At 64.7% G+C, this 57671-nt stretch carries 48 protein-coding genes and 4 pseudogenes (1 of these 52 running past the window's edge); 28 read left to right on the forward strand and 24 right to left on the reverse strand.

Features of this window, described 5'->3' with window-relative positions; all coding sequences use genetic code 11:
• From ABDV78_RS11005 to ABDV78_RS11025, 5 genes are all read left to right on the forward strand, one after another.
• A partial coding sequence (locus ABDV78_RS11005) for a transposase (RefSeq protein ID WP_343527464.1) occupies positions 1 to 191 on the forward strand: 191 nt, incomplete at its 5' end.
• A gap of 93 nt (positions 192 to 284) precedes the next feature.
• A complete protein-coding gene (gene hisD / locus ABDV78_RS11010; protein WP_343527465.1) occupies positions 285 to 1610 on the forward strand; it encodes a histidinol dehydrogenase in 1326 nt (441 codons plus the stop codon).
• Positions 1607 to 2371 (forward strand): SDR family oxidoreductase, encoded by a 765-nt coding sequence (locus tag ABDV78_RS11015; protein ID WP_343527466.1) that lies wholly within the window; start codon positions 1607 to 1609, stop codon positions 2369 to 2371. The genes hisD (ABDV78_RS11010) and ABDV78_RS11015 overlap by 4 nt, the downstream gene beginning before the upstream one ends.
• 18 nt (positions 2372 to 2389) lie before the next feature.
• The gene (locus tag ABDV78_RS11020; protein ID WP_343527467.1) at positions 2390 to 2707 is read left to right on the forward strand and encodes a hypothetical protein; all 318 of its coding nucleotides are present in this window, start codon (positions 2390 to 2392) and stop codon (positions 2705 to 2707) included.
• Positions 2704 to 3459: an aldolase/citrate lyase family protein gene (locus ABDV78_RS11025; RefSeq protein ID WP_343527468.1), complete on the forward strand. Its 756-nt coding sequence runs from the start codon at positions 2704 to 2706 to the stop codon at positions 3457 to 3459. Before ABDV78_RS11020 ends, ABDV78_RS11025 begins: the two co-directional genes overlap by 4 nt.
• Here the strand turns inward: ABDV78_RS11025 and ABDV78_RS11030 are convergent.
• The 3 genes from ABDV78_RS11030 to ABDV78_RS11040 form a co-directional block, all read right to left on the reverse strand.
• Positions 3456 to 4805: an MFS transporter gene (locus ABDV78_RS11030; protein WP_343527469.1), complete on the reverse strand. Its 1350-nt coding sequence runs from the start codon at positions 4803 to 4805 to the stop codon at positions 3456 to 3458. The genes ABDV78_RS11025 and ABDV78_RS11030 overlap by 4 nt on opposite strands.
• Positions 4777 to 7143 carry a TonB-dependent receptor gene (locus ABDV78_RS11035; RefSeq protein WP_343527470.1) on the reverse strand — a complete coding sequence of 789 codons (2367 nt, stop codon included), beginning with the start codon at positions 7141 to 7143 and terminating at the stop codon, positions 4777 to 4779. The genes ABDV78_RS11030 and ABDV78_RS11035 overlap by 29 nt, the downstream gene beginning before the upstream one ends.
• A gap of 212 nt (positions 7144 to 7355) precedes the next feature.
• Positions 7356 to 8363: a LacI family DNA-binding transcriptional regulator gene (locus ABDV78_RS11040; protein WP_343527471.1), complete on the reverse strand. Its 1008-nt coding sequence runs from the start codon at positions 8361 to 8363 to the stop codon at positions 7356 to 7358.
• 121 nt (positions 8364 to 8484) lie between these two features.
• Between ABDV78_RS11040 and hisD (ABDV78_RS11045) the strand changes: the two genes are divergently transcribed.
• On the forward strand, positions 8485 to 9789 hold the full coding sequence (hisD, locus tag ABDV78_RS11045) for a histidinol dehydrogenase (RefSeq protein ID WP_343527473.1): 1305 nt from the start codon (positions 8485 to 8487) through the stop codon (positions 9787 to 9789).
• Positions 9790 to 9835: 46 nt separating this feature from the next.
• On the opposite strand, the gene ABDV78_RS11050 is transcribed toward hisD (ABDV78_RS11045), so the two are convergent.
• On the reverse strand, positions 9836 to 11716 hold the full coding sequence (locus ABDV78_RS11050; protein WP_343527474.1) for an alpha/beta fold hydrolase: 1881 nt from the start codon (positions 11714 to 11716) through the stop codon (positions 9836 to 9838).
• A gap of 136 nt (positions 11717 to 11852) precedes the next feature.
• Between ABDV78_RS11050 and ABDV78_RS11055 the strand changes: the two genes are divergently transcribed.
• Positions 11853 to 12866: a cupin domain-containing protein gene (locus ABDV78_RS11055; protein ID WP_343527475.1), complete on the forward strand. Its 1014-nt coding sequence runs from the start codon at positions 11853 to 11855 to the stop codon at positions 12864 to 12866.
• 425 nt (positions 12867 to 13291) lie between these two features.
• Entirely contained in the window at positions 13292 to 13582 is a 291-nt protein-coding gene (locus ABDV78_RS11060) for a winged helix-turn-helix domain-containing protein (RefSeq protein ID WP_343527476.1), read from the forward strand.
• 198 nt (positions 13583 to 13780) lie between these two features.
• Here ABDV78_RS11060 and ABDV78_RS11065 read toward each other — a convergent pair.
• The 3 genes and pseudogenes from ABDV78_RS11065 to ABDV78_RS11075 all read right to left on the reverse strand — a co-directional run.
• Positions 13781 to 14445, reverse strand: a pseudogene (locus ABDV78_RS11065) (transposase); the annotation flags it as partial.
• Between the two features lie 83 nt (positions 14446 to 14528).
• Positions 14529 to 14954, reverse strand: coding sequence for a heme-binding protein (locus ABDV78_RS11070; RefSeq protein WP_343527477.1), 426 nt, complete (start codon positions 14952 to 14954; stop codon positions 14529 to 14531).
• A gap of 23 nt (positions 14955 to 14977) precedes the next feature.
• Positions 14978 to 15871 carry a LysR family transcriptional regulator gene (locus ABDV78_RS11075; protein WP_343527478.1) on the reverse strand — a complete coding sequence of 298 codons (894 nt, stop codon included), beginning with the start codon at positions 15869 to 15871 and terminating at the stop codon, positions 14978 to 14980.
• Positions 15872 to 15996: 125 nt separating this feature from the next.
• Here ABDV78_RS11075 and ABDV78_RS11080 point away from each other — a divergent pair, with 125 nt between their 5' ends.
• The 6 genes from ABDV78_RS11080 to ABDV78_RS11105 all read left to right on the forward strand — a co-directional run bounded on the left by ABDV78_RS11080 (position 15997) and on the right by ABDV78_RS11105 (position 25122).
• Positions 15997 to 17367: an NCS2 family permease gene (locus ABDV78_RS11080; protein ID WP_343527479.1), complete on the forward strand. Its 1371-nt coding sequence runs from the start codon at positions 15997 to 15999 to the stop codon at positions 17365 to 17367.
• Between the two features lie 23 nt (positions 17368 to 17390).
• On the forward strand, positions 17391 to 18776 hold the full coding sequence (locus ABDV78_RS11085; protein ID WP_343527480.1) for an FAD-binding oxidoreductase: 1386 nt from the start codon (positions 17391 to 17393) through the stop codon (positions 18774 to 18776).
• Between the two features lie 15 nt (positions 18777 to 18791).
• Positions 18792 to 20150, forward strand: a complete 1359-nt coding sequence (locus tag ABDV78_RS11090) for a cytosine deaminase (RefSeq protein ID WP_343527481.1) — start codon at positions 18792 to 18794, stop codon at positions 20148 to 20150.
• 24 nt (positions 20151 to 20174) lie between these two features.
• Positions 20175 to 22349: a TonB-dependent receptor gene (locus ABDV78_RS11095; RefSeq protein WP_343527482.1), complete on the forward strand. Its 2175-nt coding sequence runs from the start codon at positions 20175 to 20177 to the stop codon at positions 22347 to 22349.
• Positions 22350 to 22670: 321 nt separating this feature from the next.
• Positions 22671 to 22964: a hypothetical protein gene (locus ABDV78_RS11100; RefSeq protein ID WP_343527483.1), complete on the forward strand. Its 294-nt coding sequence runs from the start codon at positions 22671 to 22673 to the stop codon at positions 22962 to 22964.
• 457 nt (positions 22965 to 23421) lie between these two features.
• Complete coding sequence (locus ABDV78_RS11105) at positions 23422 to 25122, forward strand: alpha-glucosidase (protein ID WP_343527484.1); 1701 nt, start codon at positions 23422 to 23424, stop codon at positions 25120 to 25122.
• Positions 25123 to 25161: 39 nt separating this feature from the next.
• Here ABDV78_RS11105 and ABDV78_RS11110 read toward each other — a convergent pair.
• The 9 genes and pseudogenes from ABDV78_RS11110 to ABDV78_RS11150 all read right to left on the reverse strand — a co-directional run bounded on the left by ABDV78_RS11110 (position 25162) and on the right by ABDV78_RS11150 (position 35543).
• Positions 25162 to 25554: pseudogene (locus ABDV78_RS11110) on the reverse strand (MFS transporter).
• 41 nt (positions 25555 to 25595) lie between these two features.
• On the reverse strand, positions 25596 to 26045 hold the full coding sequence (locus ABDV78_RS11115; protein ID WP_343527485.1) for an MFS transporter: 450 nt from the start codon (positions 26043 to 26045) through the stop codon (positions 25596 to 25598).
• A 96-nt stretch (positions 26046 to 26141) separates the two neighbouring features.
• Positions 26142 to 27608: a tryptophan halogenase family protein gene (locus ABDV78_RS11120; protein WP_343527486.1), complete on the reverse strand. Its 1467-nt coding sequence runs from the start codon at positions 27606 to 27608 to the stop codon at positions 26142 to 26144.
• Positions 27605 to 29101: a tryptophan halogenase family protein gene (locus tag ABDV78_RS11125; protein WP_343527487.1), complete on the reverse strand. Its 1497-nt coding sequence runs from the start codon at positions 29099 to 29101 to the stop codon at positions 27605 to 27607. The genes ABDV78_RS11120 and ABDV78_RS11125 overlap by 4 nt, the downstream gene beginning before the upstream one ends.
• 81 nt (positions 29102 to 29182) lie before the next feature.
• Positions 29183 to 32044: a TonB-dependent receptor gene (locus tag ABDV78_RS11130; protein ID WP_343527488.1), complete on the reverse strand. Its 2862-nt coding sequence runs from the start codon at positions 32042 to 32044 to the stop codon at positions 29183 to 29185.
• Between the two features lie 168 nt (positions 32045 to 32212).
• Positions 32213 to 32470 (reverse strand): hypothetical protein, encoded by a 258-nt coding sequence (locus ABDV78_RS11135; RefSeq protein ID WP_343527489.1) that lies wholly within the window; start codon positions 32468 to 32470, stop codon positions 32213 to 32215.
• 272 nt (positions 32471 to 32742) lie between these two features.
• Entirely contained in the window at positions 32743 to 33762 is a 1020-nt protein-coding gene (locus ABDV78_RS11140; protein ID WP_343527490.1) for a DUF4432 family protein, read from the reverse strand.
• A gap of 291 nt (positions 33763 to 34053) precedes the next feature.
• Positions 34054 to 34818 carry an SDR family NAD(P)-dependent oxidoreductase gene (locus tag ABDV78_RS11145; protein ID WP_343527491.1) on the reverse strand — a complete coding sequence of 255 codons (765 nt, stop codon included), beginning with the start codon at positions 34816 to 34818 and terminating at the stop codon, positions 34054 to 34056.
• Positions 34815 to 35543 carry an IclR family transcriptional regulator gene (locus ABDV78_RS11150; protein ID WP_343527492.1) on the reverse strand — a complete coding sequence of 243 codons (729 nt, stop codon included), beginning with the start codon at positions 35541 to 35543 and terminating at the stop codon, positions 34815 to 34817. Before ABDV78_RS11150 ends, ABDV78_RS11145 begins: the two co-directional genes overlap by 4 nt.
• 126 nt (positions 35544 to 35669) lie before the next feature.
• Between ABDV78_RS11150 and rhmD the strand changes: the two genes are divergently transcribed.
• The 8 genes and pseudogenes from rhmD to ABDV78_RS11190 all read left to right on the forward strand — a co-directional run bounded on the left by rhmD (position 35670) and on the right by ABDV78_RS11190 (position 45274).
• Positions 35670 to 36869, forward strand: a complete 1200-nt coding sequence (rhmD, locus tag ABDV78_RS11155) for an L-rhamnonate dehydratase (protein ID WP_343527493.1) — start codon at positions 35670 to 35672, stop codon at positions 36867 to 36869.
• Positions 36870 to 36873: 4 nt separating this feature from the next.
• Positions 36874 to 37731 carry a fumarylacetoacetate hydrolase family protein gene (locus ABDV78_RS11160; protein WP_343527494.1) on the forward strand — a complete coding sequence of 286 codons (858 nt, stop codon included), beginning with the start codon at positions 36874 to 36876 and terminating at the stop codon, positions 37729 to 37731.
• A complete protein-coding gene (locus tag ABDV78_RS11165; RefSeq protein WP_343527532.1) occupies positions 37728 to 38480 on the forward strand; it encodes an SDR family NAD(P)-dependent oxidoreductase in 753 nt (250 codons plus the stop codon). Before ABDV78_RS11160 ends, ABDV78_RS11165 begins: the two co-directional genes overlap by 4 nt.
• Positions 38481 to 38509: 29 nt before the next feature.
• Positions 38510 to 39433: an amidohydrolase family protein gene (locus ABDV78_RS11170; RefSeq protein ID WP_343527495.1), complete on the forward strand. Its 924-nt coding sequence runs from the start codon at positions 38510 to 38512 to the stop codon at positions 39431 to 39433.
• Complete coding sequence (locus ABDV78_RS11175; RefSeq protein WP_343527496.1) at positions 39430 to 40674, forward strand: MFS transporter; 1245 nt, start codon at positions 39430 to 39432, stop codon at positions 40672 to 40674. Before ABDV78_RS11170 ends, ABDV78_RS11175 begins: the two co-directional genes overlap by 4 nt.
• A 240-nt stretch (positions 40675 to 40914) precedes the next feature.
• The gene (locus tag ABDV78_RS11180; protein ID WP_343527497.1) at positions 40915 to 41385 is read left to right on the forward strand and encodes a hypothetical protein; all 471 of its coding nucleotides are present in this window, start codon (positions 40915 to 40917) and stop codon (positions 41383 to 41385) included.
• Positions 41345 to 41602: pseudogene (locus ABDV78_RS11185) on the forward strand (family 1 glycosylhydrolase); the annotation flags it as partial. The gene ABDV78_RS11180 and the pseudogene ABDV78_RS11185, both read left to right, overlap by 41 nt.
• Before the next feature lie 243 nt (positions 41603 to 41845).
• A complete protein-coding gene (locus ABDV78_RS11190; RefSeq protein WP_343527498.1) occupies positions 41846 to 45274 on the forward strand; it encodes a glycosyl hydrolase in 3429 nt (1142 codons plus the stop codon).
• Between the two features lie 110 nt (positions 45275 to 45384).
• Here ABDV78_RS11190 and ABDV78_RS11195 read toward each other — a convergent pair whose 3' ends face one another.
• Complete coding sequence (locus ABDV78_RS11195; protein WP_343527499.1) at positions 45385 to 47019, reverse strand: GMC family oxidoreductase N-terminal domain-containing protein; 1635 nt, start codon at positions 47017 to 47019, stop codon at positions 45385 to 45387.
• Between the two features lie 592 nt (positions 47020 to 47611).
• Here ABDV78_RS11195 and ABDV78_RS11200 point away from each other — a divergent pair.
• The 5 genes from ABDV78_RS11200 (at position 47612) to ABDV78_RS11220 (ending at position 53751) form a co-directional block, all read left to right on the forward strand.
• A complete protein-coding gene (locus ABDV78_RS11200; protein WP_343527500.1) occupies positions 47612 to 50011 on the forward strand; it encodes a TonB-dependent receptor in 2400 nt (799 codons plus the stop codon).
• Between the two features lie 99 nt (positions 50012 to 50110).
• Complete coding sequence (locus ABDV78_RS11205; protein ID WP_343527501.1) at positions 50111 to 51226, forward strand: Gfo/Idh/MocA family oxidoreductase; 1116 nt, start codon at positions 50111 to 50113, stop codon at positions 51224 to 51226.
• Between the two features lie 11 nt (positions 51227 to 51237).
• Positions 51238 to 52296, forward strand: a complete 1059-nt coding sequence (locus ABDV78_RS11210; RefSeq protein WP_343527502.1) for a sugar phosphate isomerase/epimerase — start codon at positions 51238 to 51240, stop codon at positions 52294 to 52296.
• A 42-nt stretch (positions 52297 to 52338) separates the two neighbouring features.
• Positions 52339 to 53184 carry an MFS transporter gene (locus ABDV78_RS11215; protein WP_343527503.1) on the forward strand — a complete coding sequence of 282 codons (846 nt, stop codon included), beginning with the start codon at positions 52339 to 52341 and terminating at the stop codon, positions 53182 to 53184.
• A complete protein-coding gene (locus ABDV78_RS11220; protein WP_343527504.1) occupies positions 53185 to 53751 on the forward strand; it encodes an MFS transporter in 567 nt (188 codons plus the stop codon).
• Between the two features lie 50 nt (positions 53752 to 53801).
• On the opposite strand, the gene ABDV78_RS11225 is transcribed toward ABDV78_RS11220, so the two are convergent.
• Positions 53802 to 54626, reverse strand: coding sequence for a DUF1080 domain-containing protein (locus ABDV78_RS11225; protein ID WP_343527505.1), 825 nt, complete (start codon positions 54624 to 54626; stop codon positions 53802 to 53804).
• A gap of 150 nt (positions 54627 to 54776) precedes the next feature.
• On the opposite strand from ABDV78_RS11225, the gene ABDV78_RS11230 reads away from it, so the two are divergent.
• Positions 54777 to 55379 carry a TetR/AcrR family transcriptional regulator gene (locus ABDV78_RS11230; protein ID WP_343527506.1) on the forward strand — a complete coding sequence of 201 codons (603 nt, stop codon included), beginning with the start codon at positions 54777 to 54779 and terminating at the stop codon, positions 55377 to 55379.
• Here the strand turns inward: ABDV78_RS11230 and ABDV78_RS11235 are convergent.
• The 6 genes and pseudogenes from ABDV78_RS11235 to ABDV78_RS11260 all read right to left on the reverse strand — a co-directional run.
• Positions 55295 to 55753, reverse strand: coding sequence for a hypothetical protein (locus tag ABDV78_RS11235; protein ID WP_343527507.1), 459 nt, complete (start codon positions 55751 to 55753; stop codon positions 55295 to 55297). The genes ABDV78_RS11230 and ABDV78_RS11235 overlap by 85 nt on opposite strands.
• Before the next feature lie 59 nt (positions 55754 to 55812).
• A pseudogene (locus ABDV78_RS11240) lies at positions 55813 to 56004 on the reverse strand (D-lactate dehydrogenase); the annotation flags it as partial.
• Entirely contained in the window at positions 55934 to 56344 is a 411-nt protein-coding gene (locus ABDV78_RS11245; RefSeq protein ID WP_343527533.1) for a hypothetical protein, read from the reverse strand. The pseudogene ABDV78_RS11240 and the gene ABDV78_RS11245, both read right to left, overlap by 71 nt.
• Before the next feature lie 242 nt (positions 56345 to 56586).
• Positions 56587 to 56742 (reverse strand): hypothetical protein, encoded by a 156-nt coding sequence (locus ABDV78_RS11250; RefSeq protein WP_343527508.1) that lies wholly within the window; start codon positions 56740 to 56742, stop codon positions 56587 to 56589.
• A gap of 25 nt (positions 56743 to 56767) precedes the next feature.
• The gene (locus ABDV78_RS11255) at positions 56768 to 56962 is read right to left on the reverse strand and encodes a hypothetical protein (RefSeq protein WP_343527509.1); all 195 of its coding nucleotides are present in this window, start codon (positions 56960 to 56962) and stop codon (positions 56768 to 56770) included.
• 79 nt (positions 56963 to 57041) lie between these two features.
• Positions 57042 to 57671, reverse strand: partial view of an SDR family oxidoreductase gene (locus ABDV78_RS11260; protein ID WP_343527510.1) — the 3' portion only. Its footprint extends 150 nt past the window's final position; the window shows 630 of its 780 coding nt (coding positions 151–780); the start codon falls outside the window, past its right edge; the stop codon is at positions 57042 to 57044.

Consider the following 57671-nt stretch of genomic DNA (forward strand, 5'->3'; position numbering starts at 1 on the left):
TCTTCCTCCCGCCCTACAGCCCCGATCTCAATCCCATCGAAATGGCGTTCGCAAAACTCAAGGCCCATCTCCGCCGGATCGGTGCCAGGACCATCGAGGACCTCTGGAAAACCGTCGGATCCATCTGCGACCTGTACGACCCCCACGAATGCCGCAACTACTTCGCCGCTGCCGGATATGCTTCCGATTAAACGCTCGGTGCTCTAGGCTGATATCATCATGTGAGATGTTGCCAAAGGAGTAATCCCTCCGTATCATGCATTCGAATGCAAAAGGAGATTGGGATGCGTCACCTCAAAGCCAGTCTGGCGCCTGCAGCACGGGCGGAGAACAATCGTGCGGTTCGGGATACGGTCGAAGGCATCCTGGCCGATATCGAGCAACGGGGCGACGACGCGGTTCGCGATCTCTCGATCAAGTTCGACGCGTGGGACCGCGACAGTTACCGGCTGACGGATGCGGAGATCCAGGGCTGCATCGATCAGCTGTCGCCACAGGACCTGCGCGACATCGAGTTCGCGCAGACGCAAGTCCGCAACTTCGCGCAGATCCAGCGTGCCAGCATGGCCGACGTAGAAGTGGAGACCCTGCCGGGTGTCGTGCTGGGGCACCGGAACATCCCGCTCAATGCCGCGGGATGCTACGTCCCGGGCGGGAAGTATCCGCTGCTGGCGAGCGCGCATATGAGCGTTATCACCGCCAAGGTCGCCGGTGTCGAGCGGGTGGTCACTTGCGCGCCGCCGTTTAACGGCAAGCCTGCTCCTGCGATCGTCGCGGCGCAGGCGATGGCGGGGGCCGACGAAATCTATTGCCTTGGTGGTATCCAGGCGGTGGCGGCGATGGGGATCGGTACGCGCTCGATCGCGCCGGTCGACATTCTGGTCGGCCCGGGCAACGCCTATGTGGCCGAGGCCAAGCGCCAACTGTTCGGCCGGGTCGGCATCGACCTGTTCGCGGGACCGACTGAGACGCTGGTGATCGCCGACGAGATCGGCGCTGATGGCGAATTGTGCGCGACCGATCTGCTGGGTCAGGCAGAACACGGCCCGGACAGTCCCGCAATCCTGCTGACCACCTCGGAAAAGCTGGCGCGCGACGTGATGGCGCAGATCGAGCGGCTACTGGCGATCCTGCCGACCGCCGATCACGCCCGCCGCGCTTGGGAAACCTATGGCGAGGTCATCGTTGCCGACTCGGACGAGGAGATGCTGCGCATCGCCGACGACATCGCATCGGAGCACGTCCAGGTGATGACCCGCGACCCGGATTATTTCCTCGATCGCATGACCAACTACGGGGCGCTGTTCTTGGGCGCGCGCACCAACGTCGCCTATGGCGACAAGGTGATCGGCACCAACCACACGCTGCCGACGAAGAAGGCAGCGCGCTATACCGGCGGGCTGTGGGTCGGTAAGTTCCTGAAGACCTGTACCTATCAGCGCGTGCTGACCGACAAGGCGTCGGCGTTGATCGGCGAATATTGCAGCCGGTTGTGCGCGCTCGAGGGGTTCGCCGGCCATGGCGAGCAGGCCAATATCCGGGTGCGCCGCTATGGCGGACGCAACGTCCCCTACGCCGGTAGCGCCGAGCCGGTGGCGGAGCCGGCGTGAGCTTGCCACGCACGCCCTCGTTTAGGCTCGACGGCCGCCGGGCGCTGGTAACGGGGGCAGGGCGCGGCATCGGCCTCGCGCTGTCGGCAGCGCTGGCGCAGGCGGGGTGCGCGGTGACGCTCGTCGCTCGCGCTCGCGACGAAATCGAGGCGGCCGCCGCTGCGATCCGGGCGGATGGCGGTATCGCCGAGGCGGCGCTGCTCGATATCGGGGACATTGATGCCGTGGCGGCCTTTTTCGCGGCGTACGCGCCGTTCGACGTGCTGGTCAACAACGCCGGCACCAATCGGCCCAAGCCGATGCAGGACGTCACGCCGGCGGATTACGACGCGGTTCTCGACCTCAATGTCCGCGCGGCGTTCTTCGTGTCGCAAGCGTGCGTTCGAGCGATGCTGGCGGCGCGCGTGCGCGGCGCACTGATCCACGTCGGCAGTCAGATGGGCCATGTCGGCGGGGCCAACCGGTCGCTCTATTGCGCGTCGAAATGGGCCCTGGAGGGGATGAGCAAGGCATTCGCGCTCGATCTGGCGCCGCATGGCATCCGGTCGAACACGATCGCCCCGACCTTCATTGAGACGCCGCTGACGCGGCCCTTTTTCGAGGACGTTGCCTTCAAGGCGAGCGTGCTCGCCAAGATCAAGCTCGGCCGGCTGGGGACGGTCGAGGACCTGATGGGCGCCGTCGTTTACCTCGCCTCCGATGCCGCCGCGCTGGTTACCGGCACCAGCCTGATCGTGGATGGCGGCTGGACCGCCGACTAACCCTGTTCGAAAGCACGCATGATGACCGATCGTATCCTGACCACGCATGTCGGTTTGCTCCGCGATCCAGTGGCGCTGATCCCCGAGGATCGCGTGCCGATCCCCGGCGCGATCGATTCCATCACCAACTTCATCGAGTATCCCGAAGTGGTGGCGCAGCGGATCGAGCAATTCACCAGCATCATCGGGCGCGAGCGGGTGATCGCGGGGACGGATTGCGGCTTTTCGAGCTTCCGCGGGTTCGGCGCGGTCGATCCCGAGATCGTCTTGGCCAAGCTGGCCACACTCGCTGAGGGCGCGGCCCATTCCAGCGAACGGTTGTGGCGCGCGGCATGAGCGCCGGCCTGAAGCAGCGGCTTGCCGCGGGCGAGACGATCATCGGCAGTTTCGTCAAGACGCCGTCGGCGATCGTCGTCGAGGTGCTTGCGATGACCGATCTGGACTGCCTGTGCCTCGATGCCGAACATGCGCCGTTCGACCGGCTGGCGATCGACGGTTGCATCATGGCGGCGCGGGCCGGGGGCATGGATGTGGTGGTGCGCGTCCCCGCCGTCACGCCCGATCATATTCTTAACGCGCTCGACTGCGGCGCCACCGGCATCGTCGCCCCGCACGTCCGTTCGGCGGCGGAGGCAAGCGCGCTGGTCGCGATGGCGCGCTACGGCCGCGGCGGACGCGGCTATGCCGGATCGTCGCGCGCGGCGTGCTACACCACCCGCTCGATGGCTGCGCATCTCGCCGCCTCGGCGGAGCGGACGGTGGTGATCGCGCAGATCGAGGACCCGGAAGCGATCGAGGCGATCGACGCCATCGCGCAGGTGCCGGGGCTCGATGCGCTGTTCGTGGGGCGGGTCGACCTGACCGTGGCCTATGGCGCGGATAGCCAGGACGATCTCCGGGTCGTCGCGGCGGTCGAGGCGGTGTGTGCGGCGGGCCGTCGGCATGGCGTGCCAGTCGGCATGTTTCTGGCCCGGCCCGCGGACATTCCGCAATGGCGGGCGCAAGGCGCGACGCTGTTCTTGCTCGGCTCCGACCACGGCTTCCTGCTCGCCGGCGGGGCAGCGCTTGTCGTAGCCGCGCGCGGCTAGCGCCGCCGGCCGCGCAACAGCGGGTGGGGATGGGTTTCGGGCAGCGAAAGCCAGATCAGCGCGGCAATCGTGAAAGCGACCGCAGCGGTTCCCATCGTCACCCCCAATCCGAACTGGGCCGCGAGCGACCCGGTGACGAGTGGTGCGAAGAACGACACCAGCCGTCCCCAGTTGAAGATTGACGCGGCGGTCGATTTGAGATGAGCCGGATAGAGTTCCGTCAGCCACGGTCCCCAGATCACGCTCGCCGACAGCATAAAGCCGTAGACGACGCCGATCGAGCCGAGCATCATGGCGTCCGTCTCGACGTTCAGATAGAGCAGGATCGCGGCGGCGGCGGCGAGGAAGCCGATCGCGTTGAAACGGCGGCCGAAGCGGTCGCCTGCCCATCCCCAGACGAAGCCGCCCACGATATTGGCGCCGAACTGCCACGCGACCAGCTTGCCCATCGCAGTCGGATCTAGCCCGCGCACGTCGCGCAGATACGTCGACAGCCAGCCGCTATAGGCCTGATAGCCGAAGAAATTGAGCCCGGTCAGCGACGCCAGTAGGATGGTGCGCGTGCGCAAGTCTGGCGCGAACAGCTCAAGCACGGGTAGTCGCGCAGGCTTTTGCGGGCCCTGCGCGCGCACGTCGGCGCTCTTCGGGATCAGGACGAAGGCAAGGCCCGCGAGCAGGATCGGCGGCAGCCCGCCGGCGAGCAGCAGTGCACGCCAGTCGCCGTTCGCCCAGCCGCTGGCGAGGCCTAAGACGGTGATCCCGCTGGAGAAGATCGCGTTGATGAGGCTGGCGAGCCGGCCGCGCACGGTGGGGGAGAACAGCCCGACATAGATGCCGACTACTATCGGGAAGATGCCGCCCATGAACAGGCCCAGTACCACGCGCTGCGCGAGATAGGTGCTATAGCCGTCGACGAAGCTGCCGGCGATCAGCGTTGTGCCATAGCCGATCATCACCAGCGCCAGCATTGTCCGCCGCCCGACGCGATCGGCCAATTGCCCAATCACCACGGCACCGACCAACGCGCCCGCCCCTTGCGCGGAATAGCCCGATCCGGCCTGTGTCAGTGTCAGCTTCAACGTGTCGCGCATGAACGGGCGCAGCACATCGACGCTGTTCCACGCCCAGCTGTAAAAGAATTCCGTCACCATCAGGAAAACAAAGGCGATCACCGCGCGGGCGAGCGGGGGCCGCTGCACCGCATCGTGTTGCACCGCCGATGGCTCGGGCGGCGGCATCGTAATGGCTGCGGCGTCCGCTGGTGATCCCAGCGTGGCGGCAGTATCCGCCGCCGGGGGCGGGGCGGCGAACACCCGCTTAGTACCGCAGGCCGGCGCGCAGGCCATAGACCCGCGGCGGGCCATAGGACTGCTGGATGCGCTGGTTGTTGCCGACCGTGGAGCTATACAGCACCGCTTTCTTCGTCAGGTTGGTGCCGAACGCCTCGATGTACATCTTCGACGACGGCGAGGTCCAGCGCAGGTTCGCGTCGAGCAGCGCATAGGCGTTCTGCCGGTCGATGCGGGTGTTGTAGTCGGTCGAATAATAGGACGTCGAATACAGCACGTTCGCGGCCGGGGTGATCCGCGCGCCGCTGGCCAGTTCCAGGTCGTAATAGACGCTGGCCGTTCCCTTGAACGTGGGCGACATCGGCACCTTCTTGTCCGCCAGATTGACGGTTACCGGATCGCCGTTGGCGGCGGTGTAAAAGGGGTTGGGTCGGGTATAGGCGGTGAATTTCGCGTCGAGCAGCGCGCCGGTCAGGTCGACGTGCAGCCCCTCGAACGGCAGCGTGCGCAACTCCGCCTCGGCACCATAGCTGCGCGCCGCGCCCGCGCTGGCGTAATAGGACAGGTTGGTTCGCTGATCGAGGATGGTGATCTGAAGGTTCTTGTAGTCGTTGTAGAAGGCCGACAGGTTGAAGATCATCCGCCCGTTCATGAGCGTATTCTTGCTGCCGATCTCATAGGCGGTGACGGTCTGCGGCGCATAGCTGAACGGGATCGCCGCGTTCGAGGAATTGTTGTTGATACCACCCGACGAGAAGCCGGTCGACACGGTGCCGTACAGCATCGTCCTGCGGCTGGGGGTGAATTCCACGCCGCCCTTCCACGTCACCTTCTCGAAGCTCGGCTCGCCCGCAGCGCGCGCCGCGGTCTGGGTGTCGAAGTTGAAGCTGCCGGCCGCCGCAGTGTAGTTGGTGATGTTGTAGCGCTTGCTCTCGTCCGAATAGCGCACGCCGCCGATGATCTTCAATCGGTTTGGCACGACCGCCAAGCTCGCCTGGCCGTAGGCCGCATAGGCCTTGGTATTGATGTTGGTCCGCGATTCCGTGCCGCGCGTGGTGCTGGTCGTATAGATCTGCTGGTAATATTCGGTGATCTTGTCGTGGAAATAATAGCCGCCGACGATCCACTCGAACGCCGACGATCCGGCGGAGGCGAGCTGCACCTCCTGCGTCACCGAGGTGGTGTAGGTGTTCGCCGCCTGAAGCCCCGATGCCGCGAAACCGCCGGCGGTGGTCGCGGTCGGGAAGATCACGTTGGTCTGGTCGAGGTCGGCGCTGCGATAGGCGTGGAAATCGGTGTAGCCGGTGATCGAACGCAGCGTTGCGAAGCCCAGATCGAACGAGATCGAACCGCTGCCATAGGCCTGCTGAAGCCGTTCGAACGGCTTGTAGTCCCACGAATTGGCATAGGGATCGCCGGTCACTGACACGCCGATGTCTACGCCGTTGACGAAGTTGGTGCCGTTGCGTGCGCTCGGGTTCACCGAATAGGGCTGGCCGTTGATTGAGCGCAGGCCGGTGGTCGGATTGATGAGCGTGCCGCCAACGCGATAGCCATAGGCGCCGCCGCCGTTGTTGCTGCGATCCCAATAGCCGCCGCGGGCATCGATATGGATCGCCGGTGTCAGTTCGATCGCGACCGATCCGCGCAGCGCCGTCTGGTTCTCGTCGAGCAGGCGGAAGCCGCCGGCCGCTTTGACGTAGCCGTCATGTTCGCTGTGGTAGGCGGCGACGCGAAGCTGGACGGCATCGCTGACCGGCAGGTTCAGATAGCCGTCGAACTGGTACAGATCGTAATTGCCGATCGTGCCGTTCACCCCGGCGTCGAACTGTTTCGTGGGGGCATTGGTGGTGACGCTGAGGTTGCCGCCGAAAGTGTTGCGGCCGTACAGCGTTCCCTGCGGCCCGCGCTGCACCTCGACGCGCGCGATGTCGAACAGCGGGATGCTTTGTTGCTGCGTGCGGCTCTGGTAGATGCCGTCGAGGTAGAAACCGATGACGGGATCGCTCTGTGCGCTGACCAGCTGGGTGCGCACGCCGCGGATCGCCGGGAAGGAATCGGATCCCTGCTGGCCCCAGGTCAGGCCTGGCGACAGCAGTTGCAGGCGGCTGGCATCGGTGATGCGGACGCGATCAAGGTCGGTGGAGCTGATCGCGGTGACCGACAGCGGCACATCCTGCAGCCGCTCGGTGCGTCGCTGCGCGGTCACGACGATATCGCCCAGGTTGCCGGTGTCGGCCTCGCTGGCATGGCTGGTCGGGCGATCCGCAGCGGCCGTCGATTGCTCGGCGGAGCCGGAGGTGGCGTCGATCGGCGCGGTCTGCGCGTGCGCCGGGACGACGAGCGCCATCGCCAGGATTGTCAAGGATACGCCGCCCAGAACTCGCTTGCTCATACCCACACCCCTTTTGTCTTTTGCGGGGCGCCATGGCCCCGATTGTGCAAGGGCTATCGGGCGGCATTTCAACTGTCCAGCACAATTTGCATCCGAATGCAGTTAATTCTGTCACGTACTGACGGTGAGAAACGTTGGTTATGAGCCAGCCGGGCCGTAGTCGTTTTACATATCAAGCGTCTGCGGACCTCCGTTGAATGGGTTCGCATGCGTTACAGCTTGGCGGACCGCCCCGGGACGAAGGCACCGACGAACGTCCGTCGCTCGGCGGGGAGCGAAGGGTCCTCGATCCGCTCCATTAGCATCTCGACCGCCGCAGCGGTCATCCGCCGCACCGGCTGGCGGATCGAGGTGACCTGATAACTCATCCATGCGGCTGGCGCTGACCCATCGAACCCGACGACCGAGATGTCCTCGGGCACTTTCATTCCTTGGTCGAAGCGGTATCCGTCGATCACGCCGATCGCCATCACGTCGCTGACGCAGACGATGGCGTCTATCGGCCTGGCGGTGCGGGCCAGCGTTGCGCTGGCCTCGCGTCCGCTGTCATAGCTGAAATCGCCGCGGACCACCGGCACGTCGTGGATGCCGGCCTCCGCGAGACGCGCGAGTGCGGCGTGCCGACGCTCCTCGCCCACCGCACTGTCCTCTGGACCGGCGACTACGGCGAGGCGGCGATGTCCCGCGCCCAGCAGGCGGTCGATCAGGTCGCGCTCGCCGGCGGCGGAATCGCACCATACGCTGGGCGTCATATGCTCGCCTGCGGTGCGGTTGTAGAGGACGAGGGGGATGCCGTGGCGCCGGATGCCGCCGATCTGGTCGCTGTCCAGCCGCGCGGCGGAGATGATGCCGTCGACGTCGTGCCGCCAGACCTGCTCTAGCATCGAATCGACCTCGCTCTCGCCGGTCAGCGCGAATAGCAGGACGCGGACGTCGCGTTCGGTCAGCTGGCGGCTCAGTTCGGCGAGCACCTCGGGATAATGGAGATTGGTCAGCCGGGAGATAAAGACGGCGACGAGGTTTGTCCGGCGCGAGATCAGCGCCTGCGCCAGCGCATTGGGGCGATAGCCGAGCTCAGTCGCGGCCTTCATCACCTTCTCGCGTGTCGCCGGCGCGATACTCCCGCCGGCCGCGAAACAGCGCGATACCGCCGATTGCGAGACGCCGGCCAAGCGTGCGACGTCGTAGGAGGTTGCCCGGCGGACGCCACGCGTCGTCATCGCCGATCCACCCTTGTCACTGTTTTCCTTCGGTCCGACCACTACACCCTCGTGACATATGCATTCGAATTCAATATGCCTCGCGTCTGCGCCACCTGATGGCATTGCAAAGGAGGAATATATGGCCGACACGGCACCCAAGGGGTTCGAGCAGACCACGCGCTATGTCAAGAAGCCGAACCGCGACTCGATCGGCGACCAGCAGGACGTCGCGGGCCTCGTCGAGAGTATCCTGGCCGATGTCCGCCAGCGCGGTGATGCGGCGGTGCGCGATTTTTCGTTGAAGTTTGACCGCGCCGATGTGGAATCGTTCGAGGTTTCGTTGGCCGATCGCGAGGCGGCCGTCGCCGAACTCGACCCGCAGACCCGCGCCGACACCGAATTCGCGATCGAGAACGTCCGCCGCTTTGCCGAGGCGCAGCGCGCCACCATCCTGCCGCTCGAGGTTGAGCCGCTACCCGGCCTGCACCTGGGGCATCGCGTGATCCCGATTGATCGCGTCGGCTGCTATGTTCCAGGCGGGCGCTTTCCGCTGTTGTCGGCGCCGATCATGACGATCGTGCCGGGCAAGGTCGCCGGCTGCCGCGAGGTCGTCGCCTGCCTGCCGCCCAACGCGCATCGCGCGATGATCGCCGGCTGCCACCTGTCGGGCGCGGATCGCATCTTCCGCATCGGCGGTGCGCAGGCGATCGCGGCGATGGCGTTCGGTACGCAGAGCGTGCCGCAGGTCAACAAGATTGTCGGTCCCGGCAACGCATTCGTCAACGAAGCGAAGCGGCAGGTGTTCGGTCCCGTCGGCATCGACCAGCTTGCCGGCCCGTCGGAGATCTTCGTGCTCGCCGACGCCAGCGGCGACCCGCAGCTGATCGCTACCGATCTGCTGGCGCAGGCCGAGCATGACGTGCGCACGCGGGTCGGCCTCATCACCACCGACCGCGCCGTCGCCGAGCAGACCGCGATCGAGGTGACTCGCCAGCTGGAGACGCTGGAGACCGCCGGCATCGCCGGGCAAAGCTGGGCCGACTACGGCGAGATCGTGCTGTGTGAGGACGAGGCAGCGATGATCGCCTATTCCGACCATGTCGCCGCCGAACATCTGCAGGTCCATACCAGCGACGCACACGGCCTTGCCGCCAAGCTGCGCGACTACGGCTCGCTGTTCATCGGCGAGAACGCCAGCGTCGTCTATTCGGACAAGACGGTCGGCACCAACCACACGTTGCCGACGATGGGCGCGGGCCGCTATACCGGCGGCCTGTGGGTCGGCAGCTACGTCAAGATCGCAACGCACCAGTGGTTGGACGACGAGGCGGTGCTGAAGGTCGGTCCGCCCGCGTCGCGGCAGAGCGCCAGCGAAGGGCTGGACGGGCATATGAAGGCCGCGCAGGTTCGCGTCGATCGATTGCATCAGGTGACTGCGGCCTGACCAAGGGGCGGCGGCGCGGAGCTTTTTCCGCGCCCCCGCCCATCGCTCATCCGGCCGCGCGCTGCAGCGCCGCCAGCTTCACCTGCGCGAGCATCGACAGTTCGTCATAGACCGCCCATTCGTCGATGATCTTGCCGTCGCGGACGTGGTAATGGGTGACGCCCATCACGAATAGCGGATGGCCGGTCGGCGCGCCGAGCAGGCCATAGCCGAGGTGATGGCCGTCCAGCGTCCAGCGGACAGCATACTTGGCGCCGCCTTCCTCGCTCTCGACCGAGCAGATATGCTGCGGCACGTAATAGCCGTCGGGAATTAGCGCCACGAGCCGCATCGTCTGCTGCAGTACCGCCGCGACGCCGTAATATTCGCGCATCAGCGGCCCGTGCCACTGGCAGTTGGGTGCGTAGAGCTCGTGGATGCGGCCGAACATCCGTTTGTTATAGATATGATGCAAGTCGCGCAGCAGCTGTGCCTCGCCGTCATTGTGCGCGATGGACGTGTCGGCGTCGGTTTCCGGCGGATATTGGCCAAGCAGGCGACGGTTCTCGACCACCTCCATGATCGGCTCGCCGGCTTCGAACTTGCGGACGGCGATGTCCTGTGCATAGGCGTGCGGATCGAGGCCGAGCTGGATGACAGGCCCCATATTGTCGCGAACGATCCATTCCTTGTAGATCTTGTTCTCCAGGATCATGCATTCGGCGACGGTGCGGGTCAGGAAGGTGCGGCCGGTTGGCTTTCCGTACATGCCATATTGGCTGTGACGGCCCTGGCCGTGCGTCATGTGGCTGGTGTAGAAGCCGTCGGTGTCATTGCCGCGCCAGATCACCTGCTGCGCCAGACCGCGCCGATCGGGAAATTCCACCAGCCGCTGGATCGTATCGCGGATGTGCGTCTCGCGATCGTACATCGTTCCCATGGTCGTATAGGCAACGCAATTGTGCGTGTAGTGCGTGTAGATCAGCCCGACGTCGCGTTCGTCCCAGATGCGATGCGTACAGCGGACGATATAGTCGACAATGTCGGTATAGATCGGATCGAAGCCGCGCATGCCCTGAACGCGCTCGCGATCGGTGGGAACCAGTTCGGTGAAGTCGCGGCGTTCGACCTGCAGCACCGCATCGCCGTCGTTGGACGGGGAAGCATCGGACCGGCGGGCCGGCGGTTGCGAATCGGTCTTGGTCATGTCGTCTCCTGTGCGGATCGGGGATGGGAAAGGTGTAGCGGAGGCAAGGGCGTGATCGACCCGCGCCAGCCAGGCGGCGACATGCCCGGCGACGGCGTCGGGTGCTTCCAGCGGTGCAAAATGGCCGGCGCCCTCGATCAGCACCAGCGTTGCGTCGGGCAGGCCATCAGCCAGTTCTCGCTGAACCACCGGTGGGCAGAGCGCATCTTCGGCACCGGCCAGGATCAGCGCGGGCATCGTCAGCTGCGCGAGCCGATCGCGCTTGTCGGTGCGGCGGCAGGCCAGCTGTTCCTGCGCGGCATGGACGGTCGCGCCGACATGGTCCGCCATCGCGACCAGCAGCGCGTGCAGGTCCGCGTCGTCGTGCCTTTCCTTCCCGACCGCGCGGGGCCAGCTTTCCGCTACCGCCCGCGCCGGTGGGCCGGGATGGGGTGGCGCATCGGCGGCGCGTGCGCGCGCGTTGCTATCGATCAGCGTGAGCCCGGCGACGCGGTCGGGCGCGAGCAGCGCCATTTCCAGAGCGATCAGTCCGCCCAGCGAGAAGCCGAGCAGCGCAAATCGCGGCGGCGCGCTGTCCAGCAAAGTTTGGGCCAGCAGGACGGGGTCGTCGCCCTCGATCCTCGGGATCGCGACATCGCGCCGGTCGAGCCGGTCAAGCAGCGGTGCGAACAGGCGGTCATCGCACAGCGTCCCCGGCAGCAGGACGAGCGGCGCGGCCGCTTTGCCGGTGGGCGGCGTCATCAATGGACGGTTCGGAGAGGTCATGCGTTCGCCTGTCGCCTTGCATGGGGATCGGAGTTGGTCTAGCTGTTCTGCATTCGGATGCAAGAGTGTTTCCCATTACTCGGAGATCGATGTGAACTGGACTGAGGAAGCCATGAAGGCGCGGCTCGTGCGCTATGCAGACCTGATCCCCTGCCGCACGGCGTTCATCGACACGCGCACGCCCGGGTCAACGGAAAAGGAGAATTTCACGATCATCGGTGCCGGCGTGTCCGAGAGCGCGGAGCAGCATGTTCACATCACTGAGCGCCACGGGTTCAACATCGGTGCGGCGCGCCAGCCCTTCGGCTGCATCAATTCGCAGCACAGCCACGATACCGCGGAGGTATTCGTCGTCCATTCCGGCCATTGGCGCCTGCCGTTCGGTCCGAACAAGGAAGACGGATCGATCGACATCGGCCCCGGCGACGTCGCGTCGGTGCCGATCCACATGTTCCGCGGCTTTGAGAAGCTGGACGAGGGTTTGGGTTTTCTGTTCACCGTGCTGGGCGAGGACGATCCCGGCAAGGTCACCTGGGCGCCGGCGGTGTTCGAGGCGGCGGCCGATCATGGGCTGAAACTGGCCAAGGGCGGCCGGCTGATTGACACGTCGCAGGGCGATTATACGCTTCAGGATGTCGAACTGGCCGACGCGACCGGCGATGACGTCGCCGCCGAACTGAAGACGCCGCCGATCGAGAAGCTGCGCGAATGCGTTGTGCCGGCTGCTGCAATGGCGGCCAATCCCCGGTCGCCGCTCGCCGCGGAGGGGGTCGAGGAAGCGGCCGTCATCACACCGATCGCGACCGGCGACGGCTTTGCCGCGGGACCGATCTCCGGTTGGTGGCCGCACGGGTTCAATCTGCGGCGGCTGACGATGGCGACCGGCGCCTATGTGCCGCAGCATGTCCGCGCGGAGGTCGAGGTGATCTTCGTCCATGCTGGCACGCTTGAGGTCAGCTGGGACGGTGGTGCGATCATCATGGGCGCGGGCGATACGCTGAGCGTACCCGTGGGGCTGCCGCATGCCTTTCGCAACACCGCGTCGGTCGATCTCGTGGCGTTCCTCGTGCGTGGCGGCGATGCGCCAGCGATGCCAACATTCGTGGATGGGGCGTACCGTGGATAGGCGGCGCTGCCGGATGGGGAGCAGGTATCGCAGGCGCCGCGGAACTGACGGAGTGTCAGAACCTTGCCGACTAGATGTTTGGTCCCGGCGCTTGATGGTGCGGGTTTGACGTGAAGCGGCTTGGCTCGTTCTACCTCGCCTTGCAGATGGCTTCGTGAGGTATGATACCAAAGCTCGCAGACCCTGATTCCTGAGGGGGCAGTGGTGAGGAGCCCTGATTCAAGATGGCAAAACAGATTGGAGTTTGCCATGCTGGTCGCGCTTCGCACGAATTTCGACGCTGCTTCTGTGAGGGGGGGGGCGGCAATCCCAGGGCGGCTCACAAACCCGGTGCTTGCTCGCGCTGGCGGCGATTTATGACGGCGCGAGCCTGCCCGAGGCGGCGCGGATCGGCGGGCACATTGCAGATCGTCCGGGACTGGGTGATGAAGTTCAACGCAGCCGGTCCTGACGGGCTGGTCGATTGGAAGGCGCCAGGGCAGCCGTTGATCCTCAATGCGACCCACGGCGCGGCGCTGATCGAGGCGATTGAGCGCGGTCCGATCCCGGCCGTCCATGGTGTCGTGCGCTGGCGGATCGTCGATCTCGTAAAGCTGCTGTGGGACGAGTCCTCGCTGCCAGTTTCGCGGCCCACCCTCAGCCGAGAGCTGCGTGGGCTGGGCTATCGCAAGCTCTCGGCGCGATCCAAGCACTGCGTTCATAACCCGACGCGATAGAAGTCTTTAACAAGTCGGCTTTGTCGCCGAGTTGGACAAGGTCAGAGCGCCCTTCCCGCGCGGCACGCCGATAGAAATCTGGTTCAAGGACGATGCCGGGATCGGGCAGAAGAACAAGATCACAAGGCAATGGGCGAAGCGCGGCAGCCGCCCCTGGACGCCGCACGATCGGCGCACCAAGTCCGCCTGCATCTTCGATGCGATCGGCCAGGCGTGCTCGCTGTCTGTCGTGCGTTTGAACCGCCGCTTCTGCCGGCCACGCAGACCGTTCTCGCGCATCAGCAGTGCCGTGTGTCGGCGGCCGATGGCGCAGCCATCATCCTGCAATTCGCGTGTCATGCGCGGACTGCCATAGGTGCCGTTCGACAGCGCGAACGCCGAGCGGACATGCGCCAGCATCACCATGTCGTCACGCTGGTGCCGACTGGGCGGGTGATCCTTCCAGGCGAAATAGCCGCTCTGGCTGACGCCGAGTATCCGGCAGAGGCGGTGGACCGGGAAATCCTTCCTCGCCCGATCGATGAGTTGGAACCTCATCTTTCGGTTCTCGCCATCCCCTGGGATGGCTGCGCTTCCTCAATTCCTCCCGGCTGAAAAAAAGTCGCCCGCTTCAGTATGTCACGCTCCTGCCGGAGGATCTCGTTCTTCGGCCGAAGGCGCTTCAACTCGGTAGCCATATCTGCCTGCGGCGCCTTGTCGGGTGTCTCTGCCATACGATCCCGGCTGTGGCTGATCCAGCGCACCAGCGTCGATAGTTCGACCCCCAGATCTTCCGCTATCTCCCGCTGCGTCCGTCCGCTGGTCGCCACCAGCCGTACCGCCTCGTCCTCAAACTCCTTCGTGAACCCTCTCTGCTTCGTCATCGAGTTCGCCTTTCACCTCAAGGAAACTCTCCACTTTTCCGGGGCAAGTCCAGTATTCTCGTTGATACGCCGGAACGGCGTGTTCAGCCGCAGTCAGCGACCAATCCCGCTTGTCCGATCGCGTGCGCCACGCAGACTTCATCATTGTCTGAGGTGTCACCGCTGACGCCCGCCGCGCCCAGCAGTGTTCCACTGGCATCCCGGATCAACACGCCCCCCGGAACCGGCAGCAGGCCATGGGGAAAAACGGTCGTCAATGCGGCAACGAATGCGGGCATCGCCTGGGCGCGGCGCGCGAGTTCGCGTCCGCCGAAACCCATGCCGAGACAGCCGGACGCCTTGGCCAGCGCGATCTCTGGCCGGTAGATCGCGGCACGGTGATCGCGCTTGACGACCAGGGGGTGGCCGCCGAGATCAAGCACCACGACGGTCAGCGGGGCGAACCCCCGACGTTCTCCCTCGGCCAGCGTATCCGATGCGATGCGGTCCGCGATGTCGGTGGTGAGCATGATCGACTTCTCCCTTTTCATTGTCAGCCGGGCAGTAGCGAATCGCGAATTTCGCGCGCGCACATGTCGGCGGCGAGGCTCAGGCGGCGCTGGGCATGATGGACCAGCATCAGCGTGTTCGGCACGCTGGTCCCCATCACCGGCAGGAATGCCAATATACCGTCCCTCACTTCGTCCTCGACGTCATAGGGGCTCAGAAACGCCACCGCCTCGCCGCGCCGCGCGATCGCCTTCATATATTCGATCGAATTGGTCATGTGGCGCGGGTTGAGTTCGGCGTCGGCCTTAAGAAACATCGCCGCGATGGCGGCATGCATAACCATCGATGGCGCCGCCTGAATGATCGGATAGGACAGGCAGTCCTGGACGCGGACGCGTTCATGCTGAGCCAGCGGATGATCGGCGGCAACCACCGCCCCAAGCCGTGCATCGAACGAACAGAAGGTCGCGATACGGGGATCGAAGGGCAGGTTATAGGCCAGCCCCAGGTCGATCTCCCCATCCTCCAGACGTTGCCGGATCTCCTCGATAAAGGCCGTGACGACGGTGACGCGCATATGTGGCGTCCGTTCCAGGAACCGGTCGACGATGCGCGGGAGCACCCCCGATGCGAGGCCGCCCATGGTGGCGATCTTCACCTCACCCGTCTTCATGCCCTTGAGTGCCGCGATCTCGCGCTCGGCCCGTTCGTGATCGCGCAACGTGCGGCGCACATGCTCGACCAGCACCTCTCCGGCGGCGGTCAGGCGCAAGCCACGGCTTAGCCTCTCGAAAAGCGGCGTGCCCTGCTGTGCCTCCAGCGACAGAATCTGCTTGTTGATCGCGGTGGGCGAGACGTTGAGGCGTTCCGCCGCCTTTCGGATCGAACCGCGGCGCGCGACCTCATGCAGATAGAGGAGCATTCGGCTGTGCAGCATGCCTCCTTCATTGCGAGAGAAGAGAAGTGTGTCAACCAATGGTTCGCGGGTTGATGAAAAATAAGCTCTTTTAGATGACGCGATATCCCTTCATCACCTGATCGGGGCAGCGAGGGAGTGCCGCGATGCATGGGGCGATGGCGATCGAAGAGGCACGTAAAAGAGGCGCGTTGCACGGCGTGGCGGAGCGGCTGTTCCGTCTGCGCGATCGGGGTTCCACGCCGGGGCGGGAAGCTCTGGCAGGGCTGACCAGCTTTGCCACGATGGCGTTCATCCTGGTGGTGAATCCGGTGGTGATGGCCGGGACCGGCATGGACAAGGCCGATCTGGTCATCGCGACGGCGGCGGCGGCGGCGATCGGTTCGCTGCTGGTGGCGTTCGTCGCCAATCAGCCGCTGGTGGCGGCTCCCGCCATGGGCTCCAACGTCGTTTTCGCGACGGTGCTCGTCGGCCAGCTTGGTGTGCCGTGGCGCGCCGGTCTCGCGATGGTGCTCGCGACGGGCCTGATCTTTCTGGCGGTCAGCCTGTCGCGGTTGCGCGAGGCGGTGGTGCGCGCACTGCCGTCGTCGCTGCAGGTCGGTATCCAGGCATCCGTCGGCGTGCTGATCCTGCTGATGGCCTTGCGCAGTGCGCATGTCCTGGAGCGGGGGAGCGGTCTGCCAGTCTATCACCTGGTCGCGAACCTGGTGCCCGGTGCATGGCTGGCACTGGCGGGCATGGTGGGGATGCTGGTACTGATCCGCCTGCGGGTCCCGGCGGCCCTGCTGGTGTCGATCGTGCTTCTGGCCGCCATCGGTCTATATGTGCCGGACGGGCGCGGACAGACGCTGACGCAATGGCCGACGAACCCGTTCGGCTGGCCGCACTGGCCATCGCATACCGCCTTGCAGCCGGACTTCGCATTTCTCGCCCGCAACATGCTGCTGTGCGCGCCGCTGATGCTTTACTTCTTCTGCTCGGAATTCTTCTCCACAATGGGCACCGTGATCGGCGCGGTCGGTGCCGTCGGCGGCGAGCCCGATGCCGATGGCGCGATCGAGATGACGCCGGTGTTCGTCGCCGACGCACTGGCCACGATCATTGGTCCCCTGCTGGGCACGTCGGTCGTCACGGTCTTCGTTGAATCGGTCGCGGGGATCCAGGTGGGCGGGCGCACCGGGTTGACCGCTTTGGTCGCCGCGCTGTGTTTCATGCTGGCACTCGTTTGTGGGCCGCTGCTGATGGCTATCCCGGCCGAGGCGACGGCACCCGCGATGATGGCGATCGGGCTGATGATGCTGCGCGGGCTGCACCGGCTCGACTGGCGGCGTCCCGTCGATATTGCCCCCGCCATCGTCGCGATGACGGCGGCGCTGGTGACGGGGAACCTCATCAACAGCATCGCGGCGGGTACCGCCATGGTGCTGGTCACGAAGCGCCGCGGCGCCAGCCCGCTGCTCTGGGCGATGGGGGCGCTGTTCGCCACATATTATCTGCTTTCCGCCCGTTTTCTCTGATCTTTCCAACAGGAGGTAGCGCCATGTCGCTCGACGCATTCCGTAAACAGATCGGCGATATTCGCCATTCCGACGAACCTTCCCTGATCCGCCGGATGAGCCGCGACATGACGGGCGGATTCAGCCCGATCCTGAAAGCCGAGGGCAAGGGCAAGCTGGCCGAACTGGTCGTCATTCCCGAAAGCCGCGAGGAGGTGATCGCCGTCGCGGCGGCCGCCGCCCGTCACCGGATCGCAGTGCTCCCGCGCGGTGCGGGCACCTGCAACTGGGGGCAGGGCATCCCGCTGGCCGGGGGGATCGTCATGGACATGAGGCGGCTGACCCGTATCCTGTCGATGGATGCCGGCCGGGTCCGGGCAGAGCCCGGCATTTTGCTGGGTGATCTGGATCGCCAGACCAAGGAGGCGGTGGGGGCGGAACTGCGCATCCATCCGTCCAGCCGCTCGATCGCGACGCTGGGCGGCTTCATCGCCGGTGGCCATGTCGGCATGGGAAGCTGCACCTGGGGCATTCTGCACGATCGCGGCAACATCGCCGGGCTGGAGATGGTCAGCGTCACCGAGGAACCCGAGATCGTCGAGCTACGTGGCGAGGACGTCAACTTCGTCCATCATTCCTATGGCACCACAGGCATCATCACCGCGGTGGAAATGCCGCTGGCCCCGGCCTTCGCCTGGCGTGAGGCGGTGGTGGATTTCGAGGATTTCGCACAGGCGACGCGCTTTGGCATCACGCTGGGCCAATCGGACGGCATCCTGCTCAAGATGGTGTCGATCAACGCCTGGCCATACCCGTCCTATTTCGATGGCCTGGTCCGCCACCTGCGCGAAGGGCGTCATACCGTCCATGTCATGGTCGCCGATAACGGTTATGAGGCGTTCGCCGATCTGGCGATGCGGATGGACGGTACGGTCGTCTATTCCGGGCTGGAGGGGCAGGGCGATTTTGGCAAGCCGCTCTATGAATATAGTTTTGCCCATGCGCGCTGGCATGCAAACAAGCACGATCCGCGTACCGTCGCCAATATCGGCATCTTCCCGCACGACGACCTCGTCGGCTCGGTCGTCCGGGTTTACGAGAAGTTCCGTGACCTGGGGCCGCTGCGCCTGGACATGAAGCGCATCAACGGACAGCTGACCGTGCAGGGTGCGCCGATCTTCCCCTATCGCGATGCCGACCACCTCGCCTCGGTCGTGAAGGGGCTGGAGGACGAAGGCGTGCGATCGGCCAACACGCATTCGATGCACGTCAAGGAAAACGGCATGAAGGCCATCAGCGCGGGCGAGGCCGCCTTCCGCCGTCGCATGGACCCCTATGGCCTGTGCAATCCGGGCAAGGTCGAGGCGCTGCCGGGCAGCGATACCATCCTGCCGACGAGCGGCTGGCATACCGACACCGCCGCCGCCTGACCTGAAGGACGCAACATGACGCCACATGCTGGCGCACCCGGCACGCTCCGGGTGCGGGGGGACATTTATTGCCTGAGCGGCGCGCGGGTCGCTGCGAGTTTGCTCGACGCCAAGGTCGCGGCCGATGCCGTGACCGGACGCGACGGTTTCGCGTTGACGGACATCATGATCGATGGCCGCACCGGATTTATCCGCGAGGTGCGCCCCCATGCCCAGGAGGCCGACCTGCCGGAACGGGTCGAACTGCGCGGCCGGCACGTCAGTCCGGCCTTTATCGATCTGCATGCCCATCTGGACAAGGGGCATATCTGGCACCGTTGCCCGAACCCGGACGGCACGCATGCGGGCGCCGCGGGCGCTGTGGCGCGAGATCGCGCAAGTCACTGGAACGAAGAGGATATCGCCGCCCGTTTCGACTTCGCGCTGCGCTGTGCCGAGGCGCATGGCACGCGGGCGATCCGCACGCATATCGACAGTTACGATCCGGTGCAGGCACGGCGGGGCTGGGCCGTGCTCACGCGGCAGCAGGCCTTATGGGCGGGACGGATCGCAGTGCAGGGCGTTGCGCTGACCCGGATCGATACCTGGTCGACACCGGAGGGCAGGGCGCTGGCCGCGATCGTGGCGCGGACCGGCGGCTGCCTGGGCGGCATCCTGAAGACTCAGTCGGGTGCCGATCTCGACGCCTGCCTCGACCGGCTGTTCGCGCTGGCGACCGAATACGGTTTGGACGTCGACCTGCATGTCGACGAGACGCTCGATCCTGCCGCCGATGGTCTCGACCGGGTGGCGCGTGCCGTCCTGCGTGCCCGTTTCGCCGGGCGCGTCACCTGCGGGCATTGCTGTGCTCTGGCCATGCAGGACGACGCGCGTCTTGCTGCCAGCATCGCGGCGGTGAAGGCGGCCGGGATCACGATCGTCGCGCTGCCTGCCGCCAACCTCTATCTGCAGGATCGCATGGCGGGACGCACGCCGCGCCTGCGCGGGCTGGCGCCGGTGCAGGAACTGGCCGACGCGCATGTTCCGGTGGCGATCGGCGGCGATAACTGTCGCGACCCGTTCACCTTTGGCGGCGATCACGACATGCTGGATATCTGGCGCGACGCGGTTCGGATCGGCCACCTTGATCTGCTTGGCGCCGCCTGGGCACCGGCCGTCACCGCATTGCCCGCCGAAGTGATGGGATTGCCGCACCAGGGCCGCATCACGGCGGGCGCCCGCGCCGACCTCATCCTGTTCCAGGCGCGTACGTTCAGCGAGTTGCTCGCTCGTCCTCAGGTCGATCGCGAGCTTTTGCGCGGCGGCCGGCCGATCGCTCCGGTGCTGCCCGATTATGCCGAACTCGATGTCCTTGCCGGCCTGACCCCGGCCTAACCCCTGTTTGACGTGGAGCATGACATGATGATCACCCACATTCGCGCCGTTCCTTCCTTCCGTGCGCTGTCGCTGGCCAGTGCAGGGCTCGTGCTTGCCTGTGTCGCGGCCGCATCGTCGGCGCGGGCGGAGGATCGGCAAACGGCATCAAAGCAGGAATCCGGCACCGCACCGGATGACATCGTGGTGACCGCGCAAAAGCGCGAAGGGACGCTGCAGACCACACCGATCGCCATGTCGGTGCTGGGAACGCAGGAACTGCGCGATCAGGGCGTGCATGATCTGGCAACGCTGTCCCGCGCCGCGCCTGATCTCAATTTCCGGCAGGCGACCGGGCAGGCGGTACTTACCATCCGCGGTATCTCCTCCAGCGACACCTCGGATGTCGGCGATCCGGCGGTCACGGTCAGCAAGGACGGCGTGGTCAGCAACCGCCCCTATGCGTTGGGGGCGACGTTGTACGATCTCAGCCGCGTCGAGGTCTTGCGTGGCCCACAGGGCACGTTGACCGGCCGCAGCGCGGTGGGTGGTGCCATCAACCTGATTTCCGCCGAACCGCAGAAGACCCAGGAAGGCTATGCCGCGATCGGACTTGGCGATTACGGTGCGGTCAATGCGGAGGCGATGGCGAATGTGCCGCTGTCGGATAGGGTGCAGGTCCGGCTGGCGGGCATGACCCGGTACAATAACGGCTATCGCAGCATCGCGCCCTTTGGCCGCGCGGACGACGATGTCAGCCAGTCGGGGCGCATGACGATCGCGGCTCAGCCGGGCGATCGATTGAAGCTGAGCGCCACGGTGGAATATACCCATCTGGGCGGTATCGGTCAGGCGCAGCAATATCTGCCGCTGGTCTATGCCAGCAACGGTGCCGTGGTCCATGCCATGCCGCCGATCCCAAGCTATTCGACGTTTGCCGTGGGGGCGAAGCCGCACCTGAATGCCGCCGATCTCGCGACGCGCTGGCGTGCCGATTATGCGTTCGACGGCGCGACGCTGACCTATATCGGGGGCTATGAGCGGATCGACTACCGGCAAGGCTATTTCAGCGCGCTCGCTGCCAGCAGCACCTATAATTACAACGAGAGGCCGGTGACCTGGAACCAGGAGCTTCGCCTTGCCTCGACCGCGTCCGGTCCACTGACATGGCTGGTGGGTGGATCGTTTTTCAACGAGGAGAACACGCTGTTCAACTATACGCTGCGTCCGTCGCGGGTGACCGGGCTGATGGTGCGCGGCAACACCTATGACTATCGGACGACGTCACGATCGCTCGCGGGCTTCGGATCGGTCAGCATCGAGGTGGCACCGGGGCTGAAGCTGACTGGCGGATTGCGCTACTCCGACGATCGCAAACAGCGCGATGGCTTCACCTATACCGCGAACATCGCCGTCGATCCTGTGACCTATACGCCCCTGTCGGCGGCGGGGTATGGCCATTGGTCGAAGGTGACCTATGATGCCAAGGCGGAATGGCAGGTGACGCCTGGCCACCTTGCCTATGCCAAGTTCGACACCGGCTATAAGCCGGGTGGCTACACCAATGTGAACACCTATGGCCCGGAGACGGTAAGCGCTTGGGAATTGGGGTCGAAGAACCAATTCGCCGATGGTCGCGTACGCTTCAATGTCGCGGCCTTTTACCAGGACTATCGCAATCAGCAATTGACGCAGAGCGTCACCGTGGGCGACCGCGTGTTCCAGCAGGTTCTGAATGCTGGGCGCAGCACGATCTGGGGCATTGAGCCGGAACTGACGACCGACATCACTGGCCTGGGCAGGCTGGATGCCAGCGTGCAGTATCTGCACGCGCGACTGAAGGACTTCGTCAACCTTGGTGTTCAATATGCGGGAAACACACTGCCGCAGGCCCCGGACTGGTCGCTGACGCTGGGCTATCGGCGCGGAGTCGCGCTGGGCGGCGGCACGCTGACTCTGGACGCGCGGAGTCGGATGCAGGGCCGGAGCTATCTGGACTTCACCAATTACGGCGAACAGACTCAGGCCGGTTACACGATGACCAGTGTCAACCTGTCCTTCGCCCCGAACGAGCGTCGGTGGCAGATCGAGGCGTTCATCCGCAATATCGAAAACCGGCAGGTGCTGCAGGAGGCTGCGGTCAATACCTATGCGCGATCCTACCGCTTCTCCTACGGCGCGCCGCGCACCTTTGGGGGAAAGTTGTCGTTTTGGTTCTGACATGACGAGACATGGCGCCATGGCCCTGGCCGCCGCGCTGGGCGATCACAGTCTAGGCATCGGGCCCTGGGGTTCATGCGCCACGTTGATCGGCAGGGCCGCCCGGTGCAGCCTGACCTGCTCCAGCATCTCTCAGGCAGCACATTAACCTGACCGCCACTATCTCTGGGCCAGCCCGGGCGCATCAGACGGTAGGCCACGCCCCCTCCGTCAGACCACCCGACTGCCGGCATGATCGCCGCTAGACCCCATGACTGGCGGAGCCTCGGAGGCGCGAATCTGAGATGCTGATTTTGGATTTGTCAGCAGCGGAGACGAGTTATGGCGGCGGCGGTGAAATACGTTGGTCTGGACGTACATAAGGAAACCATTGCGGTCGCGGTTGGCGATGGGGAACGCGGAGGCGAGGTGCGTTTCGTCGGCACGGTCGCCAACGAGGACGATGCGATCGGAAAGCTGGTCAAACGGCTGACGGGACCGGGTGTGACCTTGAACGTCTGCTACGAAGCTGGTCGGCTGTGGGTATGGCTTGCATCGGCTGCTGTCGAAGCTGGGGCAGAATTGCATCGTCATCGCCCCCTTGATGATGCCGCGACGCGCGGGCAATCATGTTAAGACTGACCGGCTTGACGCGATGAACTTGGCGCGGCTGCCATGCGCTGGCGAACTCACCGCTATCTGGGTGCGGGACGAGCGGCCCGGTTGTCGCACCGGAAGTCAGCGATGGGCCGGAAGTCCGGTCGCATCCCACGCAGTTGAGATAGCCGTACAGATAGAGTTTGAGCATATCGGCCGGGTCATAACCGGGCCGCCCCCGTCGCCTCCGGCCGCGTCCACTGGAAACCGCCCCGCCCAGGCCGAGGGCGTCGACGAAGGCGTCGATACCGTCCCGGTATCCCGGAAAATCCATGACGCCGTCTTGGGACGGTCTGGACGGTTAATCAAAATTTGGCCGGTCCACCTCTATCCGATGGGACATCGCGCCAGTTCATCCTGTCATAGTCATGTGCGGTTGATAGCAGGCACAAACATGGTACACGTCTACAAACGATTGTAGACAGGAGAGGTTGATATGCGGAAGCGCGCGATCATGGGACTGTCCATCGCGGCCGCGATGGTTTCAAACGCGGGGATCGCGCAGGCGCCTGCCCGGCCGACGGCCCCCCAGGCAGCGATCTCCACCGCGTCCGAACCATGGTGGAAGCACGCGGTGATCTATGAAATCTATCCGCGCAGCTTCCAAGACAGCAATGGCGACGGCATCGGGGACTTGCGCGGGATCACATCGCGGCTGGACTATCTGAAGTCTCTGGGGCTGGACGCGATCTGGATCACGCCCTTCTTCAAATCGCCTAATGCCGATTTCGGTTATGACGTGTCCGACTACACCGCCATCGACCCGCAATATGGCACGATGGCGGACTGGGACACTCTGGTCGCCGAAGCGCGCAAGCGTGGCATCCGCGTGCTGGTCGACCTGGTGGTCAACCACAGCTCGGCCGAACATCCCTGGTTCAAGGAGTCGCGAAGCTCGCGCACCAATGCCAAGGCCGATTGGTATGTCTGGCGCGACGGCACGCCGGACACGCCGCCGACCAATTGGAAATCGATCTTCGGCGGCCCGACCTGGACCTGGGATCCCGCCCGCAAGCAATGGTATTACCATATCTTCCTGCCCGAACAGCCCGACCTGAACTGGGCGAATCCGGGCCTGAAGAAGGCGATGTTCGACGTCGTCCGCTTCTGGCTCGATCATGGGGCGTCCGGCTTTCGCCTCGATGCCACGCCCTATCTGTTCGAGGACAGCAACTGGCCCCAGGACCCCAACCCCGACGACGGCCCGGTCTGGCTGAAGCCCTATAACGCGCAACTGCCCGGCACCAACCAAGTGCTGCGGGAGATGCGCAAGGTCGTCGATTCCTATCCGGGCGATCCCATCCTGCTGGGTGAATCCTCGACCCGCTCGATCGAGCAGCTGCGCGCGGTCTATGGGAAGAACAAGGACGAGATCCACCTGCCGATGAACTTCTTGGTCGGCAATATCTCAAAGCTGGACGCGGCCGAGTTCAAGCGCCGCTATGACGAGGCAGCAACCAAGCTCGACGGGCTGACGCCGGTGGAGTTCTTCAGCAATCACGATCAGTCACGCCAGTGGAGCGAGTTCGGAGACGGCGTCCATAACGACCGGATCGCCAAGATGTCGGCGGCGCTGACAATGCTCAATCCGGGCGTCGCGCTGCTCTATTACGGCGAAGAGATCGGCATGGGCGATGCCGACAAGGCAACCCTGGCCCAGGCGCCGATCGGCCCCAAGCGCCCCCGCACCGATGAGCGCGACCGGGCCCGTACGCCGATGCAGTGGAGCGGCGCGCCGCGCGCCGGTTTCACGACCGGCACGCCCTGGCTGCCGGTGGCGCAAGGCTATCAGCAGCGCAACGTCGCCATCGAGGACGCCGACCCGAACTCGCTGCTGAACTGGTATCGCAGCCTGGCCAGGCTGCGCCGTACCGATCCGACCTTCCGCACCGGACACTATGTTCCGCTCGAAAGCGGCGATCCGGCGATCTTCGCCTTTGCGCGAGTCAATCCCGATGGCAGCGGGGCGGTCGTGCTCGCCAATATCAGCGCCGTGCCGCACCAGGCCAAGCCGACCGGCTGGACGGGGGCGCCGCCCCGGTTCGACAGCCGCGTCTGTGCCTCTGGCGCGGGAGGCGATGGCATGAGCCTGGCGCCCTATGACACCTGTATCGTGCGGTTTCGGGTCGCACGGTAACGGTGTTCCGGCCGGCGGGGATGCCCCCGCCGGTCGGGATTACCCGGGCCTCTCGCCCAGCCACATATCTTCCAGGGCGACGCCATTGGGTTCAGGCATGACCCTCAGTACCCACACCAGCTGCAGGACCATCATCGCACTGAGAAAGGCGAAGACCCAGCCGCCGACCGCGCCGGCGACGATCGGGAACAAGCAGGCGATCGCTGCCGTCGTGACCTAGTGCGTCGTAGATCCCAGCGCCTTTCCCTTGCCACGGGCCGCACTGGTCAACACTTCCGAGATTAAGACCCAGATCACCGTCCCCTGGCTGATCGCGAAGGCGGTGATGAAGGCGAGCAGCCCGCCCAGGATCAGGATGCCGTCCGGGCCGGGGCGCTCCACCTGCCAGCCGACAAGCAGCAGGGCCGCCGGCAGCGTGATGATCCCGAACATCCATCGTCAGGCCCGCTCGGGCAGCAGCCTGCGCGATCAGGTTATTGCTGAGGAACGCGGCCAGGATACCGAGCACGATGTTCAGCCGGTTCATGGCCACCAGCCGCGCTCGAAAAGGGGCGGTCGATAGCTCGGCGATGTAGATCGGGGGGGGGGGGGGGTACGACCGATGCTGCACCGATGGCCAGGCCACCGAGGACGCGAAACGGGATCAGCATCGGCCAACTCTGCGCAAGCGCAGTGCCCAGGGGTGAGACGACATAGGCGATGGCGAACGACAGCATGACCGTTTTGCGCCCATGACGATCAGAGGGTACCCCGGTGACGAGTGATCCGATCACCGTGCCGATCAGGGCCGAGGCGACGATGAAGCCCAGCGATGCGTCGGTCATTGCGAAGCGTGCCTGCAGCGTCCCGGTCGCGCCGCTGATGACGGTGGTGTTGGACCCGAAGAGCAGGCCGCCAAGCGCCGTGCCCGCCGCGCTCAGCACGATGGCCAGGATATCCGCGCGTCGTCGTTCCCACCGCCTCCGACCGTCAATGTCGTGCCGCTATGCATCAACCCACTCCTCAATTTGCCGAAAGCCTCAGGTCGGCGGCTGGAAATTGAGGCTGCACCCGTTCAGGAATGCACCGATCCCGCGATCCGCATAGAAGTCCATGTCGGCACGCGGCGGCTCGCTGATTGGGGGAAAGGCGCCGTAACCGGCCAGCAGGCAATGCCAGGAGAGGTTGCCGAAATGGCTGCGCTGACCGTGACGGGCGAGAAGCTCGGCCAGGTCCCCGCGTCGGAACCAGCGATCGAGAATGTGGAGCAGTGGCTCGGGTAGCGCCATGTTGGCGGCGTTGGCGCGCCAATATTCGGTGTCGGTCCGCGTGGTCAGTTTGTAATGCGCGACGATATAGTCGCGCACCCCGTCCATCCGCTCCGTCGCGACCGCGTTGAAGGCCTCGCGATGGCGGTCGGTGAAGTCCCCGTCCGCATAATGCCGGATGAACTGTTCGACCGTGCCGAGGACCAGATGCAGCGCGGTCGCTTCCAGCGGCTCGATAAACCCCTGCGACAGGCCGACCGCGATGCAGTTGCGCTCCCAATGCCGGGCGACCTGGCCGACCCGGAAGGTCAGATGGCGGGCGGGCACATCGTCGCCGACGCCCAGCGCCTGCCGCAACTCGGCTTCGGCGGCGTCGGGCGACTGGAAATCGCGGGCATAGACATAGCCATTGCCGAACCTATGGCGCAGCGGGATCGACCAGCGCCATCCGTTCGACTGCGCGGTCGCGACCGTCTCGACCGGCGGCGGCCTGTCCATGTCGGTGGCCAGCACGACCGCCGCGTCGTTGAACAGATTCTCACGGAAGCCGTGGAACGGCACGCCCAGCACCTGCTCGATCAGCAGGCCCCGAAAACCGCTGCAATCGAGGAAGACGTCGCCTGCGATCTCGTCTCCCCGATCGGTGACGAGCGCGGCGATGTCGTCGTTTTCCGCGCGGCGGACCGTCTCGACCCGCGCGGCGCGGTGCACGACGCCTCGCTCCACCGCCAGATCGCGCAAATAAGCGCCCAGCAGGCCGGCATCGAAATGATAGCCATATTCAAGTCTGAATGGGAAGTTCGGCGGCGCGACTGGCGCCAGCCCCCTGGCGGCCAGGACACCGTTCAACAGGAAGTCGTCGGGCCGCACCGGCACGTCGTGGCCCAGACGGCGGTTACGGCAATTCAGGACGAACGCATCCTCGGTATGAACGTCGATCTGCGTCGTGAAGGGATGGCTATAGTCGCGCCACGGCGCCGCCGGGCTCCAGTCGACGAAGCGGATTCCGGCTTTGTAGGTCGCGCCGCATCGGGGCATCCAGTCCTGTTCGGGTACCCCGATGACCTCGAAGAAGCGCTTGAGCGAGGGCGTCGATCCCTCTCCGACGCCGATCGTCGCGATGTCGGGCGCCTCGACGACCGTGATCGTCGTGCCGGGCCAGGCGTGGCGCAGCAGGTGCGCGGTGATCCATCCGGCGGTGCCGCCGCCCAGAACGACGAAGCGGCGATCCGGGGTCATGTCATGGCCCCGCCAAAGGCGGCCAGCCATCGGTCATGGAGCGGCATATTGGCCACCGGCTCGCGCTTCATCGCCGCCAGGTCCCGCAACTGAGCGGCAAGTTCCGCATCGCTGGGGCCATCGGCCAGCGGGTGATAGTCGGCAGGCACGATCCCCTGTCCCATCATGACCTGTACCCAGGACGGCTCCATGAAGATGTCGGGCGGATCCTGCGTCAACGTGCCCGTCGCCCGGAACAGGGCGATCTTGTCTGCCAGCCGATCAGGCACCGCCATCGTGCGCAGGTCGCGCCAGAAGCCGGAATCGTCGCGCCGTGTCGCATGATAATGCAGGATGATGAAGTCGCGCACCGTCTCGAACTCGGTCTGGGACTGGCGGTTATATTCGGCGATCTGGCGATCGTCGAACCCGGCATGGGGAAACAGATGGAGCAGCCGGACGATCGCCGACTGGATCAAATAGATGCTGGTCGACTCCAATGGTTCCAGAAAACCGCTCGACAAGCCGATGGCCACGACGTTGCGTTCCCATTGCCGTCGCGCCCGCCCGGTGCGGAAGCGGATGATGCGCGGCTCATCCAGCAGCGCCTCGTCGATATGGCTGCACAGCATCTCGGCCGCCCGATCGTCGGTCATATGACGGCTGCTATAGACCAGGCCATTGCCGATCCGGTGCTGGAGTGGGATGCGCCATTGCCACCCTGCGTCGCGCGCGGTCGAGCGAGTATAGGGCGGCGTGGCATCGGTGCGTGCCGAGGGAACCGCCATTGCCCGGTCACAGGGCAGCCAATGCCCCCAATCCTCATAACCGACGTTCAGTTGCTGCTGGATCAACAGCCCCCGCGCACCCGAGCAGTCGATGAACAGGTCGCCCGCAATCTCGCTGCCGTCCCGCAGCTTCAATGTGGTGACGGTGCCGCTCTCTGCGTCACGACGGACATGCTCGACCAGCCCTTCGACCCGGCGGACACCCCGCGCCTCGCTATAGCGGCGCAGATACTGGCCATAAAGGGCGGAATCGAAATGATAGGCATAGGGGAGATGCCAGGTGGGATCGTCGACCTGGATACGGGCGAACTTGCCCTCCCGCGCGCACAGGTAGTTGAGGTCATAGTCCCAATAGTCGGCCGCATATCCGCCGGCCCGCGCTCGGTTCCAGAAATGGTGAAAGCTGCAAAAGGCGGTGTTGCGGCCCGCCGCGCCGAAGGTGTGATAATAGGACTCGCCGATCGCGCCCCAATCGTCGAAGCGAATCGCCAGCTTGATGGTCGCGCGGGTTTCGCGCAGGAACTCGGCCTCGTCGATGCCGAGCACCGCGTTGACGTGCTGGATCGGCGGGATGGTCGCCTCGCCGACACCGATGATGCCGATCTCATCCGATTCGACCAGCGTGACGGTGACGCGCGAGCCGATCACCCTGGCGACCAGCGCGGCGGTCATCCATCCCGCCGTGCCGCCGCCGACAATCACGACCCGGTCGATCGATGACGTCATCCATAGTCCTTCTCGCCGCTATGCCCCATGGTCGCAGATACCCTCGCCGGCACAAACCGGCGAGGGTATTCGCATCGCCGATCAGAAAAGGGCGTAGGTCAGGTTCAGCAGGAAGTTGCGGCCGAACGTCTCGTTGCGGGTCGTCAGGCCACTCGCCGCATCGGTATAGATGTCGCGCTGATTGGTCAGGTTCTGCGCCTGGATCGAGACGCGCAGCCGATTCAGATAGTCGATATTCGTCTTGGCAAAGTCATAGCCGATCTGCGCATCGACCAGCGTCTGCCCAGACCGGTTGGCCGGCGAGATGCCGTTGCTGCCGCCGCGGTCCTCCGATAGCCAGGCCGAACGATTGTTGGCGGACACCCGCGCCGAAAAGCCCGACTTTTCGAAATAGAACGTCCCCTGGAACACGCGGGCCGACAGGCCCGGAATGCGCGAACCATCGTCCAGCGATCCATCGGTAAACGCCGCGCCACCGGTCAACCCAAAGCCGTCCAGCGCCCGGACGAACCGGCCGAAGGGCAGCGATGCCTGAAGCTCGATTCCCTTTACCTTGCCCTTCAGGCCACCGGCATAGGTGGTGTTCAACCCCTGGAAGGTCGCCGGGGTATAGATCGTTTTGCCGTCGCTGCTGACCGCCTGGTGATAGCCGGGGATGTAGAACTGGCTGAAGTCGCGCAGCGTGGTCGTCTGGACGTTCCAGTTGACCAGATCCTTGTAGAACGCCGAGACCGACACGAAACCGTCGCTGGCGAAATACCATTCATAGGACAAATCGGCCTGGTTCGCTTCATAGGGGCGAAGCTGTGCATTGCCGGAGCGAGACGTCCACGGACCCAGTTGCGGGTTGGTGTTGGTCACATTGGCGACGTTATTCGAGAACTTGACCGAAGAGCCCGGATTCAGGAAGTCGATGCGAGGTCGGCTGACCACCTTGGCGACGGCGAAGCGAATGGTGTGGCCGTTGCCCAGATCGAAATTGGTATTCAGGCTCGGCAGCACGCGGGTATATTTCGCGCCGTCCGACACGGGTGTGGACTGCACAAGCAGGTTGGGTCCAACCAGCGCGTTGAAGCCGGTCGCCCGCTGATCGGTGATCAGGCCCTGGACACCGACATTGCCGAACAGGCGCACGCTACCGAGTTCGGTTTCGAAATCGGCCTTGATCGAAGGCTGCCACACCCGTTCCTTGATCGTATAGGTATCCCCCAGACGATCGGGTTCCAGCGCGCTTGCGTCCCAACGCTGGTAGAAATTGCTGTTGATGAGCCCCAGCGCGTCATAGGCAACGACATTGCCCAGGCCGGCCCAGCCGAGATCGGCAACCCCACGCCGCGAACCATCCGGCACCGGACCGTCCGACGGATAGGTCGACGCGGTCAGGAAATAGCCTTCATTGTCCTTCGACTTTTTGTGATCCGAATAACGCAGCGCGACATTGACCGATTTCAGGAAGCTGTCGTCGAAACGATAGGTCGCATCCAGGCGGATGGCGTTCAGATACTCCTTGAAGCGCGCCGTGTTGACGAAGCCGTCCTGCGCCTGGGCAAAGCCGATCCCCGCGGCACGTGCGGCGGCCGTGTTAAGCTGCGTGATCGGCGCCAGGCTTCCGCCCCAGGACTGCGGACCCGCCAGCCGGACCGCCGCATAATCGTCGAAACGCTGGCTGTTGTTGGAGAACATCAGGCCCTGATCGGTATAGGTCCAGGTCCGCAGATTGTTCGGCCCCTGCGAGGCCAGGCCAGCGCGACCGAGGCCCGCATAGCTCTCCGCCCGTGTATCGCGCTTGTCGCTTTCGGAATGCGACGCGTCGAGCGTCAGGTCGAGATTCGAGGTCGCCTTGTAGGCCAGGTTCCCGCCGAAGACTTTCAGATTGCCCTTTTTGTCGAGCGGATCGCTACGGATCACCGAGTTGAAGCCCGTGGTGCGCGCCGAGGTGACCGTGGTGCCGTTTGCGCTCAATACCGTGCTGCCATCCGCCGCGACCGGCAGCGACTCGATGAAGCCACGCGAAATGCCTTGGTCGGCAAACTTGATGTACAGCGCGTCGAAGGTCGCGGTGAACTGGTCGGTCGGTCGATACTGGAACACGCCCGCCAGAGTATCGCGCTTCAAGACACGTGAGCGCGACGAGATGTCGATGCCCTGGGGGACATATTTGCCGCGATTGGTGCCGGAGGTAATCGCGTTGGGATCATATCCCCACACGCTGAAATAATTGTCCTGGACCGGCGAGGAGGTGGTGGCCGCGGTCAGCGCGATGCCGATCGTGTCGTCGGCGAACTTGTCGCTGTACGACAGAGCGAAACGGTGGCCATTGTCCTTGAAGTCGGGGTTCTTCGACTTCATCCCGTTCTGCTCGAAGGTCGCATTGGCGATCAGCGTGCGCTTGGCATCGAGCGGACGAACGGTGCGGATGTCGACGGTGCCGCCGATGCCCATGGCGGTCAACGCGGCGTCGGGCGTCTTGTATACGACGGCGGCGCTGACGATCTCGGCCGGATAGAGATCATATTCGACGCCGCGATTGTCGCCGATGCCAATAAGTTCGCGACCGTTCAGCGTCGTGCCGACAAAATCCTCGCGGAAGCCGCGCACGGAAATGCCGCTGATCCGCCCGGAGCGCCGTTCCCCCGCCAAACCGGCGAGGCGTCCCAGTGAGTCGGCGACGCTCGACTGTGGCAATTTGCCGATATCTTCCGCGGATACGGCTTCGACGACCGACGTATTGTTGCGCTTCAGCGATTGCGCCCGCTCCAGGCTGGCGCGCAGGCCGGTGACGACGATCTCATTGCTTGCGTTGTCGTTGGCGTCGCCTGCGGCTGCCGCACTCTGGTCGCCGACAGGGGCCTGCGACGCTGGGGTGGCTGGATCGACCGGAGGCACGACGCCCGTGCCCGCATTTTGAGCCCAGGCGGGCGCGGCGATCAGCAGCGCGGCCATTGCCGTCGAGCATGCGAGCCGATGTCGTGAAGTCATGAAGTCCCCTCTCCTTGATTGCCCGTCGAACGCTCTGGCTTCTTACGGGCTGAGGGGCGTATAACCGATCCTACAAACGATTGTAAACACGGTTTGGTCTATGTTGTTGTCTGGCATAGGGTCACCGGACGGTCAGTGGCGACGGTGATCGTTCCGCTCGTGAAGTTCCTGGAACGTCGCATGTCCCGACGCTTGCGCGAAACGCCTCCAGGAGTGGCTCGTAGTGCAGGCTTCCATTGCGACGATGCATGGCGCCTGTTCGCACAGATGCGCTTCGAGCTTGGCTCGCGACATGGTCCGGTTACATGGAACCACCCCTCCCGGTGATGTCGCGCAGATATGGAAGCTGCGCTTCGCCAGATCGATGGTGAGGATGTGGACGTCGGTCATCTGCTCCTCGTTAGCATGGTGCCTTCCAGCGTCCGTCCGGCATCATACGATGCCGCTTGAAGGGGGACGTCCACACCATCAGTTCACAGCACTGTGGGCACGATGCCTGACTCGCCGTAATCTCGGTCTACATCCGGCCGCTCGTTTCCCACAGCGCCACAGCTTCGCGCTTGAACTCGTCCGTGAACCGACGCTTCATCATACTCGGCATTAAAACACCCTTTGCTCTGCAAAGCCTGTCATCGGCGTCCGTCAAATACGGGGCTGAGCAATCAGCTTACCTGGACCTCGACGGACACGTGGTAATGGCGAGTCGCGCCTGGTTCCAGGAAGTCGGGAGATCCCTTGCGATAGGGCCGATCCGCCGGACCGAGTGGCGTGTGGGGCTCCAGGCCGAGCGCGAACAGACCGGACTGGTTGGTCTGCCAAAGTCCCATACTTGGCAGAGCGCGATCGTCGTAGCGAATGGTCAGGGAAAGGTCCCCCAGGGCGGGATTGGACACCTGTACGCCAGCGCTGCGGGCGTCGAGCGTTCGGACGATTTCGAAGGATTCGACCGCGTCCGGATCCGGCCGCGGGGGCGATGAAGCCCATCCCGAGATGGTCTGCGATTCGACGCCGGAAACCAGCGTGGTCTCGTCGAGAAGCGGATATCCGACGTTGATATGATAGAGGATGCCGTGGCGCGCGGGCGTGTAGCCCCGGTTCGTGACAATATCATCGATCGCAATGCTATTGCCCAGCAGCGGCATTCGGATGGTGCGGCGCAATTCCAGGACTTCGCCGAATACGACCGCCTGGCGGACCACGGCCGTGCAGCGTATCATGGGGACGTCGCTGTCGAGATCGATGTCGCGCGCGATCAGTACGGCCGGGATGGTGCCGATCCGCCCGTGCAACGGATATTCGACTAGGCTGCGGTTAGGATAGTGGAAATGGTCGGCCGGACCTATGGCGGGCAGGCCGTGATGATCCAGACCGCACGTCACCAGGAACCCCTCGAACGTGCGTAACAGTCCCAGTCCGCGGTCATCCTCGACGGCCGCCGCGGCGGGGTAATCGGAAGGGCCCAGCCAGCCCAGATTGGTTCCGCGATAGCGCAGTGCGGCGATATCGAATCCCCGGTCGAGCGCGATTTCGGCTTCCAGGCCCTGGGCGTTGCGCAGTTGCAGCAGGCGCTGCCCACGTGTCGGGCCATCGTCGAGCGTGACTTGCCGAAGCCCGCCCAAGCCGCGAGCTCCGGCGGATCGAGCCAGGATCGCGGCGTGCTCGTCGGGGCGCCAGGCCGCCATCACCGCAGTTCCCGGCACGGCAATCGCCTGTCCGGGGCCTGCGGATCAGTGGACTGTTTCGAGTTTACGACAAGGCGCATGAGCTTATTTCCCGTTTCTGTAGAAGCTGGGGCGTCGACGCGTGCCGCCGTCGAATCGGCGGAAGGCCAGAGATTCCGTTTGGAAATGCGCTGAAGGCGCATTCCGGCACCGCAGGAAATTGGCTCTTTCGCCAATTTCCAAACAGACTCTCGGTACGCCACTGCCGATCGCTGCCAGCCGACATCGGCAGACATCGCGACGCCACGAATCCTATTGCAGGTTGACGAAGGCACCGCCGTCGACAAGCAGCGCTGCGCCGGTGACATATTCCGCCAGATCGGAAGCGAGGAAGACTGTCGGTCCGACCAGATCCTCCGGCCGACCAAGGCGCCCCAAGGGGATGCGGGCTTCCATCTGGCGCCGCTTCATCGCGTCGGCCAGATCGTCCTTATTGATGTCGGTCAGGATCGTGCCGGGTAACAGCGCGTTGCAGCGGATGCGATGCTTGCCCAAGGCGATTGCCGTCGACTGCATCAGCGACAGCACGCCGGCCTTGGTCGGCGTATAATGTGTCTGGAACTCCCCGCCAACCAGCGCGGAGATCGACGACATGGCGATGATCGAGCCGCCATGGCCTTGCGCGACCATTCGGTTGGCAGCGGCCTGAACCATGTAATAGGCACCGTGCAAATTGACCTGCATGGTCCGCTCCAGCGTCTCGGCGGGCATGTCCAGAAAGGCGTGGAAGGGACATATCCCGGCATTGTTGACGAACACGTCGACCTTGTCGAAGGCGGCGACCGCGCGCTCGACGAAATCTGTGGCGGCGGCCGGATCGGCAACGTCGCCCCGCACGGCGATCGCCTGCCCGCGCCCGGCCTCGATCTCGGCGACAACAGCCTCGGCCCCCGCTACGTCGCTGTTATAGTTGATCGCGACCTGCGCGCCTTGGCGCGCGCAGCCGATCGCTACGGCACGGCCGATACCGGCCGACGCACCGGTGACGAGGACGGTCTTTCCCGCAAGCAGCATCATTCTTCTCCCGAGTCGGTGCAGCCCAGATCGCGGCTGATGTCGAAGGCGGTGGCTCGGACGACCGCGACCAGATCGGCCATGCGGTCGTCGCTCATGTAATGGGCTGCCCCGGAGACGCTGATCGCGCCGACGATGTGCCGCTTGCCGTCGCGAACCGGCGCGGCCACGCACCGGATGCGATCCTCATTCTCCTCCAGGTCGAACGCAATGCCGCGCGCGGCATAGTCGGCCATTCGCGCCAGCCACGCGGATGCCTGCGCTGCGCTGGCATCCGGCTGCTCGGCGGCAAAGGCTTGCTGCCATTGTTCGGGCGAGAGATCGAGCATCAGCGCCTTGCCAAGGCCGGTCGAGCTGCGAAGATGCGCGTCGCCGATACGGCTGGAAATGTTGATCCGCCGCCGACCGGTAATCTTGTCGAGATAGCGGACCGAATCGCCGTGGATCGTGCCAAGATGCACCGTGTCGTCAGTTTGGTCGGCAAGGCGTTCGAGATGCGCGTGCGCCACCTGCACCAGGTCGAACTGATCCTGCGCGCGAAATCCCAGTTCTAGGAGCTTCGGTCCCAGGCGATAGCCGGAGCGGATGCCGGACACGAGATAGCCGCGCTCGACCAGGCTGACCGCCAGCCGGTGCGTCGTGCTGCGCGTCAGTCCGAGCCGCCCGGACAGGTCGGCGAGCAGGAGCGGACCATCGGCCAGCGCCTCGATCACGTCCAGCCCGCGCATGAGTGTTCGGCTGCCGGCCGGTCCGACGTCCGGCGATGAAGATGGCGTTGACCCTTTCATAGTCTTCCCATTATAGTCTCATTTAATGGAAGTCTACTCCCAATAAATGGGAGTTTAGGAGTGGCTATGCTGTCGAAGATCAAATTCGTACGGGCATATACGACGAGGGGCGGCGGGGCGGATTATCACGATCAGGGCGCGGGCCACTGGATCGACGATCATATCGCCACTCCGATGTCGCGATATCCTGAGTATCGGCAGAGCCGGCAGAGTTTCGGCATCAATGTGCTCGGCACGCTGGTCGTCGAGCTGGAGGCCGAGGACGGCACTATTGGCTTCGCAGTCACCACCGGGGGCGAACCCGCCTGCTACATTGTCGAACGGCACCTTTCCCGCTTCCTCATCGGGCGCAGTCCGGCCGATTACGAGAAGATCTGGGACCAGATGTATTTCTCGACCCAATATTATGGTCGCAAGGGCTTGGTGGTGAACGCCATTTCCGGCGTCGACCTCGCATTGTGGGACCTGCTCGGCAAGCTGCGTGGAGAGCCGGTCTATCACATGCTGGGCGGGGCGGTCCGCGACGAACTGCAATTCTACGCCACCGGCGCACGGCCGGACATTGCCCGCGATCTGGGCTTCATTGGTGGCAAGATGCCGCTACACCACGGCCCTGCCGAGGGGGTCGAGGGTTTCAGGAAGAACATCGCCGAACTGGCCGATATGCGCGCGAAGGTCGGCCCCGATTTCTGGCTGATGTGGGATTGCTGGATGGCGCTCGACGTCGACTATGCGACCCGGCTTGCGATCGCTGCCCACGACCATGGCCTGAAGTGGATCGAGGAGGCGATCAGTCCCGATGATTACTGGGGCTATCAGCAACTGAAGCGCAACGTGCCCAAGGGGATGCTGGTCACGACCGGCGAACATGAGGCGACCCGCTGGGGCTTCCGTATGCTGATGGAGATGGACTGCTGCGATATCATCCAGCCGGACGTGGGCTGGTGCGGCGGCGTTACTGAACTGTTGAAGATCAGCGCGCTGGCCGATGCGCACGGCAAGATGGTCGTGCCGCATGGCTCTTCGGTCTACAGCTATCATTTCGTCGTGACGCGCCACAATTCGCCGTTCGCCGAGTTCCTGATGATGCATCCCGGGCCGACCGAGATCGTGCCGATGTTCGCGCCGCAACTGCTCGGCGAGCCGGTGCCGGTGAACGGTCGCATCCGCGCCAGCGCGCTCGACAGGCCGGGGTTCGGCGTCGAACTCAACCGCGGGATCGCGCTGCATCGGCCCTATCCCTCTGACGAACCCTTGAAGGACTGAAACCATGAAGCTCTGCCGCTATGGCGCACCAGGCGCCGAGAAACCCGGCCTGATCGACTACGACGGCCGCATTCGCGATCTGTCCGGCCATGTTTCCGATATCGGTGGGGACGCGCTGTCGCAGGCGACGATCGGCGGGCTGCGCGGTCTGGACCCGGCGACGCTGCCGCTCGTCGACGGCCCGGTCCGCTATGGTCCATGCGTCGCCGGTACGCGGCATTTCGTTGCGATCGGACTCAACTACGCCGATCACGCCGCCGAATCGAACCTGCCGATCCCGGAGGAACCGGTGGTGTTCAACAAATGGGCGGGTTGCATCCAGGGGCCGAACGATCCCGTCACCATTCCGCGCGATTCCCGCAAGACGGACTGGGAAGTGGAACTGGGCATCGTGATCGGCACGCGCGCCTCCTATGTCGAGGAGGCGCACGCGCTGGACCATGTCGCCGGCTATTGCGTGGTCAATGACGTCTCCGAACGGCACTGGCAGACCGAGCGCGGCGGGACCTGGGATAAGGGCAAGGGATTTCCCACCTTCGGCCCGATCGGTCCCTGGCTGGTGACGCCGGACGAGGTCGGCGACCCGCAGGACCTGTCGATGTGGCTGAGCGTCAACGGTCGGAAGGTGCAGGACGGCAATACCCGGACGATGATCTTCGGCGTCGCCCATATCATCTCCTATGTTTCGCAGTTCATGACGCTCGAACCGGGCGACGTCATCACCACGGGCACGCCGCCCGGCGTGGGGCTCGGCCAGAAGCCGGAGCCGTGGTTTCTGAAGGCTGGCGACGTCGTCGAACTGGGCATCGAGAAGCTGGGCGAGCAGCGGCAGGACTTCGTGGCGTGGTCGCCCGCACGATGACGGCCTATGCGAGCCGGTTCGCCGGTCGTACCGCGATCGTCACCGGCGGGGCGTCCGGTCTCGGCAGGGCGGTGGCCGCGCGTATCGTCGCGGAGGGCGGTCGCGTCGCCCTGTGGGATCAGGACGCCCGATCGCTCGCCGACGCCGCGAAGGACGTCGGGGCGCTTGACACGCAGGCGCTCGACGTCTCCGAGCTGGCAGCGGTCGAGGCCGCCGCCGCCGCCAGCGCCGCCGCGCTGGGCGATCGGGTGGACATTCTGGTCTGTTCGGCGGGTATCACGGGGGCGACGGCGCCGCTGCATGCCTATCCGCTCGACAGCTGGCTGCGCGTGTTCGACATCAACGTCAACGGCCTGTTCTACTGCAATCGTGCGATTGTGCCGCGGATGCTGGCCAACGGCTATGGCCGGATCGTCAACGTCGCGTCAGTGGCGGGCAAGGAGGGCAATCCCAACGCCTCCGCCTATTCTGCGTCCAAGGCCGCAGTGATTGGCCTGACCAAGAGCCTGGGTAAGGAACTGGCGGGCAAGGGGGTGATCGCCAACGCGCTGACCCCGGCGACCTTCGAAAGCCCGATCCTGGCCCAACTGCCACCCAGCCAGGTCGATTATATGCGCTCGAAGATCCCGATGGGGCGCCTAGGCGACGTGCAGGAAAGCGCCGCGATGATCTGCTTCATGGCTAGCGAGGAATGCAGCTTCACGACCGCCGCGACGTTCGACACGTCGGGTGGCCGGACGACCTTCTGATCCACGCAGCCGTCCGGGAGGGGGCAGGGATGACGATACCGTTCATCGACGCGCATTTTCATCTCTGGGATCTGCAGCGCCTGCAATATGGCTGGTTGACGCCGCCGTTCGACGACCAAGGTCCGAACGGCGACGTATCGGCCATCGCCATGACCTATCTGCCCGACCGGTTTCGCGCCGACCTCGTGCGGTGGAACCTGGTCGGCGCGGTCCATGTCGAGGCCGGTGCCGATCCGGGGCAGGCGCTGGCGGAAACCGCCTGGCTGCAGCGGCTGGGCGATGCCGACCGGTTGCCGACCGCGATCGTCGCTCATGCCGACCTGACCGATCCAGACGTCGACGACCTGCTGGCCGCGCAGGCGCGCCACGATCGCGTGCGCGGCATCCGGCAGATCGTGAACTGGCACCCGGACCCGGCGCGGACCTACATGCCGGTCGACGTCACCCTCGATCCCGCCTGGGCGCGCGGCTTTGCGCGGTTGGCGGCCCATGGCCTGGGGTTCGATCTGCAATGCTACCCGGCGCAGATGCCGCACATCGCCGCCATCCTGACCCGCCATCCGGACGTGCCGGTGCGGATCAACCATATGGGCATGCCTGTGCCCGGCGATCCAGACGGTATCGGGACATGGCGCACCGGTATGCGCGCGCTGGCCGCCTTGCCGCAGGTGGCGGTCAAGATCTCCGGGCCGGGCTTCATCCGGCGCGACTGGACGCCGGAGCTGGTGGCGCCGATCATCCGCGAGGCGATCGCGCTGTTCGGAACCGACCGTACCATGTTCGCGAGCGACGTACCGACCGACACGCTGTTCGGATCGGTCGATCGCCACATGGAAACCTATGCGGCCATTGCCGCCGATTTTCCGCAGCACGCGCGCCGCGCGATGTTCGCGGGCAACGCCAATCGCCTCTATCGATTGGGGTTGGACAGCTTGCTGGAGGATGCTGCGTGAAGACCCCGGTTTCGGTGCGCTGGGATTCGGTCCCGGCGCCGGTGATGCGTACCGCGCTCACCCTGGCGATCAGCCTCTTCTTCATATGGGGACTGGGCTACGGCTTGCTGGACGTGCTGAACAAGCATTTCCAGGACACGCTCCACGTTGGCGTTGCGGAATCGACCTGGCTGCAGATTGCCTATTTCGGCGCCTATCTGCTCGTCAGCCTGCCTGCCGGGGCGTTGATCGCGCGGAAAGGGTACAAGTTCGGTATCCTCACCGGCTTGCTGGTGACGGCGCTCGGCGCGTTCCTGTTCATCCCATCCGCCGCGGCCAATGCCTTCATGCCGTTCGTGCTGTCGATGTTCGTACTAGCGTCGGGCCTCGCCTGCCTCGAAACCTCGGCCGACAGTTATGTCAACGTGCTCGGGCCGCCGGAGCAGGCCTCGCGCCGCCTCAACCTCGCCCAGTCCTTCAACGGCCTGGGTACGTTCATCGGCCCGCTGATCGGCGGCACACTGTTCTTTTCGGCTGTGCCAGCGTCTGCGCAGGCCGGTCGGGCGCACGGCGAGGTCATGGCGATCTATGCTGCAATCGGTATCGCGATCGTGATCTTCACCCTCGTGATCGCGCGCGCGCGCCTGCCCGAGATCGCGGAGGCCGAGCATCACGACGGCGGCGGCAGGCCCGATGGCATCTTCCGGCGTCGCCATTTCGTGCTCGGCGTGCTGACCCAGGCCGTCTACATCGGCGCGCAGGTCGGTGTTGGCGCATTGTTCATCAACGTCTCGATCGCCACCTGGGCGGGTACGACCGCGCGCGGTGCCGCCTATCTGCTCAGCCTGGCGATGGTGCTGTACATGATCGGCCGCTTCACCTCGACCGCGCTGCTGTCGCGCGTCTCGCCGCACACGCTGCTGGGGATGTTCGGTGCGGTGAACGTGGTGCTCGCGCTGCTGGTTTCGCTCGCCATCGACCGCGTCTCGCTGATCGCGATGATTGCGGTGTTCTTCTTCATGTCGACCATGTTCCCCACGATCTTCGCCCTGGGGGTGCGCGATCTGGGTGCCGGCACCAAGCGCGCGGCGTCGTTCATGGTGATGGCGATTGGCGGCGGGGTCGCCTTGCCTTATCCCATGGGCTGGATCGCTGAGCGCTATGGTGCGCCGGTGGCGTTCGTACTGCCCGCCGGCGCGTTCGCGCTCGTCGCGCTATACGGCATGCGCTGGTCCAGGATATGCGAAGGCTCCGACATGTGAGCAGTAGCAGCCATGGCAGACGTCGCGTTCGACGCACTCGGACAGGCCATCCATGCCAGGAGGCCAACCGGCAGCGACGGACTTGTGCACGATGATGCGGCTGTCGATTGACTGGCATGGGCATATGGGCTGTCCGGGCCGCACGGAGGTAATACCAATGTATAATGAAAATTGATTGAATCGTATCCGTACTGTCCATTTTTACGATCAATGTGAGCGTGATACCTATCTTGCCCAACGGTGAAATCACTGGTCGACGATCGGCTTCGATCGAAAAAGTGGAGAGGGCATGTGCGTGGGTATTCTCCCTTTTCGCGGTACCGTCGCCGCTGGCATCCGGTGTTCGGGAAAGCTGCGGTGATCCGGCTATCCGCGCCGGGTGAAGTCGTCCAGGTCCAAGCGAGCGTGCCCGCTGATACGGCGCAGAGCGCCGTTCATTTCGGCGAGACTGCGGGACGACGCTACGCGAGTGTCCTCAACCTGCACACCCAGCGCGTCGGTCGCCAGCGACGAGGCGCGACGCAATATTTTCGACATGTGGCAGTGCCGGGCTGCGAGCGGCTTTCCGTGCGGGCTGACCTGTATGATGACCATTCGGACAATGTGATGACCGGCGGTGTCGCGGCCGTGGTTTCCGTCAACTTCCCGCTTTGCTTGGCTGCTGATGTCGCCGTCGGGCGACGCCTGCAACAGCTTCGAATTGTGGCGTGAGGGTCTGGATCTGGCGCGCGACATGAAGCTCAACGCCTATCGCTTCTCGATCGAATGGCCGCGGATCGAGCCCGCGGAGGGCATGTTCTCGGTCGCGATGCTCGAGCATTTCAAGGCAATTACGGAGCGATGGCGCGCGCGCGGATTGCAACCGGTCGTGACACTGTGCCACTTCACGACGCCGCGCTGGTTCGCGGCACAAGGTGGCTGGACGAACGCCGCACCCTCAAGCCCAGTTGGCGCGTACTCGCGGGCATCGCTGCGCGTAACCGGCTGTAACAAGGCGGCAACGGGACATACCGGGCGACATCCTCGCTCCGATCGCGATGGTTTTCGTTCGCGCGCGGCAAGGCCGATCTGGTCGCCGAAACAGACGGATGGCTTGGTGACGATAACCGCCACCGCGTGCGCGCTTCCCTGGGCTGCGCTGATCAAACATCCATGATCGAGGAAAAAGGGGATGACGATGAAACTGCGCAACAGGACTCTGCTGCTGCTGCTGGCGGCATCAATGCTGACGGCACCGGCAATGGTCCATGCCCAGGCCCAAACGCCGGCGGCCCAGCCGTCGCTCGCACCCACGGACAGTACCGCGCTGGAACAAGGCTTTCGCGCACCGCCCGCCAGTGCTCGGCCGCGCGTTTGGTGGCACTGGATGAATGGCAACATCACCAAGGAGGGGATCGCCGCGGATATCGCGTGGATGAAGCGCGTGGGCATCGGCGGCCTTCAGAACTTCGACGTGGACCTCGATACCGGCCAGATCGTCGCCAACCGGCTGGCCTATATGACCCCCGCCTGGAAGGATGCGTTCGCCTACGCCGCGCGCGAGGCGGACCGGCAGGGGCTGGAACTGGCGATCGCTTCCTCGCCGGGTTGGTCGGAAACCGGCGGCCCCTGGGTGCCCGAGGCCGACGCCATGAAGAAGCTCGTCTGGAGCGAGACGCCGGTATCCGGGGGCCGGGCGGTATCGCTGAAGCTGGCGCAACCGCCGGCCGTCGCCGGTCCGTTTCAGACATTGCCGCGCCAGCCGGACGTCAGCGACCTGATCGCGGGGCGGAATCCCGGCCCCGGCCCGGATTTCTATCGCGACGCCAAGGTGCTGGCGGTGCGCGTTGCCGATGTCGCGCCTCTGCCGGTGCCGACGCTCAGCGACGGCGATGGCAAGGCGATCGTCAACGGCCTTGGCATCTCCACCGACGCGGTGGGGAATGTGGCAATTGGCTCGGTGCTCGCGCAGCGTCCGCCCGAGCTGCGGCTCGACTATGGCCGTGACGTGACGGTCCGCTCGGCGACGCTGCGGATCTCAAAGGGCGCGATCCCGATCCTGGGGGCGATGTTCACGCCGGTCCTGGAATGTAGCGCGGATGGACAACGCTGGACGAAGCTGGCCACCATCGGGCTGCAGGAGACGCCCGTCACGATATCATTCCCGGCCGTCACCGCGCGCCATTTCCGGGTCGTGGTGAGTTTACCGCACGGTCCCGGTGGCGGCGGACCGTCCGCGTTCGAGCAGCAGTTGGCAATGGAGAATGTCTTCGCCCGCGCGATCGGCAACCTGCTGCGCGCGGCGGTTAACATCGGCATCCTGCAATTCCACGGCGAGGCGCGGGTCGACCAGTATGAGACGAAAGCGGGTTACAGCATCGTCCCGGATTATGCCGCGCTGCCCCCGGTCGGCGACGGTGCGACCGGTCCCGCGGCGGATGAGACCATCGACCTGACCGATCGCATGAAGCCCGACGGCACGCTCGACTGGACGCCGCCGCCGGGCCGGTGGCGGGTGCTTCGGATCGGCTATTCGCTGATCGGCAAGACCAATCATCCCGCGCCGACGGAGGCGACGGGCCTTGAGGTGGACAAATATGATGGCGCGGCAGTCGCGCGCTATCTCGACCATTATCTCGCCAGCTATCGCGATGCGGCAGGGTCGGGCCTGCTCGGCGCGCGCGGGGTGCGGGCCTTCCTGACCGATTCGAGCGAGGTCGGCGCGGCGAACTGGACGCCGCGCATGATCGAACAATTCCGGCGGCTTCGCGGCTACGATCCGACGCCGTGGATGCCGGTCCTGACCGGTGTGATCATCGGCGACCGGCGGCAGAGCGATGCGTTCCTGTACGATTACCGCCGGACACTCGCCGACCTGATGTCGAGCGAGCATTACGGTACGGTAGCGCGCGTGGCGCATCAAAGCGGGCTGAAGGTCTACGGCGAATCGATCGAGGGCAATCGATCCTCGTTCGGCGATGACATGGAAATGCGGCGCTATACCGACTATCCGATGGGTGCGATGTGGGCGTTCGACATCGCCAAGGGGCCGCAGCCGTCGTTCGTGATCGACATTCGCGGCGCGGCATCGATCGCGCATCTCTACGGCAAGAATGTCGTCGCCGCCGAATCGATGACGGCAATGATGGAACCTTGGGCGTTCGGCCCGGCGGACCTGAAGCATATCGTCGATCTGCAGTTCGCCCTCGGCGTGAACCGGCCGGTCATCCACACCTCCGTCCACGTGCCGGTTGAGGGTCGCGAACCCGGCCTCTCGCTCGGCGGGATCGGGCAGTTCTTCAACCGGAACGAGAGCTGGGCGGAACTCGCGACGCCCTGGATCGACTATATCGCGCGCAACGCTTATCTGTTGCAGCAGGGGCGCAACGTGGCTGACGTCGCCTATTTCTACGGCGAGGAAACCCCGCTGTCCGGCCTGTTCGGCAAGACGTTCGTGACGGATGCGCCCAGCCGCTACGCCTTCGACTTCCTGAATGCCGATGCGTTGATGGGGGCGCTGTCCAATGTCGACGACGAGGTCGTGTCGGTCGGTGGCGCACGGTATCGCGTTATCTATCTCGGCGATGGATCGCGCCACCTGACGATGACGGCGCTACGGCGTCTCGCCACCCTTGCCGAAGGCGGGGCGACGATCGTCGGCCCCCGCCCGGAAGGGTCACCGAGCCTTCCCGACGATGCGGGGCAGTATGCGCAGCTCGTCGATCGATTGTGGTCGGGCCGTCCGGTGACCCCGGTAGGAAAGGGGCGAGTGGTCGCATCCCGCAATGTCGAACAGGCGCTGCGCCAGATCGGCATTGCCCCGGATTTCGCCTTCGATGGGGCGGCGGACGCCGACATCCCCTTCGTGCATCGGCGTCTGGACGATGGCGACAGCTATTTCCTGAGCAACCGCAAGGATCGCGCCGAACCGATCGAGGCGCACTTCCGCGTGACCGGAAAGGTGCCGGAATGGTGGGAGGCCGAGACGGGTATCATCCGGCCGCTCGACTATCGGATCGAACATGGTGAGACGATCATTCCGCTCACGCTCGCACCGCAGCAGGCGATGCATATCCTGTTCCGCAAGCCGGCCACTGCGCCGGTCCGCACCGGTTCGCAGCCGAAGCCAGCGCAGCTCGGCACATTGCAGGGACCATGGACGGTCGCATTCCAGTCGGGCCGCGGTGCACCGGCAACGGTCATGATGCGCAAACTAGCGCCGCTCGATGAGAATGCCGATCCGGGGGTGCGCTATTTCTCCGGGATCGCGACCTATACGAGCAGCTTTGCCGCACCGCGGGGCTGGAAGAGCGGGCAGCCGCTGGTCCTGAACCTGGGCGAGGCGCGGGAAGTGGCGGAAGTCCGGGTCAACGGCACGCTCGCGGGCTACGCCTGGCACGCACCCTACACGGTCGATATCGGCCGTTTCGTAAAGTTGGGCAGCGACAACACGGTAGAGATTCGCGTCGCCAATCTATGGGTCAATCGCCTGATCCGCGACGCCGACCCGGCGGTCACGCAAAAGGTCAGCTGGACCTCGGTTGCCACCTACAAGCCGACGGCGAAGTTGCGGCGATCGGGCCTGATCGGACCGGTCGGTCTGGAAACCGCGCCACGCTGAAGGGGCGCGCCGCCGCCCGGCAACGGGCGGCGGCCTCTTTCTACTTCGGGCGTCTGGTCGCGTCCGCGCCGGACCGCCGGACCGCCGGACCGCCGGATCCCGGCCCCACCTCAGCGGGCGTGGTCCTCAAGGATCAGTTCGGCCGCGCGCCAGCCGATGGCCATCGCCGGCCCATTGGTGTTACCCGCTGGTTGCAGCGGCATCACCGAACAGTCGGCGACGCGCAGGCTGCGGATGCCGTGGACGCGCAGGCGACCATCGACCACGCCTGTTTCCGGCGTTCCCATGCGGCAGGTGCCCGTGCTGTGCAGGCCGGGGCTGGCCAGCCACTCCAGTTCTTTCGCGATATCCACGTCGGTCTGGAATCGCTCCCCTGGCACCTGCTCCGCCCCGACGAAGTCCTTCAGCGCTGGCTGCGCCATGAAGCGGCGGGCGAGACGGACCATCCTGACGAGGAACGCCTTGTCGGCAGGATCGCCCCACCAGTTCGCGTTGACCTCCACCGCGTCGGCGACATCGGCGGTGCGGATCGCCACGAAACCCCGGCTTTTCGGACGCAGTGCGATGGCATTCACGCTGATCCCCGGCTCGTCCTCCAGCGCGCCACGCCCGGGATCGGCCTTGATCTCCTCGGTGCTGCGGAGCGAATAGGGGCCGATCCCGAACTCCGCGTCCGGCCATTCGGCAGGCGAGTCCACCGACAGCAGCGCCGTGATCTCTGGTGAGGTATAGGCCATCGGGCCCGTGCGCGTCAGATAATAGCGCAGGACATGGCTGGCGAGGCGCCAGCCCGAAAATTCCCGGTTGGCGCCCGCCTCGCCGTGCAGCCGCCACGACATGGTGAACATCAGATGGTCGGCGAGGTTGCAGCCGACCTGCGCTAGGGGCTGGACGACCGGCACGGCGGCGCGGGCCAGCACGTCGGTCGGGCCGATCCCGGACAGTTGTAGCAGCTTGGGGCTTTGCAGCGCGCCGGCTGACAGGATCACTTCGCGCGTCGCGGCGATCCGTCGATGGCCGTCGACGGTGCGGATCTGAACGCCGGTGGCTCCTCCGTCCGCGATCAACACCCGCTCGACCAGCGTGTTGAGTAGGACGGAGAGGTTCGTACGATGCTTCGCCGGCTTCAGGAACGCCTGATAGCTGGAAGCACGCCGCCCCCGCCGCGACACGGTCGCCTGCGTATAGCCGATGCGTGGTCCGCGGGGCGCATTGATGTCCTCCACCGCTTTCAGCCCGAGCTGGGTGCCCGCCGCGATCGTCGCGGTGATCGCCGGGGATCGAAAGGGCAGGCGGGTAATCTGCAAGGGGCCGTCGTTGCCGCGACCGGAATAGGCACCTGGACCGCGATAGCTTTCCATCGACTGGAAGCAGCGTTCAATTTCGCTCCAACGCCACTCGGGAAAACCCATCGCGGCCCAGCCGTCATAGTCGGCGGGCTCACCGCGCAGATACCAGGTGCCGTTGGTCGAGCTCGATCCGCCCAGCCCGCGACCATAGAACCAAGTCTCGCCTTTGGGGCGGCCTTCCTGTTCGGTGATGGGGAAATGCCAGAAATGCGTCGGGTTGCCGAACATCTTCATGAACGCGCGCGGCATGTTGACCAGTTCGGTTTCATTGTCGCCGCCGGCCTCGATCAGCAGCACCCGTGCCGCCCCGTCGGCGCTCAGCCGATCCGCGATTACGCAGCCCGCGGAACCCGCGCCCACGACGATATAGTCGAAGCTGTCGGTCTTCTCTGTCATCGGTGGGTACTCGTCGAAAACGTGTGGCGCTGACCGGGGACGGCCGCGCCAGAGAAGGGAGCACCGTAAGGGCGATCGGAAAGAACGGCAGCCGCGCCGGACTGGACGGCGCCCTCAAACATGGCGGCGTTCCAGTCGCACGGGGCAGCAGCAGGTGCTGCCATCGTCGCCTTGCGCCACGAGCGGAGCTCCGTCGGCGCATCCCGAAACCAGATAAGTCCGCTCATTGAGCCATCCCTCTGCACGCGCCTCTTCTCGGGCCTGGTTCGGCATTAAACTTAATCTGACAATCGTGAAAATCGATAATTACGATGCATATTCATTTATGGAACAGATATTTCTGGTATCATTGTCATTGATCAATCCCTATCCAAATAATCAATTTTCACGATCTCTTAATCGATGATTAGATTTAGGGATGCGAAGTAGGGTGCCGCCTTTCCCGGATGGCGGCAAGACCAACGGGCAGACGACCAATCGGCCAAGGTCGCTATTTGTGATTGTGACGAGGCATGAGCGCGAACGGCCATAGAACATAGAAAAGGTCGTCTGCTCGCATAGGAAACGAACCACCTGGCGTGGGGGAGGAGAGATGATGAAGGCACATAAGATCTTGCTCGCAAGCACGGTGCTGGCCGGCATGACCCCGATCTCGGCGTTTGCGCAGACGGCGGAGCCCCAGCCGACGGCCGCGACGGGCCAGCCGCCAGTCGCCGCGCAGGCGAATGATGTGTCGGTCGGTGATATCATCGTCACGGCACAGCGCCGGAGCGAGAACGTGCTGAAGGTGCCGATCAGCGTCACCGTCGTCAGCGGTGACGAATTGACGCAGCGGGGCGCGAACGATCTGAGTGCCGTGACCAAACTGGCGCCCAGCCTGCAGGTGGTGCAGGATAATACGTTCGCCGTCAGGGGCGTCGGGACTGCAACCTATGCGACGACAGTGGAGTCGAGCGTGTCGCAGGTGATCGACGATGTCGTCATCGGCAACACTGAATTCGGCTCGAACGCCTTTTATGATGTTGCGCGGATCGAGGTGCTTAACGGCCCGCAAGGTTTGCTGTTCGGCAAGAATGCCTCGGCGGGTCTCGTCAACATCACGACCAACCGCCCCGTCCTAGGCGAAACCAGCGTGTCGGGCGACTTGGAAGCCGTCCGTCGCGATCGGCCGGTCAAGGACGGTAAGGGGATCCAGGTCCGCTCCACGCTGAACCTCCCGATCAGCGAAAATAGTGCGCTGCGCCTGAACGCGATCTACAGCGGCCAGGATTCGGTGACATATCCGCGGCAGATCAATTCTGCGGTCCGCAACGACTTCGGTCTGCGCAACCTGGGCGTGCGCGGGAAATTCCTGTTCGAGCCGACCGACAGCCTCTCAATCTATGTGATCGGCGACTATAACCGCCAGCGGGGCACGACGGGGCGGTACGACATCACGTTTCGGAAATTCGGCGCTGGCAGCCAGTACGCGGGGATCGGTCAGCCGGTCGGCCTCGAAAATCTGCTGTATACGGCCGACGCGCCCAGTTACCGGGATAGCGAAACCGGCGGCCTTCAGGCGAACATCGCCTATACCATGGCCAACGGGATGGAACTGTCCAGCATCTCCGCGTGGAAGAATGCCATCGTCGCTTATCAGTTCGATTCCGACAATACGCCTATAAATTATTTCGACAACAATTTCGGACGGCAGGTCTTCAACCAGCTGTCCCAGGAACTGCGGCTGGCGTTGCCGAGCGGCGAACGGTTTTCTGGTCAGTTCGGGCTGTATTATTTCCGCTCGGTCGGCTCGTTCGACGGCGGACGCGGCGGGAATAACGGGCTTCCGGCTGCCGTGCTGCCGACCTTCCCGTTCTGTGTCGGCGCCACCCAGCTTGGCACGCCGCCCGCGGCCTGTCCGGTCAGCAACGTGAGCTTCCTGGGGCAGGACTTCCGCTATACCCTTAAGCAGAACAGCTATGCCGGCTTCGGCCAGATCGGCTACAAGCTGACCGAGACGCTGAAGCTGAACCTGGGGGGGCGCCTGACACGCGACGAATCCTCGATCGACCTGCTGGAAAACGTCGGCAAGTATTTCGTCACGCTGGGTATTCCCAACAATCATTCGATCGAATCGACAAGCGCCACCAATTTTAGCTTCAAGGTCGGCGCTGATTGGCAGGTCACGCCCACGACCATGTTGTATGGCTTTTACGGGCAGGGGTATAAGGGGCCGGGCTTCTCGAACACGTCTCCGGCGCTCGGCGCCAAGCTGGCGGTCAAGCCGGAAATCTCCCGCGGCGGCGAAATCGGCCTGAAAGGCCGCCTGGCCGATGGCCGCATCACCTATTCGCTGTCGGCGTTCTATACCCGGTTCAGCGACCTGCAGATTCAGTCCTGGATCACCGCGCTGCGGACCTTCGTCCTGAGTAACGCCGCCACCGCGACCACGAAGGGGATCGATTTTTCGATCCAGGCCCGGCCGACCAGCCATCTGACCCTGTCCGGCTCCGCCTCCTATGTCGATGCGAAGTTCAACGATTTCCCCGGCGCGCAATGCTATACCGGGCAAATCACCAACGGCTGCCGCGCCGATCTGGCGCCGACTGATCCGCTGTACGTCGGAACGTTCAACGCCGGCGGCTATCAGCTGCCGCTCTCCGCCAAATTCACCACGACAGTCAGCGCCGACTACAGCCAGCCCGTGACCGACACGCTCGATGCGCAGGCCGGGGTCAGCTATTATCATCGCTCACCGCAGTCCTCGCAGCTGGGCGCGCCGTTTCTCATCCCGACCTGGGATACATTTGATCTGCGGCTGGGCGTGAAGGCGCGCCACTGGTCGGCGGGCCTGTTCTGCATCAATTGCACGAACCAGATCCGTCCGCTTTCGATCAGTTCCGACGGAGGCGATGCGAACCCGGTCGTCGGCCTGCCGGTGCTGACGCTCAACCAGCGCTTCAGCTACCAGTCCGTCCGCACGATCGGGCTGCGGCTCGGCTTCGACCTGTGACGATCCTCCGAAGGGGGTGACAGGCCCCCTTCGAACCGTGCGGCGGCCAGTGGCTGACGGATGCGCAAGATCCGATGATAGCGGAATGTGGAGGCAAGGATGCGACGTTTGCGAATGGCAATGGTCGGCGGCGGGCCGGGGTCATTCATTGGCCCGGTTCACCGCATTGCCGCCGAGCTGGACCGCGAGATCGAACTGGTCGCCGGTGCATTTTCCAGCGACGCCCCGCGCAGCGCGGAGGCCGGACGCGCGTATCGGATCGAGCCCGAACGGGCCTATCCGACGCTGGGCGCCATGCTGGAGGCGGAGACACAGCGGCCGGACGGCATCGATTTCGTGTCGATCGTCACCCCGAATTACAATCACTTGGCCTCAGCGCGGGCGGTGCTGGCAGCCGGTATCCCGGTATTGACCGACAAGCCGATGACGGCGACTTGGGCCGAAGCACGTGAGCTCGCTGCGCTGGTCGAGGCATCCGGCCTGCCGTTCGGCGTGACCCACACCTATGCCGGATACCCCCTGGTGCGAGAAGCACGGGCGCGGGTCGCGGCGGGCGGGCTGGGCACGATACGCAAGGTCGTCGTCGAATATCCCCAGGGCTGGCTGGCTGGCGAGGCGGCGGGCAAGCAGGCGGAATGGCGCGTCGACCCGGCACGGTGCGGCGAAGGGGGATGTATCGGCGACATCGGTGTCCACGCCTTTCAGTTGGCGGAATTTATCACCGGGCTGAAAGTCACACGCCTGCTGGCCGATCTCGCCGCGGTCGTGCCGGGCAGGGCGCTCGACGACGACTGTTCGGTCCTGCTTCGGTTCGCCAACGGAGCGCGCGGCGTCCTTCTGGCCAGCCAGATCGAAGTCGGGGAACTTAACAGCCTGCGCATCCGCGTCTATGGCGATCGCGCCGGTCTCATCTGGCGGCAGGAAGATCCGAACATCCTCTTCCTGAACCGCATCGATGGCACGTCGGAGGTCATCCGGGCCGGGACCGGGCTGCTGGGTGCGGACGCTGCCGCCCGGACCCGGACTCCCGGTGGCCATCCAGAGGGGTATCTGGAGGCCTTTGCCAATATCTATCGTGACTTCGCCGCTGTTCTGCGTGGCGAGCAGGCTCCGCTGCTGCCCGGTATCGAGGCGGGTCTCCGGGGCATGGCCTTCATCTCGACAGCGGTGACGGCCAGTAGCGAGAATATGGGCTGGGTATCGTTGAACGCCTGAGGAGTGCGACCATGAAGACCATCAAGGGGCCGGGCATCTTCCTGGCCCAGTTCGCGGGCGACGCCGCACCGTTCGACAGGCTGGAATCGGTCGCGGCCTGGGCGGCCGGGCTGGGTTACAAGGGCGTGCAGATTCCCAGCTGGGACGGTCGCCTGTTCGACCTTGCCAAGGCTGCGGACAGCACGACCTATTGCGACGAGGTCAAGGGCGTGCTTGCGACGCATGGGCTGGAAGTGACCGAACTGTCGACGCATTTGCAGGGGCAGCTTGTCGCGGTGCATCCGGCCTTTGATGCACAATTCGACGCCTTCGCGCCGCCTGCGGTGCACAACGACCCGACGGCGCGGCAGGCATGGGCGGTCGAGCAATTGCAGCTGGCGGCTAAGGCCAGCCGTAACCTGGGCCTGACCGCCCATGCGACCTTTTCCGGCGCGCTGGCATGGCCCTATCTCTATCCGTGGCCGGCCCGACCCGCGGGTCTCGTCGAGGATGCCTTTGCCGAGCTGGGTCGCCGCTGGACCCCCATCCTGAACGCGTTCGAAGAGGCGGGGGTCGACCTCGCCTATGAACTCCATCCCGGCGAGGATCTACACGACGGCGTCACCTTCGAGCGGTTCCTGGACGTCGTCGGCCACCATCCGCGCGCGAACATCCTTTACGATCCCAGCCACTTCGTCCTGCAGCAGCTCGATTATCTGCAGTTCATCGATTTCTATCACGAGCGCATCAGGTGCTTCCACGTCAAAGATGCCGAATTCCGGCCGAATGGCCGCTCCGGCGTCTATGGCGGCTATCAGACCTGGGTTGACCGGCCCGGTCGCTTCCGCTCGCCGGGCGACGGTCAGGTCGATTTCGGCCAGATCTTCAGCAAGATGGCCGCTTATGACTTTGCCGGCTGGGCCGTGCTGGAATGGGAATGCGCTCTCAAGCATCCGGAGGTCGGGGCGGCGGAAGGCGCGCCGTTCATCGCATCGCATATCATCCGCGTGACTGACCACGCCTTCGACGATTTCGCCGCCGGTGGCGCGGACCGCGCGCTCAATGCCAGGCTGATGGGAATCCGGCCATGATCGCGCTCGGTCGCGATGGCCCAGGTGCGGCGGGCCGGTAAGATGGTGAGCAAGGCCGGCCTTGCGGAGCGACAGCGATCGCCGGCGTTCTTCACGCTGCTTGCCGCGCTAGTGCTGGAAGTCGTCGACGTTACGATCGTCAACACGGTCCTCCCCGCCATCGGTCGGGATCTTCATCTCAGCGACGCGCAGGCGCAATGGATCGTTGCGGGCTACTCGCTCAGCTTTGCGATCCTGCTGATCCTGGGAGGGCGGCTGGGGGACATGTTCGGCGGACGCCGGATGTTCCTGCTCGGCGTAGGCGGGTTCACCATCGCCTCGATCCTGTGCGGCATCGCCGGTTCGTCGGACCTGCTGGTCGCGGCCCGGATCGGCCAGGGCGTCGCCGGCGCCTTGATGGCGCCGCAGGTGATGACGATGATCCAGTTGCTGTACGATCCGGTCGAGCGCATCGGGCGGATGGCATGGTTTGGGGTCGTCGGCGGGATGGCCGCGATCGCCGGGCCGCTGCTGGGCGGCGTGATCGTCGCGCTGAACCTGTTCGGGCTGGGCTGGCGACTGGTGTTCCTGCTCAACGTCCCGATCGGGCTTGCCGCAATCGGTGCGGGTCTGTTCCTGCTCCCGTCTACCCAGCGGCAACCAGGTTGGCGGGTGGATATCCTGGGGACGCTGCTGTTCGGCGGTTCCCTGTTCGCGCTGTTGTTCCCGATCATAGAGGAGAGGCATCGCGGGCTCGACTGGCGCGTCGCCGGATGGTGGGGGGCGGGCGTGGTTCTGGTGGCGCTCGGGTGGGGGGACCTGCACAGGCGTCATCGGGACGGCCGACCGACGATCGTGATACCGGCGATCTTCCGCAACCCAATCTTCACCTTGGGGCTCGGCATCTGATTGGCCTTTTCGGCGTCGAATACGGGGTTTCTGTTCGTATTCGCCTATGGCCTGCAAAGGGACATGGGCTATTCCGCTCTCCAGACCGGGCTGCTCCACATTCCTTTCAGCATTGGCGTCATGATCGGGATGGCGTTCCTAGGGCGTCGATATCTCGCGCGCTATGGCCGGGGCGTCGTCATCGCCGGGGCGATCGCCATGGCGGTGGGCGTTTCGGGCGTTCTCGCTTGGATGGATATGGGAAGCCACAGTGTCGCGATCCTGCCGGCGCTGCTGCTCGCCGGGGCGGGGATGGGGCTGATTTCCGGGCCGGTCGGATCGATCGTCGTCGCGCGGGTCACGCGCGAGGAGGCGGGCAGCGCGAGCGGAATGCTCAAGACGGTGCAGCAAATGGGCGGCGCGCTCGGCGTGGCGCTTGGTGGTTCGGCCTACTTCCCCTTTGAAGGGCGGCACTTGGGGGCTATCGCCAGCCTCACGGTCGTGGTGACGCTGTTGCTGGCCTGCATCGCGTTGGCGAGCCGGTTACCACGGGACATCTTCGACCGTCCGGTCGATCGTCCCACCTGAAGCAACTGTCGAGGCGGCACCTGCGCGCCTCGACAGCCTTTACCGCGCGCTCAGAGTTTGCGGATCTGCACGTTCCGAAACAGGATTTCGGCACATTCTACCTGCAAAAGGATGCGCCCTCGTTTCAGGGGCATATATTTGGTCCGATCCGCAGGGTCCTGCGCCTGCATGCCGTACAGCGCGTTGATGATACGTCCATTGACGATATGCGCGGCGCTGTCACCCTGTGCGATCAGTTCGACCGTGTTCCAGCCGTCCAGCGTATCGAAATGGCCGTCCGCGTGGATCCATTGCCTCAGCGTGCCGCCGGCGTCGACCTGCGGCGCATATTGGGTGTTGCCCGGAAAATCCTTTGGCCAGGAAGGCAGGCCGCCGAGTGATACCGCTTGGATGGCACGATGATTCACCGGCAGCGCGTCGCCGGTATTCCCCTCCATGATCTGGTACTCGATGCAGTCGGGCCAAAGGAATTCGCGCCCCTGCGGCACATGATACAGAATGCCGCTGTCGCGTTTCCAAAGCGTGCGCGGCTCGTAGCGGCGTACCCCCCATTTATAGTCCAGGCGGAGGTGATAATTCTCATATTCCTCGGTCGTCGCCAGATAGCCCATGCCGGCCGCAGCCGGCCCGCGATAGGACGGCCCAAGGATGTGGAGCATCCCGTTCTCGATCGCGACGACGCCGTCGCGATCCTTGTCGCCGACGCCGTCCTGGAAGAACGTCCAGCCGTTCAAGTCCCGCCCGTTGAACAGCGATGTCCAACCATCCGCCCGCGCCGGAGCGGCATCGCGCGCCCATGTGCGGGAGGATGCCAGCGTCGTCGCGGCACCCATCGCGCTCAATAGGGCAAGTGCATCCCGTCTGGTTTGCGTCACGGCCTTCTCCTCTCCTCTGCGATGCCTGGAGCTTCCGTGATCCCGGCACCAGCCATATTTAATCGATGATTAAATATGGCTATGGAAAGTTCCTGGGCTTGGCAAGCCGCATGACGCATGTTTAGGGCATCTAATCACTGGAAAGGTGCAATGAGCGCGAAAAAGCCCTATCATAAGGAAAATCTGCGACGGGATCTGCTCGACGCCGGTCGCGCCTATGTCCGCGCGAACGGGCATCTGAGCCTCTCTATACGCACGCTGGCGCAGCAGGTCGGCGTGTCCCCCGGTGCGCCCTATCACCATTTTCCCGACCGCCGATCCCTGCTGCTTGCGTTGGCCACGGAGGGATTTCGGGAAATGCTGTCCGGGTCGGAACAGGTCGGCGTGTCTAGGATGAATCCCGGCGACCGGCTGCGGCGCATGGGAAGCCTATTCATCCGCTTCGCCGAGGAAAATTCGCACCTCATTGAATTGATGTACGAAAGTGAGTTGACGACGCCGGCGCTCGACGCGGCCCTGATCCCGTTCCAGCAGGCGGGCCATCAGCAATTGCGGCGTCAGATCGCCGATGCGGTGCCGGACCTGTCGGACGAGGAAGTAGACATCCGCGTCATCACCTTCTGGTCCGCCATCTACGGCTTCGCGTCGATGCGGCGAAAGGGCGTGATTCATCCTTCCGACGACACCTTGCCGTCGGTCGATATCGCCGATGCGCTGGTCGATCGGGCGGCGTTGTCGGCTCTGATGCCGTGAAGTCGATCGGCCAGCGCGGCGAACGGTAAGGGGGGGCAACAGCGGTTGCGGCTGGTATGCCCAATCCTGGGGTTTAGCCGGTTGCCCGGATTGAGCTGCCTGAAATGCGCGGCCTGCGGTTCCCCGGCAGGATAGAGATGGCCGACATTATGCTCGGCCGGATACCGCGCGCCGCGCGCATTGAGCAGTGCCCACATCTCATGTTTCAGCATGACCGGATCGACGCCCGGCTTCAGGACGTAATCCTGATGGCACAGGAAATGCCCGTAATAGAGCATCTTGTCGATCTGATTACGGATCGACGGAAGCAGGGCCTCCAGCCAGGCGTCATCGTTGCGGCGCAAGGCGATGTCGAGCGCGATGATGTCGTCCACGTCGCGGCATGGATCGCGCGATAGCGGATCGCAGCGCTCGCCACGGCGAAGCGTTGCAGAAAGACCTTGGCCGCCTCCGCCGGGATACGTTCGAACCAGCACCCGTCGGGCAGAATCCTGTCGAGCAACGCGCGGGTCTCCGCGATCCCGGCACCCGACGTCTTCAGGATCAGATGATGCTCATAGCGGTCGCGCCAAGCCAGCATCCGGGGCGGCAGGTAGTCCGGCAGCAACCGGCTCGTCGCCTGCAACAGCCGATCGGACAGGAATCGCGGTAGGAACCGCAGGCGTTGTCCGAGCTGGTCGATCCAGCTCTATCAGCGCGAAGAACGCCGGCAGCAGGTCGGTCCCCAGTCGCTCGATCGCGACGAACACGTCCTTGCCATGGGTCATCGCGACATCGAATGCGTCGCGGCGGATATATTCGCCCGACACCGGCAGCGTGCGACAGTCGGCAAGAAGGCGACGGTGCAGCTCAGTCAGCTCGGCGGGATCGTTCGTGCCGATATAGAAGGTGGCGGTCTGCTCGTCCCGGGGAAAAGTTGTCCAGCCGCACCGCCGGCACCATCGCCTTCGCCCGCGCTGCCCGATGCCTCGAACAGCCGCGACGCATCGGCATTATAGCGTGCCGGGATGTCGGTGGTTACGTCGCGGACGCGCGCCGCATAGTCCGACGAAGAGGTCGCACCGGATGTCGTCGCCTCCCGGATCGATGACCAGATGATTGATCGGTTCGACGCACCAGCCTCCGGTCGCCTGTGCATAGAGGGCGAGTTCGGTATAGGCGGGACCACGACGGACCAGCGAAATGCCCGAATTGTTGCAGATTCCACCTACGACCTAGGCGCCGATGCAGGAGGAGCCGATGACCGAATGGGGTTCGCGGCCCATAGGGCCAGCATCCGCTCCAGCTTGAACAGCGCCGCTCCGGCCAGGCACACCACCTGCTGGCTGTCGGGCAGCCAGGTGATCCCCTTGATCCGCATCATGTTGACGACGACCGGCCGGTCATAGTCATCGGACGGGGGAGCCGCCGGTCAGCCCGGTATTCGCGGCTTGGGCGATCACGATCACATCGACGCCGCCGTAGGCGGCCAACACCGCGAACTGCTCGGCGGGGGCGGCCGGGCGCACGACCGCCAGCACCCGACCGCTGCCGAAGCGATAGCCGGTGGCAAAGAGGCGGGTCGGCCGCTTGCCGGTCAGCACATGCGATGTGCTGCCGATTCCGCGCAGGATATCAATCTACGATCGGGGCGGGGCGTCCTGCATCGGCACGGCGCGGCGCCTATCCGCCATAGGGCCATGCGGCGCGGGTGAAGACGCCGCCATCGACCCACAACGTCTGCCCGGTGACGAACCGCGCGGCCGGGCCTGCGAAGAACAGCAGTGGCCCCACCAGATCCTCGGGCGTGCCCACGCGGCCCAGCGGCGTGATCATAGACCAGTCTGCCGCATAGTCGGGGGCTTCCTTTGCGGTGCGCTCGGTCGCGATAGCGCCGGGGGCGATGCAGTTCACCGTGATGCCGTATTGCCCCAGTTCGACTGCGGCGGACTTGGTGAACTGTTCGATCCCGCCCTTCGACGCGGTGTAGTCGACTAGATTGGGGAAGGCGAGCTTGTTACAGCCCGAACCGATATTGACGATCGCGCCGCCCAGGCCGCTGTCCGCCATGCGCCGGCCGACATTCTGGGTGTGGAGAAAGCATCCCTTCAGGTTCGTGCGGATCACCTCGTCCCACCGCTCCTCCGGCAGGTCGAGCAGGGGGGACCAGGTCTGGATACCGGCATTGTTCACCAGCAGCGTTGGAGCACAGCCCGCCCATTCGACCGCTTTCTCGATGAACGCATCGACATCCTGCCTGACGCCGACGTCGCCGCGAACAGCAAGGACGGCGTGCCCCTCGCCGATCAGCGC

The sequence above is a fragment of the Sphingomonas sp. genome (genome assembly GCF_039594485.1).
In the GTDB taxonomy this organism is placed as follows: domain Bacteria; phylum Pseudomonadota; class Alphaproteobacteria; order Sphingomonadales; family Sphingomonadaceae; genus Sphingomonas.

Coding starts and splice junctions, on each gene's coding strand:
- ABDV78_RS11200 (WP_343527500.1), top strand. CDS start 47,612: ATGATGAAGGCACATAAGATCTTGCTCGCAAGCACGGTGCTGGCCGGC.
- ABDV78_RS11205 (WP_343527501.1), top strand. CDS start 50,111: ATGCGACGTTTGCGAATGGCAATGGTCGGCGGCGGGCCGGGGTCATTC.
- ABDV78_RS11160 (WP_343527494.1), top strand. CDS start 36,874: ATGAAGCTCTGCCGCTATGGCGCACCAGGCGCCGAGAAACCCGGCCTG.
- ABDV78_RS11230 (WP_343527506.1), top strand. CDS start 54,777: ATGAGCGCGAAAAAGCCCTATCATAAGGAAAATCTGCGACGGGATCTG.
- ABDV78_RS11085 (WP_343527480.1), top strand. CDS start 17,391: ATGTCGCTCGACGCATTCCGTAAACAGATCGGCGATATTCGCCATTCC.
- ABDV78_RS11165 (WP_343527532.1), top strand. CDS start 37,728: ATGACGGCCTATGCGAGCCGGTTCGCCGGTCGTACCGCGATCGTCACC.
- ABDV78_RS11025 (WP_343527468.1), top strand. CDS start 2,704: ATGAGCGCCGGCCTGAAGCAGCGGCTTGCCGCGGGCGAGACGATCATC.
- ABDV78_RS11090 (WP_343527481.1), top strand. CDS start 18,792: ATGACGCCACATGCTGGCGCACCCGGCACGCTCCGGGTGCGGGGGGAC.
- ABDV78_RS11070 (WP_343527477.1), bottom strand. CDS start 14,954: ATGCTCACCACCGACATCGCGGACCGCATCGCATCGGATACGCTGGCC.
- ABDV78_RS11120 (WP_343527486.1), bottom strand. CDS start 27,608: ATGACCCCGGATCGCCGCTTCGTCGTTCTGGGCGGCGGCACCGCCGGA.
- ABDV78_RS11135 (WP_343527489.1), bottom strand. CDS start 32,470: ATGACCGACGTCCACATCCTCACCATCGATCTGGCGAAGCGCAGCTTC.
- ABDV78_RS11075 (WP_343527478.1), bottom strand. CDS start 15,871: ATGCTGCACAGCCGAATGCTCCTCTATCTGCATGAGGTCGCGCGCCGC.
- ABDV78_RS11020 (WP_343527467.1), top strand. CDS start 2,390: ATGATGACCGATCGTATCCTGACCACGCATGTCGGTTTGCTCCGCGAT.
- hisD (WP_343527473.1), top strand. CDS start 8,485: ATGGCCGACACGGCACCCAAGGGGTTCGAGCAGACCACGCGCTATGTC.
- hisD (WP_343527465.1), top strand. CDS start 285: ATGCGTCACCTCAAAGCCAGTCTGGCGCCTGCAGCACGGGCGGAGAAC.
- ABDV78_RS11100 (WP_343527483.1), top strand. CDS start 22,671: ATGGCGGCGGCGGTGAAATACGTTGGTCTGGACGTACATAAGGAAACC.
- ABDV78_RS11130 (WP_343527488.1), bottom strand. CDS start 32,044: ATGGCCGCGCTGCTGATCGCCGCGCCCGCCTGGGCTCAAAATGCGGGC.
- ABDV78_RS11250 (WP_343527508.1), bottom strand. CDS start 56,742: ATGATGCGGATCAAGGGGATCACCTGGCTGCCCGACAGCCAGCAGGTG.
- ABDV78_RS11030 (WP_343527469.1), bottom strand. CDS start 4,805: ATGGCCTGCGCGCCGGCCTGCGGTACTAAGCGGGTGTTCGCCGCCCCG.
- ABDV78_RS11195 (WP_343527499.1), bottom strand. CDS start 47,019: ATGACAGAGAAGACCGACAGCTTCGACTATATCGTCGTGGGCGCGGGT.
- ABDV78_RS11210 (WP_343527502.1), top strand. CDS start 51,238: ATGAAGACCATCAAGGGGCCGGGCATCTTCCTGGCCCAGTTCGCGGGC.
- ABDV78_RS11140 (WP_343527490.1), bottom strand. CDS start 33,762: ATGGCGGCCTGGCGCCCCGACGAGCACGCCGCGATCCTGGCTCGATCC.
- ABDV78_RS11040 (WP_343527471.1), bottom strand. CDS start 8,363: ATGACGACGCGTGGCGTCCGCCGGGCAACCTCCTACGACGTCGCACGC.
- ABDV78_RS11150 (WP_343527492.1), bottom strand. CDS start 35,543: ATGCGCGGGCTGGACGTGATCGAGGCGCTGGCCGATGGTCCGCTCCTG.
- ABDV78_RS11215 (WP_343527503.1), top strand. CDS start 52,339: ATGGTGAGCAAGGCCGGCCTTGCGGAGCGACAGCGATCGCCGGCGTTC.
- ABDV78_RS11055 (WP_343527475.1), top strand. CDS start 11,853: ATGAAGGCGCGGCTCGTGCGCTATGCAGACCTGATCCCCTGCCGCACG.
- ABDV78_RS11125 (WP_343527487.1), bottom strand. CDS start 29,101: ATGACGTCATCGATCGACCGGGTCGTGATTGTCGGCGGCGGCACGGCG.
- ABDV78_RS11105 (WP_343527484.1), top strand. CDS start 23,422: ATGCGGAAGCGCGCGATCATGGGACTGTCCATCGCGGCCGCGATGGTT.
- ABDV78_RS11190 (WP_343527498.1), top strand. CDS start 41,846: ATGACGATGAAACTGCGCAACAGGACTCTGCTGCTGCTGCTGGCGGCA.
- ABDV78_RS11050 (WP_343527474.1), bottom strand. CDS start 11,716: ATGACGCCGCCCACCGGCAAAGCGGCCGCGCCGCTCGTCCTGCTGCCG.
- ABDV78_RS11145 (WP_343527491.1), bottom strand. CDS start 34,818: ATGATGCTGCTTGCGGGAAAGACCGTCCTCGTCACCGGTGCGTCGGCC.
- ABDV78_RS11170 (WP_343527495.1), top strand. CDS start 38,510: ATGACGATACCGTTCATCGACGCGCATTTTCATCTCTGGGATCTGCAG.
- ABDV78_RS11095 (WP_343527482.1), top strand. CDS start 20,175: ATGATGATCACCCACATTCGCGCCGTTCCTTCCTTCCGTGCGCTGTCG.
- rhmD (WP_343527493.1), top strand. CDS start 35,670: ATGCTGTCGAAGATCAAATTCGTACGGGCATATACGACGAGGGGCGGC.
- ABDV78_RS11035 (WP_343527470.1), bottom strand. CDS start 7,143: ATGAGCAAGCGAGTTCTGGGCGGCGTATCCTTGACAATCCTGGCGATG.
- ABDV78_RS11060 (WP_343527476.1), top strand. CDS start 13,292: ATGAAGTTCAACGCAGCCGGTCCTGACGGGCTGGTCGATTGGAAGGCG.
- ABDV78_RS11080 (WP_343527479.1), top strand. CDS start 15,997: ATGCATGGGGCGATGGCGATCGAAGAGGCACGTAAAAGAGGCGCGTTG.